Source organism: Microcoleus sp. N9_B4, from assembly GCF_036701635.1.
Taxonomy (GTDB): Bacteria; Cyanobacteriota; Cyanobacteriia; order Cyanobacteriales; family Microcoleaceae; genus Microcoleus.
Genome location: NZ_JAUBRC010000018.1, coordinates 57,672 through 115,342, shown reverse-complemented (window position 1 = coordinate 115,342; position 57,671 = coordinate 57,672). Strand labels below are relative to the sequence as shown.

General features: G+C 45.4%; 46 protein-coding genes and 1 tRNA gene (2 of these 47 cut by a window edge). 21 read left to right on the top strand and 26 right to left on the bottom strand.

The window, feature by feature from the left end; all coding sequences use genetic code 11:
- From QUA43_RS14345 to murA, 4 genes are all read right to left on the bottom strand, one after another.
- On the bottom strand, positions 1-651 hold the 5' portion of the coding sequence (locus QUA43_RS14345) for a DMT family transporter (RefSeq protein WP_333374760.1). Its footprint begins 225 nt before the window's first position; only the first 651 of its 876 coding nucleotides appear in the window; it begins with the start codon at positions 649-651; its stop codon lies beyond the left edge, outside the window.
- Between the two features lie 207 nt (positions 652-858).
- A tRNA-Leu gene (locus QUA43_RS14340) sits at positions 859-940 on the bottom strand.
- Positions 919-1,788 carry a M48 family metallopeptidase gene (locus tag QUA43_RS14335; RefSeq protein WP_333374758.1) on the bottom strand — a complete coding sequence of 290 codons (870 nt, stop codon included), beginning with the start codon at positions 1,786-1,788 and terminating at the stop codon, positions 919-921. Before QUA43_RS14335 ends, QUA43_RS14340 begins: the two co-directional genes overlap by 22 nt.
- A gap of 165 nt (positions 1,789-1,953) precedes the next feature.
- Positions 1,954-3,372: a UDP-N-acetylglucosamine 1-carboxyvinyltransferase gene (gene murA, locus QUA43_RS14330; protein WP_333374756.1), complete on the bottom strand. Its 1,419-nt coding sequence runs from the start codon at positions 3,370-3,372 to the stop codon at positions 1,954-1,956.
- A 365-nt stretch (positions 3,373-3,737) separates the two neighbouring features.
- Here murA and smc point away from each other — a divergent pair, with 365 nt between their 5' ends.
- From smc to QUA43_RS14305, 5 genes are all read left to right on the top strand, one after another.
- Positions 3,738-7,541, top strand: coding sequence for a chromosome segregation protein SMC (gene smc, locus QUA43_RS14325; protein ID WP_333374755.1), 3,804 nt, complete (start codon positions 3,738-3,740; stop codon positions 7,539-7,541).
- Positions 7,542-7,993: 452 nt separating this feature from the next.
- Positions 7,994-9,013, top strand: coding sequence for a PRC-barrel domain-containing protein (locus tag QUA43_RS14320; protein ID WP_333374753.1), 1,020 nt, complete (start codon positions 7,994-7,996; stop codon positions 9,011-9,013).
- Positions 9,014-9,302: 289 nt separating this feature from the next.
- Positions 9,303-10,325, top strand: coding sequence for an SGNH/GDSL hydrolase family protein (locus tag QUA43_RS14315; protein WP_333374751.1), 1,023 nt, complete (start codon positions 9,303-9,305; stop codon positions 10,323-10,325).
- Positions 10,326-10,406: 81 nt separating this feature from the next.
- A complete protein-coding gene (locus QUA43_RS14310) occupies positions 10,407-12,587 on the top strand; it encodes a hypothetical protein (RefSeq protein ID WP_333374749.1) in 2,181 nt (726 codons plus the stop codon).
- A 12-nt stretch (positions 12,588-12,599) separates the two neighbouring features.
- Positions 12,600-14,432: a DUF6798 domain-containing protein gene (locus QUA43_RS14305; RefSeq protein WP_333374747.1), complete on the top strand. Its 1,833-nt coding sequence runs from the start codon at positions 12,600-12,602 to the stop codon at positions 14,430-14,432.
- A 133-nt stretch (positions 14,433-14,565) separates the two neighbouring features.
- On the opposite strand, the gene QUA43_RS14300 is transcribed toward QUA43_RS14305, so the two are convergent.
- The 4 genes from QUA43_RS14300 to rfbC form a co-directional block, all read right to left on the bottom strand.
- On the bottom strand, positions 14,566-15,540 hold the full coding sequence (locus QUA43_RS14300; RefSeq protein ID WP_333374745.1) for a glycosyltransferase family 2 protein: 975 nt from the start codon (positions 15,538-15,540) through the stop codon (positions 14,566-14,568).
- Between the two features lie 92 nt (positions 15,541-15,632).
- Positions 15,633-17,441 carry a hypothetical protein gene (locus QUA43_RS14295; RefSeq protein WP_333374743.1) on the bottom strand — a complete coding sequence of 603 codons (1,809 nt, stop codon included), beginning with the start codon at positions 17,439-17,441 and terminating at the stop codon, positions 15,633-15,635.
- A 106-nt stretch (positions 17,442-17,547) separates the two neighbouring features.
- The gene (gene rfbD, locus QUA43_RS14290) at positions 17,548-18,420 is read right to left on the bottom strand and encodes a dTDP-4-dehydrorhamnose reductase (RefSeq protein ID WP_333374741.1); all 873 of its coding nucleotides are present in this window, start codon (positions 18,418-18,420) and stop codon (positions 17,548-17,550) included.
- A gap of 2 nt (positions 18,421-18,422) precedes the next feature.
- Positions 18,423-18,968, bottom strand: coding sequence for a dTDP-4-dehydrorhamnose 3,5-epimerase (rfbC, locus tag QUA43_RS14285; protein ID WP_333374740.1), 546 nt, complete (start codon positions 18,966-18,968; stop codon positions 18,423-18,425).
- Between the two features lie 50 nt (positions 18,969-19,018).
- Here rfbC and QUA43_RS14280 point away from each other — a divergent pair, with 50 nt between their 5' ends.
- Both QUA43_RS14280 and QUA43_RS14275 read left to right on the top strand, forming a co-directional pair.
- On the top strand, positions 19,019-19,693 hold the full coding sequence (locus QUA43_RS14280; RefSeq protein WP_333374738.1) for a methyltransferase domain-containing protein: 675 nt from the start codon (positions 19,019-19,021) through the stop codon (positions 19,691-19,693).
- A gap of 134 nt (positions 19,694-19,827) precedes the next feature.
- Complete coding sequence (locus QUA43_RS14275; RefSeq protein WP_333374736.1) at positions 19,828-20,427, top strand: Uma2 family endonuclease; 600 nt, start codon at positions 19,828-19,830, stop codon at positions 20,425-20,427.
- A gap of 241 nt (positions 20,428-20,668) precedes the next feature.
- On the opposite strand, the gene QUA43_RS14270 is transcribed toward QUA43_RS14275, so the two are convergent.
- The 7 genes from QUA43_RS14270 to QUA43_RS14240 form a co-directional block, all read right to left on the bottom strand.
- Positions 20,669-21,733 carry an NAD-dependent epimerase/dehydratase family protein gene (locus tag QUA43_RS14270; RefSeq protein WP_333374735.1) on the bottom strand — a complete coding sequence of 355 codons (1,065 nt, stop codon included), beginning with the start codon at positions 21,731-21,733 and terminating at the stop codon, positions 20,669-20,671.
- Positions 21,726-22,487: a glycosyltransferase family 2 protein gene (locus QUA43_RS14265; RefSeq protein ID WP_333374733.1), complete on the bottom strand. Its 762-nt coding sequence runs from the start codon at positions 22,485-22,487 to the stop codon at positions 21,726-21,728. The genes QUA43_RS14270 and QUA43_RS14265 overlap by 8 nt, the downstream gene beginning before the upstream one ends.
- 3 nt (positions 22,488-22,490) lie before the next feature.
- Entirely contained in the window at positions 22,491-24,383 is a 1,893-nt protein-coding gene (locus QUA43_RS14260) for a hypothetical protein (protein WP_333374731.1), read from the bottom strand.
- A 257-nt stretch (positions 24,384-24,640) separates the two neighbouring features.
- A complete protein-coding gene (locus tag QUA43_RS14255) occupies positions 24,641-26,641 on the bottom strand; it encodes a chromosome partitioning protein ParA (protein WP_333374728.1) in 2,001 nt (666 codons plus the stop codon).
- A 58-nt stretch (positions 26,642-26,699) separates the two neighbouring features.
- Entirely contained in the window at positions 26,700-29,705 is a 3,006-nt protein-coding gene (locus QUA43_RS14250; protein ID WP_333374727.1) for a peptidase domain-containing ABC transporter, read from the bottom strand.
- 120 nt (positions 29,706-29,825) lie between these two features.
- Positions 29,826-30,575 (bottom strand): peptidylprolyl isomerase, encoded by a 750-nt coding sequence (locus QUA43_RS14245; RefSeq protein ID WP_333374725.1) that lies wholly within the window; start codon positions 30,573-30,575, stop codon positions 29,826-29,828.
- Between the two features lie 295 nt (positions 30,576-30,870).
- The gene (locus QUA43_RS14240; protein WP_333374723.1) at positions 30,871-34,719 is read right to left on the bottom strand and encodes a glycosyltransferase; all 3,849 of its coding nucleotides are present in this window, start codon (positions 34,717-34,719) and stop codon (positions 30,871-30,873) included.
- Between the two features lie 358 nt (positions 34,720-35,077).
- On the opposite strand from QUA43_RS14240, the gene QUA43_RS14235 reads away from it, so the two are divergent.
- Together QUA43_RS14235 and QUA43_RS14230 are read left to right on the top strand one after the other, a co-directional pair.
- Entirely contained in the window at positions 35,078-36,751 is a 1,674-nt protein-coding gene (locus QUA43_RS14235; RefSeq protein ID WP_333374721.1) for a methyltransferase domain-containing protein, read from the top strand.
- A 75-nt stretch (positions 36,752-36,826) separates the two neighbouring features.
- Positions 36,827-37,696 carry a calcium-binding protein gene (locus tag QUA43_RS14230; protein WP_333374720.1) on the top strand — a complete coding sequence of 290 codons (870 nt, stop codon included), beginning with the start codon at positions 36,827-36,829 and terminating at the stop codon, positions 37,694-37,696.
- A 113-nt stretch (positions 37,697-37,809) separates the two neighbouring features.
- Here the strand turns inward: QUA43_RS14230 and QUA43_RS14225 are convergent, their stop codons facing one another.
- The 3 genes from QUA43_RS14225 to QUA43_RS14215 form a co-directional block, all read right to left on the bottom strand.
- Positions 37,810-38,613, bottom strand: coding sequence for an MOSC domain-containing protein (locus tag QUA43_RS14225; protein WP_333374719.1), 804 nt, complete (start codon positions 38,611-38,613; stop codon positions 37,810-37,812).
- Between the two features lie 117 nt (positions 38,614-38,730).
- Positions 38,731-39,030: a putative quinol monooxygenase gene (locus QUA43_RS14220; protein WP_006632217.1), complete on the bottom strand. Its 300-nt coding sequence runs from the start codon at positions 39,028-39,030 to the stop codon at positions 38,731-38,733.
- A 401-nt stretch (positions 39,031-39,431) separates the two neighbouring features.
- Positions 39,432-40,109 (bottom strand): hypothetical protein, encoded by a 678-nt coding sequence (locus QUA43_RS14215; RefSeq protein WP_333374717.1) that lies wholly within the window; start codon positions 40,107-40,109, stop codon positions 39,432-39,434.
- 273 nt (positions 40,110-40,382) lie between these two features.
- Here QUA43_RS14215 and QUA43_RS14210 point away from each other — a divergent pair, with 273 nt between their 5' ends.
- The gene (locus QUA43_RS14210) at positions 40,383-40,862 is read left to right on the top strand and encodes a hypothetical protein (protein ID WP_333181890.1); all 480 of its coding nucleotides are present in this window, start codon (positions 40,383-40,385) and stop codon (positions 40,860-40,862) included.
- Positions 40,863-40,980: 118 nt separating this feature from the next.
- Here QUA43_RS14210 and QUA43_RS14205 read toward each other — a convergent pair whose 3' ends face one another.
- A complete protein-coding gene (locus QUA43_RS14205) occupies positions 40,981-41,484 on the bottom strand; it encodes a hypothetical protein (RefSeq protein WP_333374715.1) in 504 nt (167 codons plus the stop codon).
- Positions 41,485-41,904: 420 nt separating this feature from the next.
- On the opposite strand from QUA43_RS14205, the gene aroA reads away from it, so the two are divergent.
- Positions 41,905-43,260: a 3-phosphoshikimate 1-carboxyvinyltransferase gene (gene aroA / locus QUA43_RS14200; protein ID WP_333374713.1), complete on the top strand. Its 1,356-nt coding sequence runs from the start codon at positions 41,905-41,907 to the stop codon at positions 43,258-43,260.
- A gap of 148 nt (positions 43,261-43,408) precedes the next feature.
- On the opposite strand, the gene QUA43_RS14195 is transcribed toward aroA, so the two are convergent.
- Complete coding sequence (locus QUA43_RS14195) at positions 43,409-43,846, bottom strand: CAAD domain-containing protein (protein ID WP_333374712.1); 438 nt, start codon at positions 43,844-43,846, stop codon at positions 43,409-43,411.
- A gap of 196 nt (positions 43,847-44,042) precedes the next feature.
- Positions 44,043-45,050, bottom strand: a complete 1,008-nt coding sequence (locus QUA43_RS14190; RefSeq protein WP_333374711.1) for a 2-hydroxyacid dehydrogenase — start codon at positions 45,048-45,050, stop codon at positions 44,043-44,045.
- Between the two features lie 244 nt (positions 45,051-45,294).
- Here QUA43_RS14190 and QUA43_RS14185 point away from each other — a divergent pair, with 244 nt between their 5' ends.
- Positions 45,295-46,299 carry an ion transporter gene (locus tag QUA43_RS14185; protein WP_333374709.1) on the top strand — a complete coding sequence of 335 codons (1,005 nt, stop codon included), beginning with the start codon at positions 45,295-45,297 and terminating at the stop codon, positions 46,297-46,299.
- Positions 46,300-46,421: 122 nt separating this feature from the next.
- Here the strand turns inward: QUA43_RS14185 and QUA43_RS14180 are convergent, their stop codons facing one another.
- The 3 genes from QUA43_RS14180 to QUA43_RS14170 form a co-directional block, all read right to left on the bottom strand.
- Positions 46,422-47,156, bottom strand: coding sequence for an ABC transporter ATP-binding protein (locus QUA43_RS14180; protein ID WP_333374708.1), 735 nt, complete (start codon positions 47,154-47,156; stop codon positions 46,422-46,424).
- A gap of 175 nt (positions 47,157-47,331) precedes the next feature.
- Positions 47,332-47,988: an energy-coupling factor transporter transmembrane protein EcfT gene (locus tag QUA43_RS14175; RefSeq protein ID WP_333374706.1), complete on the bottom strand. Its 657-nt coding sequence runs from the start codon at positions 47,986-47,988 to the stop codon at positions 47,332-47,334.
- On the bottom strand, positions 47,981-48,910 hold the full coding sequence (locus QUA43_RS14170; protein WP_333034810.1) for an energy-coupling factor ABC transporter permease: 930 nt from the start codon (positions 48,908-48,910) through the stop codon (positions 47,981-47,983). Before QUA43_RS14170 ends, QUA43_RS14175 begins: the two co-directional genes overlap by 8 nt.
- A 2-nt stretch (positions 48,911-48,912) precedes the next feature.
- Between QUA43_RS14170 and QUA43_RS14165 the strand changes: the two genes are divergently transcribed.
- The 7 genes from QUA43_RS14165 (at position 48,913) to QUA43_RS14135 (ending at position 54,834) form a co-directional block, all read left to right on the top strand.
- Positions 48,913-49,116 carry a hypothetical protein gene (locus tag QUA43_RS14165; protein ID WP_333374705.1) on the top strand — a complete coding sequence of 68 codons (204 nt, stop codon included), beginning with the start codon at positions 48,913-48,915 and terminating at the stop codon, positions 49,114-49,116.
- A gap of 652 nt (positions 49,117-49,768) precedes the next feature.
- Positions 49,769-50,239 (top strand): hypothetical protein, encoded by a 471-nt coding sequence (locus QUA43_RS14160; protein ID WP_333374704.1) that lies wholly within the window; start codon positions 49,769-49,771, stop codon positions 50,237-50,239.
- 118 nt (positions 50,240-50,357) lie between these two features.
- The gene (locus tag QUA43_RS14155; RefSeq protein ID WP_332954961.1) at positions 50,358-50,792 is read left to right on the top strand and encodes a ferritin-like domain-containing protein; all 435 of its coding nucleotides are present in this window, start codon (positions 50,358-50,360) and stop codon (positions 50,790-50,792) included.
- A gap of 102 nt (positions 50,793-50,894) precedes the next feature.
- Positions 50,895-51,857 (top strand): FTR1 family protein, encoded by a 963-nt coding sequence (locus tag QUA43_RS14150; protein WP_333374703.1) that lies wholly within the window; start codon positions 50,895-50,897, stop codon positions 51,855-51,857.
- A 597-nt stretch (positions 51,858-52,454) separates the two neighbouring features.
- Positions 52,455-53,192, top strand: coding sequence for a response regulator transcription factor (locus QUA43_RS14145; protein WP_333044642.1), 738 nt, complete (start codon positions 52,455-52,457; stop codon positions 53,190-53,192).
- Between the two features lie 546 nt (positions 53,193-53,738).
- Positions 53,739-54,170, top strand: a complete 432-nt coding sequence (locus QUA43_RS14140; protein WP_333374702.1) for a hypothetical protein — start codon at positions 53,739-53,741, stop codon at positions 54,168-54,170.
- Positions 54,171-54,318: 148 nt separating this feature from the next.
- Positions 54,319-54,834 (top strand): transcriptional repressor, encoded by a 516-nt coding sequence (locus tag QUA43_RS14135; RefSeq protein WP_333374700.1) that lies wholly within the window; start codon positions 54,319-54,321, stop codon positions 54,832-54,834.
- A 141-nt stretch (positions 54,835-54,975) separates the two neighbouring features.
- Here the strand turns inward: QUA43_RS14135 and QUA43_RS14130 are convergent, their stop codons facing one another.
- Positions 54,976-55,830 (bottom strand): Npun_R2479 family HD domain-containing metalloprotein, encoded by an 855-nt coding sequence (locus QUA43_RS14130; protein ID WP_333374698.1) that lies wholly within the window; start codon positions 55,828-55,830, stop codon positions 54,976-54,978.
- Between the two features lie 218 nt (positions 55,831-56,048).
- On the bottom strand, positions 56,049-56,252 hold the full coding sequence (locus QUA43_RS14125; protein WP_333374696.1) for a hypothetical protein: 204 nt from the start codon (positions 56,250-56,252) through the stop codon (positions 56,049-56,051).
- A 454-nt stretch (positions 56,253-56,706) separates the two neighbouring features.
- Between QUA43_RS14125 and rpsL the strand changes: the two genes are divergently transcribed.
- Together rpsL and rpsG are read left to right on the top strand one after the other, a co-directional pair.
- Positions 56,707-57,087 carry a 30S ribosomal protein S12 gene (gene rpsL / locus QUA43_RS14120; protein ID WP_006632197.1) on the top strand — a complete coding sequence of 127 codons (381 nt, stop codon included), beginning with the start codon at positions 56,707-56,709 and terminating at the stop codon, positions 57,085-57,087.
- Positions 57,088-57,232: 145 nt separating this feature from the next.
- Positions 57,233-57,671, top strand: the 5' portion of a protein-coding gene (rpsG, locus tag QUA43_RS14115; RefSeq protein WP_006632196.1) for a 30S ribosomal protein S7. 32 nt of this gene lie beyond the right edge of the window; only the first 439 of its 471 coding nucleotides appear in the window; the start codon lies at positions 57,233-57,235; its stop codon lies beyond the right edge, outside the window.

The window sequence follows — 57,671 nt, the reverse complement described above, 5'->3', positions numbered from 1 at the left end:
TAATATTTTTTGGGATTTTAATTGTTTGAAACTGTCAAGGTTTGTTGGCTTCAAAAAGCATAGCATGACTGCCATACCACCGCTCAAACGCAAGGCCGCCGTCCACAGGGGATCAATATCTATTTGAGTGAAGGCGGCGCGGGATAAAATTGCTCCAACGGCGTGGGTTGTTTGTCCTAATAAACTAATGGCTAATCCCTGCCAAAGATGTTTGGATGGTAAGGTTGTTTCGGCTGTTCGTTCTGCAATTACCCACGCTACGCCGCAGATAGTTAAAAGAATGCCAGTACAAGCAATGGCCGATAACTTTTCTTGCAAAAATATTAAGCCCAATAAAGCTGTTAAAGGGGGAGATAGGGTTTCTAAAAGCAGCGTTCGCCTCGCGCCTAAATATTTTAATACGATAAAGAAAGCGGTGTCTCCGATGCCAATTCCTAGGCCGCCGCTGATCAGCAGCATTGCTAAAATATTAGGGTTGATTGCGGGTAAGGGTTTACCTAAAATTAGTACAGTGGCAAGGAGCATGAAAAGGGCGATCGCGCCTTTGAGCAAGTTGAGCACCACTGCGGGGATTTGCTGTCCCACTCGCTGCCAGATGGTGGAAGATAGAGCCCAGACAAATGCAGCGCCTAAAGCGGCGATTTCACCCATAAAATCTGTTAACGGTTGACTGTTGACTGTTGACTGTTGACTGACTAACGACTAACGACTAACGACTAATGACTAATGACTAATGACTAATGACTGTTGTTACCGATGCCCGATGCCCGATGCCCGATGCCCGATGCCCGATGCCATATAAATTAGGGTTCCAGACTTATCATCTGGAACCCTAGATTTATTAAGCTTTTTTAGTAGTGGGCGGGGAGAGAATCGAACTCTCATACCTTTCGGTGTCAGATTTTGAGTCTGATGCGTCTACCAATTTCGCCACCCGCCCTTTTGGGTTTCACCATCATAACACACCGATCGATTTTTTGCAAGCAAAGATTCATAATCTTTTGAACTTGCCCAGCGATCGATCTCTCTGGCCCGCAATACTGGTACAGGATGGGACAACTGAGCCGTCTGAGCTTGTTTGAGCATTTCTCCCAGTTGAGTGCTGCTGAGGTCGTCGTAGGCCCGGGCCTGCGCCAAAAACGCATCGACATTCAGTTTGGGAGCTAAAGTCGGCGAACCTCCGGCCAGTTTCATCAACAGCGATGCTACCACTTTTGGGTCTTGAGTGGCGAGCAAGGCGGCGCGATCGCACGTAAATTCCGCACACCGCAACCATTCCAACATTTGCGCCTGCAAACCCTGCGCGAGCACGGTTCCCACAGGCGAAATTTGACCGGCGGCCAACACAATTAAATTAGCCAGAGTCAGGTAAACCCCGTGTTCGCACTTCAAATGCCCCAACTCGTGAGCAATTACTGCCTTAACTTCTTCGTCTGTGAGCAAATCAATCAGAGAAGTGTGCATCACCACAAAAGGCTGTTTTCCCCGCATCGCAAAGGTGTAAGCATTTGGCATCGGATGCTGGCGGACATAAAGCTGCGGCACCTCCAAATCCAGAGTTTTGCAGGCATCCAACAGCAATTGATGCAGGTGGGGCAATTGATTTTCGCCGACTTGGACGCTGGAAGCCAGATTTTCCAGCATGAAAAACTGTTCGCCCAGTTGTCCGAGCAACTGCCGCACGATCAAATCTAGGCCGGGCAGTTGTTTGAGCGTGTTGGTGGCTTCCAAGTCTAGCGGGTGGCGAAACTGGTCTGCTTTCAAACCGATGAGCGGTATGTTCAACATTTTAATCCTGAGTCATTAGTCAAGAGTCACTGGTCGTTAGTCATCGGTCATTGGGAAATGGGAATTATGAATTGGCAATTAAAAAAGGTTGAATTATTTTTCTTCCTTCTTCCTTCTTCCTTCTTCCTTCTTCCTAATGACTAATGACTGCTGACTAATGACTAATTAACAGTTTAAACCCGATCGCACGGGATTGACAGGAGCCTCAGCAGTCGCCGGGTCTGTACCCTCTTTGACGCGCCGCAACTTAGCTCCCAATTTTTGCAGTTTCACCTCTAACTGCTCATAGCCGCGGTCTAAGTGCTGCAAGCTACTGATGGTGGTGACACCATCGGCTGCAAGTCCCGCTAACACTAACGCCGCCGAAGCCCGCAAATCTGTTGCGACTACCGGCGCACCCGACAGCCGCGACACTCCGCGCACAATCGCTACATTGCCTTTAAGGCGAATGTCCGCGCCCATGCGGTTGAGCTCTGCTACGTGGCGCAAGCGATTCTCAAACACGGTTTCTTTGATCAAGCTGTCGCCTTCACTCAGCGTCAGCAAAGCCATAAACTGAGCTTGCATATCTGTGGGGAAACCGGGATAAGGCAGAGTTTCGATGTCTGTGGCCGAGTGAATTTGGCCGGGAACTATCCGCAAAATGTCGGGGGATTCTGCAATAATTTTCGCCCCAATTGTCTTCAATTTGGCAATGACTGCGGTCAGGTGGTCGGGAATTACCGGCGACAAACTGATTTCCGAGTGAGTGATGGCTCCGGCTACTAAAAATGTTCCGGCTTCAATGCGATCGGGAATAATTGAATAGTCTACCGCGTGCAGCTTGGGAACTCCCGAAATGACGATCGTATTCGTGCCAGCGCCTTGAATTTTTGCTCCCATCGCGCGGCAGAAATTCGCCAAATCTGCGACTTCCGGCTCTTGAGCCGCATTTTCAATCACGGTTTCTCCTTCAGCCAGAGTCGCCGCCATCATCAAAGTTTCAGTTGCGCCGACGCTGGGGTAGTCCAAATAAATTTTGGCTCCTTTCAGGCGGCGGTTCGGCCCTTTGACGTAAGCGTGAACCGTGCCGTGGTCGATGTGGACTTCGGCACCGAGGGCTTGCAGACCGCGAACGTGGAGTTCAACGGGTCGGGCACCGATGGCGCACCCACCGGGCAAGGGCACTTTGGCAAATCCCAAACGCGCTAGCAGTGGCCCGATGATGAAGAAGCTCGCCCGCAGTTGGCTGACTAATTCGTAGGGGGCTTGAGCGTCTATGAGGTTGCTGGCGTTGATGTCTAAAACGTCCCCGTTCTGCTGTAAGTTGACTCCTACAGCGGAGAGAATTTGCCCCATGCGGGCGACATCGACTAGACCGGGAACGTTGCGGAGACGGCAATCCTCTGGGCATAGCAGGGCTCCTGCCATGACGACTAAGGCCGAGTTTTTGGCGCCGCTGATTTTGACGTGTCCTTTAAGGGGCTGGCGACCCCAAATTTGCAATACTTGTTGGTCGCTTTCCGGTGAAGCTGGCAGGTTAGATGAGTTCTGAGCTGGTGTAATGGGTTTGCCCTCCATAATGCGCTTCGTTACTTTATACATTATTAATTTTGGTTCGATTTTACCGGAAAGTTTTTATATGTCTAGGGGTAACATGAGGAATTCCGGGAATTATATTTGCTGGAATTCACTAGGGAAAAGGCTTTCAGGTTTAATCGCACAAATAATGTCGATCGAGTCTCATGAATTTATCTGTATCAAAATTTACGTTCATTTGTAGCGGTCGCTCTGATCACACATATTGTACCTTTGTCAACGAACTTTTTAAGTAAAAGCCGGCTGGGTGGTTGACAAAGGTGTAATATATCTGTTCGATCGACAATGCCAGAAAGTTAACACATTGTCGATCGCCCCATTGCCTGTGCTACCCTGTGACAACAACCTAGAGCCAAAGCTACTCCTAGCATATGGTTCACATTAAACGGATCGAACTGACTAACTTTAAATCTTTTGGCGGCACGACGGCCATTCCCGTGCTGCCCGGTTTTACTGTGGTTTCCGGGCCCAACGGTTCTGGGAAGTCCAACATCCTCGACGCTTTGCTGTTTTGTCTCGGACTTTCGAGTTCTAAGGGAATGCGGGCAGAACGTTTGCCGGATTTGGTGAACAGCGCCCAAAACAAACGCGGTACGATCGAAGCTAGCGTGACTGCGACTTTTGCCCTGGAAGATGTGGGGGAGGAATGGTTCGCCCGCGATGAAGATGAGGATGAAAATGCAGCAGATGAGTTATCTGTTGAAGCAGAGGAAGTTGAAGGGATAGAAACTGCCGACACTCAAGACAACAACGGCCAATCATCTCCTGTCAATCAAGAATCCAAAATCCCCAATCCAAAATCGGATGAGTTATCTGTTGAAGACGTAGAAGAGATTGAAATCGCAGCAACTCAAGACAACAACGGACAACTACTCGCTACTAATAAAAAATCCAAAATCCAAAATCCAAAACCGGATGAGTGGAGTGTGACGCGCAAACTTCGGGTAACTCGCCAAGGTACTTACACTTCAACTTATTACATTAACGGCGCACCTTGCACGCTGACTCAACTTCACGAACAACTCAACCGCTTGCGAATTTATCCCGAAGGCTATAACGTCGTGCTACAAGGAGACGTTACCAGCATTATTTCGATGAATTCTAAGGAACGCAGAGAAATTATTGACGAATTGGCTGGGGTGGCTCAGTTCGATCGCAAAATTTCTTTAGCTAGGCAGAAGTTGGATGAAGTTAAGGAGGTGGAAGAACGCAGCAGAATTGTGGAAAAAGAGCTGATGTCTCAGCGCGATAGACTTGCTTCCGATCGCACAAAAGCGGAAAAATATCAAAAATTGCGGGCGGAATTTCAAGAAAAGTCGCAGTGGGAAATTGTGCTGAAATTCCGGCAATTGCAAAAGCAAGAATGGAAACTGCGCGAACAAATCGAAGCGGGCGATCGCACTTCGGCATCTCTCACCGAACAACTGCAAACAATTAGCACCCAAATTCAAGCAGCAACCGCCGAACTGGACGCACTGAATGCCCGTGTTAAAGCTTTGGGAGAGTCAGAATTGTTGGCTTTGCAAGCGACGATTGCGACTCAGGAAGCGGAACGGCGGCAACTGCAAAACCGCAAACAGGATTTGGAAAAAACTGCTGGGCAAATGGCTGCTAACATAGCACAAACCGAGGAAGAAGTTCGCCAATTCCGGCAAAGTTTGGAGCAAATTGAGATTGAAATATCTTATGTTAAGTCTCAAATAGGGACTTTGCAGGAACAGCGGGATGCAGCCCAGCAAAGTTTAGATGAAAGTCGGGAAGTTGCAAATGCGATCGCCTCCACTGCTGAAGTTTGGGTACAGCAGCAAACGGAACTGCACCGCCAAATCGAAACAATTCAACAAACTTTGGAACCGCAGCGTACAGAACAAGCTACCATTGGCGAAAGAGCCGATCGCCTGCAAAGTCAAATTCAAGAACAAAACCAATCGCTGCAAGTATTGGAACAGGAAATTGCAGCGAAAAAAGAGCAGCAATCTCGCCTTGGGGAAACAAAAGGCGTTGCATCTTTGCAAGTAGAATCGCTCACTCAAATTTTAGTCGAAGCCGAACAAGAATTGCAACTGCAACAGGAAACTCAAACTCGTTTGTTGGAAGAACAGCGGGAAAGACAGCGCAAATTAGACAAACTAGAAGTGCAGTTTCAAGCACTGCAAGAAGCGACGGGAACGTTTACTGCAAAAATTGTCGCGCAAAGCGGAATTGGCGGAGTTTGTGGCTTGGTGGCTCAACTGGGTAGGGTAGAACCGCGCTATCAGTTGGCGCTGGAAATTGCGGCGGGCGGGCGCATGGGAAATATGGTGGTGGAAGATGACAGCGTGGCTGCTGCTGCGATCGAATTGCTGAAACAAAAACGGGCCGGAAGGATGACGTTTTTGCCTTTGAATAAGATTAGAGGCGGCAGGTATTCGGTGAATGAAAATTTGCGGCGCGCGGCTGGGTTTGTGGATGCGGCTGTTAATTTGATTGATTGCGATTCGCGGTATCAGGAAATTTTTGCTTACGTTTTTGGCAGTACGGTTGTGTTTAGCAACCTCAGTGATGCCCGCCGCTATTTGGGACAGTACCGGATTGTCACTTTGGACGGGGAAATTTTGGAAACTAGCGGGGCGATGACTGGGGGAAGTTCTACTAATAGATCTACTTTGCATTTTGGCACGGTTGAGGCTAGTGAGGCTGCTAGTGAAGCGCGGACGATCGCCTCTTTGCAAGAACGTCTTGAGGAAATTGAGCGGATTTTGGAACGGTGCAAAATTGCGATCGATCGCGCTTCTGTTGCAGTCAAAACTCGCAGCCAAGAATTGATGGAAGCGAAACAAAATTTGCGCGAACATCAGTTGCGCTTGGAACAGTTGGATTCAGAAATTAAGAATTTGCAAGCGCAACAGGAACAAGTGCGATCGCAAATTGCGAAAAATACACAGGAATTAACTAATTCGCGATCGAGATTGCAGTTGCTGGAACGAGAATTGCCCGCACAGGAAACTCAATTGCAGCAGTACCGGCAAACTTTGGCGCAGTTGGAAGAGTCGAACAGTCACAGCGAATGGCAGCAAATGCAATCGAGTTTGCGCGCTCTAGAAGCGCAGCTCCAAGAGCGAGAATTGGCTCTGAGAAACGTCCAGCAACGCCTTGTAGACTTGGAAAATCAATTCGGGCGTTTGGAAGACAAAATTAAGGAAGGCAGCGAGAAATTGCAGGAATGGCAAGTGCAGCAAAACGCGGGGACGGATGCACTCGATCGCATTGTTTCGCAGCAGTTAGAACTCGATGGACAAATTGCGGAAGCTAAGGCGGCTTTGGGGGAAATTGAGGAAAAATTGGGCGTGCAGAAGGGAGAACGCGATCGGGCGGAATCTCAATTGCGAGAACAGCATTTAGCCAAACAACAGTTACAATGGCAGTTGCAAAAACTGCACGAAACTCAGCAAGAACGCCGGGAACAATTGGCCGCCATCCGCACTCTCTTGGAAACGCAGCGGGCGGAAATGCCCGACCCCGTGCCGTCGATTCCTGAAAATGTCGAGAAAGCCAATTTGACGGAATTGCAGCAGGAAGTAAAGGCGATCGCCAAACGCATTCAAGCTTTAGAACCAGTCAATATGCTAGCCTTGGAAGAGTACAACCGCACTCAAGAACGCCTTCAAGAATTGAGTCAAAAATTGACGACATTGGAAGGAGAACGCACTGAACTGCTGTTGAGAATCGAAAATTTTACCACACTCAGGCGCCGCGCTTTTAAAGAAGCTTTCGACGCGGTTAACGAGAACTTCCAGACTATCTTTGCGGAACTTTCCGAAGGCGACGGCTATCTCCAGCTAGATGACCAGGAAGACCCTTTCAGCAGTGGCTTGAATTTGGTGGCTCACCCGAAGGGCAAACCCGTACAGAGGCTGGCTTCCATGTCTGGAGGCGAAAAATCATTGACAGCGCTGAGTTTTATTTTTGCGCTGCAACGCTACCGCCCGTCTACGTTCTACGCTTTTGATGAAGTGGATATGTTTCTGGATGGGGCAAATGTGGAGCGATTAGCTAGAATGATAAAACGACAGTCTGAACAAGCCCAGTTTATTGTTGTGAGTTTGCGGCGACCTATGATTCAATCGGCTGAGCGTACAATTGGTGTTACTCAAGCACGGGGAGCTTATACTCAAGTCATAGGACTGAAGTTGTAGTCCCGGAGTGTTGGTTGACGATCGTGTTGAGTGATATATGTACTTATTGACACTCCTCGACCTGAAGGTACGAGGATTCTTGGCTCACCGAGACCACTTAAACTAGATTCCTTGAAGTCTCTAGCCCAGAGGTGGGACTCTCCCCAAGAGTTAATTCGGGTATGCCCTACCCTATTTGCTTTTAGGCAAGTCCTGTTTCAGTTTGAAGCAAATTCGCTTCAAATGCTGTTTGTCTAGCTCCTCTGAATCTTTTACCTACTGCGAGGTGGAGTCTAGAAAAATGCAGTAGAACCGCTTAGATTCAATTTTCAAGGTTCAGCGCTTTGTCTTTTGACAGCTAGGTTTTTAGAGTGGTTGATTACCTTTCCACTACTACAAGCATACAGCAAAGCCGTGCTAGAAGCACGGGGGTTTTAGGCCCATTTTTATGATAAATCAGGACTAAACTTAGAATGACATCAGAACAAATTTGCCAACGCTCAGATATTCTCGGCACTCAAGTCATCACCCGCGACAGAGGTAAACGCTTGGGTGTAGTCAGTCAATTGTGGGTGGACATTGACCGGCGGGAAGTTGTGGCGATCGGTCTGCGTGATAATATATTCGCGGTCGCTGGAATGCCGAGGTTTATGTTCCTCAACAATGTCAGCGAAATCGGCGACGTGCTGTTGGTGGAAGATGAGAGCGCGATCGAAGATGATGTTGATGTTGAAGTCTACAGCATTTTGATTAACAGCGAAGTTATTACCGAAACCGGCGAACTTTTGGGTAGGGTGCGGGGCTTTAGGTTCGACCCCGAAGACGGTAAGTTAGTTTCTATAATTATCGCTTCCTTGGGAATCCCCCAAATCCCCGACCAAGTTCTCAGCACTTACGAGTTGGGGATTGAAGAAATTGTCAGCAGCGGCCCGAATCGCTTGATTGTGTTTGAAGGTTCCGAGGAAAGGCTCAGGCAGCTTAGTGTGGGTTTGCTGGAGCGCGTTGGTTTGGGCCAAGCACCTTGGGAACGAGAAGAGGACGAGGCAGGTTATTATCCGAAACCCGTGGCTACGGGCAATCAATTGGGCCCAGGCGTGCGGATACCTGCACCGGAAATGCGGAGCCGCGTAGCTGCGCCTGCGGTGGAGGAAGTTCCTTGGGATGAGGATTTAGAGTGGAATCGGCCTGCGGTTCGCCAGCCGCCGATGCGCGCGGTGCAGGTACAGCAGCAGCCAATCGAGGATTACGAGGATTACGAAGAGGATAATTGGGGCAGCGAGGAGGACGATTACGAGGAGGATGAGTACGAGGAGAAGCCGCAATACACTCGCGCTGAAATTTCTCGCCCGAAGCAGCCGGTGGTGCAGTACGAGGATGATGTGGAGGCTGATGCTTGGGCTGACGATGAGGCACCGAAGCCTTACCAGGCTCCTCGGGTGAATATCCCTGAGAAAACTAAGACTCCTGAGTACGAGGAGGAGCCTGGTTATTAGGAATTAATCAATTGGTTGGGCGGGTTTACGAGATTGTTTGTTTTAGACATAGATAGTTGTGAAATCCGCCCCTACAATGGCCTGTGGGGGCGGGTTTCACCAACCATATCGGCGTAAAACCAACAATATAATAAACCCGCCCCCGCCCAACGAATAATCGGAATCTACATTTTTTTGGACTATCTCGAACATCAGGTTAATCTAGATTATCGGCTGTGTGGGGGCGGGTTTATCTAAATTGTTGGTCAACCTCAAATATTGTTTGTAAAACCCGCCCCTACGCTAAATTATGAAAAAAAAGTTTATTAAAACCTTTATTTTCAGATTAATAACATATCTAATTTTCCCAATATTTCTATCTACCACCACGGCTGAAATTGTCTTGCGAGTTGCGGGCTACAAACCCTGGCAAATAGAAAATGTTGATGTTGCGGTCGAACCAAAAGGTAATTTTTTTACCAAAGACTCGGAACTCGGCTACAAACATTTGCCGGGGAAATTCAAGGTGACACTTAACGGCAATTACTCATTTAATGCCACTCACCTCAAGAATAGTTTAAGAATCACACATCCCCTCACTACTTACAATCAAGCCTCAAAAAAGCCTGAAATTTGGATATTTGGCTGTTCCTTTACCTACGGTTGGTCATTGAATGACAGCGAAACTTATGCTTGGTTGCTGCAAGAGAAATTACCCAAGTATGAAATAGTAAATTTTGGCGTTAACGGCTACGGCACGCTGCACTCATTGATTCAATTCAAAGAAGCACTCAAACAAGCAAATAAACCCAAAATTGCGGTGATTGCTTATGCGGGATTTCATGACCGCCGCAATACTTTGTTAAGGGCGAGAAGAAAGCAAATGGCTGCTTGGAATAAACTGGGTATTTTATTCCAGCCCGATGCTAGGCTGAATGGAGAAAATAATTTTACCTACAAGATGGCAAAGCTTGAATATCACGAGTTTCCCCTGATGCGGGTTTCTGCCTTAAGCCATTTTTTGGAGGTTAATTACAATCAATTTGAAGAGGGATTATATAGAAGCCATGAGGTTTCTAAGGCAATTATTGAAGAGTTTCACCGTGTGGCTGAGGCTAAGGGTGTTAAGTTAGTTGTGGCCGGAATTAATGCGGGTTCTGCTAAGATGTTGGAGGAGTTAAGTGAAGAGGGAATTGCTACGGCGGATATTTCGGTTGATTTGAAAATACCTGCCAATAATAATTTACCTCATGACCTTCATCCAAGTGCGATCGCCAATCGGCAATATGCAGAAAAGTTGGAAGTTTTTTTGCAAGGTACTGTTTTAAGGTAAGTTAATGAACCGCGAAGGCGCAAAGGGCGCGAAGGAAGAGAGAAAGAGGAAGTTTAGGAGTTATTTAGGGTTGCTAGACTGATGGGATTATTTGATTTTGTTTCTTTTAAATTGCCTCGCAAGTTTCTGATTGATGGGTTTTTCTTGTTTTTAGTTGTTCTCGTCACAGTGGCAGTAACATCAATCTATGTATCCAGCGAACATACTTTTTATTGGTGGGATTATGCGGGATACAACACCGCTACAGTCAACACGGCAAATTTATTTCGAGACTCGCCCGATAAAGCATGGCGCGGAGTTATAGAATCGCTATCTAAGGAAAAAAATCTATTAATCTCTTTGCCGTTAGTGCCATTTATTCTCTTATTTGGCGAATCTCGGCTGAGTTACATTCTCAGTGTCTCCCTGATTTATGTGCTGCCGTTTCGCCTGTTGCTGGGGGCAATTTCTGCAAAGCTAATTCCAGTTTATCCCCGCCGGGTGTTTTGGTCAACTGTGCTGCTGAGTTTATTAATTCCGATGAGTTGGATACCGACTCTGCGGGGATATCTGGATACGGGTGGCTGTGTGTTTGTAGCCTTGGCAATTTTGGTTTATTTGCAGGATATTAAGCTGAAATCTTGGTGGAAAATCCCGTTGATTGGGTTTTTGCTGGCGGCGGCTATTCTGTTGCGGCGCCATTTTGCTTATAGTGCGATCGCATTTTTTGGTGCAGCGAGTTTACAGGCTTTCATCGAGTTTATTGTACTAATATATCGTAGGAAATCGGCATTGTCGTCTCCCAAAGACAAAGACGTGGTAGTACAGTTTCCATACAGATGCTTGTTTGAATCCGGCATCAAATTGGGTTTGATAGCCGCAACTAGCTTGACTATTTTAATATTGGTAGCAGGAGATTTTACTCGCAGTGCTCTGACGGTTGACTACCGCAATTTGTATGTCGCTTGGAGTTTGCCTGTAAATGATATTTTAACTCGTTATGCGGATTTTTACGGTTTGGGAACTTGGCTGCTGGTACTAATTGGTTTTTCGGCGGGAATTCTCACTCGAAAGCTGGTTCCAGCGGCGGCTATTTTTGTTTCTTTGTTTGGGGTTTTGTCGCTGATTGAATGGCTGTTAGTTTTGCGTTACGGCTACTTGCACTATACAATTCATCTTACACCGATCGCACTTTTAGGAATATCCACATTTTTCTGGACAACTTGGCTGACACTCAAGGGAAAAGTCCGGTATTTGATGCTGGGCGTGGCGGGTTTGTACCTGGTTGTAAATGCCGCCGTCGGGTTAATTCCTCTCAAAATTGATTTGCCAAGACTGTTTGTGGGTAATTTTCCGCCGTTAGTGCGATCGGACTACGACGAAGTTGTAAAATTAGTAGAGTTTCTGCGAAAATTAGCACCGAATGAAGAACCAATTTATATTGCCGGTGCTTCTAACAATTTCAATGCTAACATACTCAGACAAGCCAACCGAAAATTAAACCCGCCGGAGGGCTGGTGGAAATTAAATACCATCGGGAGGCCGCAAATTGACTCGCGCGATACTTACCCACTACCGGAGTTGTTGCAGTCACAATATGCGGTGGTTGCTGTACCTTTTCAGCAGGTGTTACCGACTGACGAACAAGTTTTGCGATCGCACGAACAAGATGTTGTTAAAGTTGTGTACGATGCCTTTACCCAAAACTGGGAAATTGCCCGCGATTTCCAATTGCTACCGGAACAGTTTAAGCTAGAAAACGGCGTGACTGTCAGCGTTTACCGGAGGATGCGGCCGACTGATACAGCAACGGCTGTTAGGACTCTGGATGCGATGCAGCGCCAAATAGTCGATCGACCAGGCACGCAGTTAGATTGGATTAGTTTGCATCAATCAATCTACACAAGTGCCAATTATTCAGTCACGCAAGAATCGGATAACCTATATAATATTGTAACTCATCCAATTAAAAACAGCAAGAAACTCGATACATCTTTCCTGTATTTAGGTTCCATTTCAGACAAAGTAAAAGTTACCGGCAAACTCAATTTACCTAACCAACAATGTCCGGGAGTTGCCCTGCGCTTGACTTTGTGGGACAAGCAAGGTAAATTAATAGACTCAGCAGAGATGGCTTATGGTCAAAAAAGTGCGATCGGCTTAAATCTATTAGTTGAGGGCAAAAATCCCACTTATCTGCTGCTTGAGGTATTGAGTAACAGCAAACAGGATTTAACAAACCAATGCCAACTGGAGATTAACAATTTGGCTGTCAGTAGGTAAGTGGAACCGTCAATGCAAAAACATCAAAAATCCCACTGGTATTTTAATCTATCTCTCTATACTTTTGTCATCATCGGGTCCCTGATGGCTACTGGCTATATTTTCCCCATTGGAGGCAATTTTCCCGAAGTGCCGCCAATTCAATTTATGTTAAATCCTGAACTATATAAAAATGACTATTACGTTCAGGAAATGGTTAAGTTTAATCCGAGATATTACTATTATTATATCATTTATTTGCTCGCAAACTTAGGAACAAGCATTTCCCTAGCGCACTTTATCTATCAATTCCTAGCCTTCGGTTCATTTATCATAGCTTGCTACGCAATTATCAATATCTATACTAATTCAAAACTGCCCGCAGCAGCGATGGCTTTTTTATGTATAGCCGCTTCATTTACAGACGTTGGTAACACGCTGATATTTTCCACTAAATCAGTACCCAGTATCTTCGCAATGGGTTTCGCAATCTGGGGAATTTACTTTAGTTTGCGCCAGAAATGGCTGACAGGATATTTCTTTTTTGGACTGGCTTGTCTGCTGCAATTTTTAGTGGGTTTGTTACCGGGATTGATGATGGTTCCCGTTTTAGTTATTAAATCTGTAAAACAGCGGAATTTCAAAACATTGATTTTGGCGATCGCACTTTTAGCAGCAATGGCAAGTATCGTTTACGTACCGATGTTATTAACAGGTACTACCAGCACTCACACTATCGACAACGCCCAGTTTGTCTACATTCACGCGAAAGTCCGCAACCCCCACCACATCCTCCCGTCAAATTGGGATGTCGGGAATTGGTTCAACTTTATATGTTTCATAATTGGTGGCTTGCTTTGCATCAAAAACTCCGATTTATTGCCAAAAGAAGACAAAGTTAATTTTTATGTAATTGTTGGCACATCAATTGTTGCATTATTTCTAAATTACGTATTTGTCGAAGTTTACCCTTTGGCTTTTATCGCCAAACTACAGTTAGCTAGAACTGTACCTTTCGCTCAATTAATTATATTTATTGCTCTTGCTTTGACGGTCGAGCAACTTTACAGAGAAAAACAAATAGCTGTTAGCTTGTTGCTGTTAGCTGTACTAACTTTGCCTTTTAGGGGTATCATTTTCCTAGGATTATCAGTTTGGCAAACAAAAAATTACGTATTTCCCAAACGATATGATATATTGTTGTGGATTTTAGCAGCAGGAACGGTAATTTTCAGCTTGATATATCCGCTGATTGATTCATGGGAAATAATGGGCGATCGAATAATTAGCATCCCAGTTTTTTTCTCAATCCTCGCCTTCCCATTCATTTTAGAAAAAACATCCCTAGCTACATCTATCAAACAGACTCTAACTCACACCTTAGCCTTAATAACTACCGCCACCTTAGTTTTTGGAGTAGCAGGAATTCTGCCCAAACCTATATTAAATGTATTTCAAACAAGAGTTAATATCAATGCCGTTCCCAGAGACGACTTAAGCAGATTAGCTGGGCGATTTTCGCAAAGTAGCAGCCGCGATTCACTCGTATTAATTCCCCCCTCAGTTACCAGCTTCCAGTTTTTCTCCGAAAGAGCGATTGTCGTCAACTTCAAGAACTTCCCCTTTACCGAAAAAGGCATCAAAGAATGGCAAAATCGCATGGAAACCGTTTTAGGAGTCCCCTTAAACCCGCAAATGATTTGGGGAGGAAATGACTTTTTCATCCGCCGCAGCAGTGCGGATTTAGTCAAAGTAGCCAAAAACTATCATGCCGATTATATCCTGACTCGTACTGACTGGCATCCAAATATAGACGGAGAAATAGTAGATCGAGAAGGCAAATGGATACTGTTTAAAATTAGATAATACTATTCCTTAAAATTTGAGATGAGGACACGGCAGTGCCGTGTCCCTACAAATATGAGATATTTATTTAGTCTGGCGTTGCGCCGACTTTGTTTGTATAGAAGCGGTTTCAACCGCCGAATCCGATCGGCGGTTAAAGATCAAAACCAGAATCATCAATAATTTCGCTAATTTGCTTATCCACATAATCAGCATCCACATTTCGCGCCATCAACTCAGCTAAAATCCCCAAAGAAATCAACTGCACCGACAGAATTGTACACAAAATTCCAAAAAATAACAAAGGTCGATTCCCAATCGGCCCAAAATTCATCCCCGCCAAATTCAGAAACCAAATAACTATCAAATAACTCAGCGAAACAGTTCCCACCAAGCCAAAACACAATCCCAACCCCCCAAACAAATGGCCCGGTTTGTGTAAATACTGCGTCGTGGCTAACACCGTCAACAAATCAATAAAACCCCGCGCATAACGTTCCCAGCCGTAATTAGATTTTCCGTGCTTTCGCGGATGATGTTCGACAACTACTTCGCCAATTCTAAACCCTAAATTGTTGGCTAAAGCCGGAATGTAGCGGTGCAATTCCCCGTACAATTTAATCGACTGCAAAACTTCCCTACGATAAGCTTTAAAACCGCAATTCATATCGTGCATTTGCACCCCTGTCAGCAAACACGCAACGGCATTAAATAGCTTGGAAGGTAAAGTTTTAGAAAGCGGGTCGTTCCGTTGTTTTCGCCAACCGGAAACTAAATCAAATCCCGATTCTAAATGATGTAAAAATTTGGGAATTTCAGCGGGGTCATCCTGAAGGTCAGCATCGAGAGTAAAGATAATTATCCCTGCTGCATTGCGAAATCCTGCTGAAAGGGCGGCGGATTTGCCAAAGTTGCGGCGCATTTTAATCGCTTTAATTAGTTTGGGATGTTGGCTGGCTAAATCTGTGATTTCTTGCCAGGAATAATCGCGGCTACCGTCATCTATGAAAATGACTTCGTAACTGTCAATTTCTGTTTGAAACATGACAAGTTTAATTTTTTCAAACAGTAATTTTAGGGTGGCTTCTTCGTTGTGAACTGGGATAACGAAGCTGAGATGTTTTGGCATAGGGCTATTCTATTTCATTTGTGTGGTCAAGGAGATTTTTTTATTAACCGCAGACGGCGCAGAGGGCGCAGAGGAGGAGAAAGAGAGGTTTTTTAGTTTTTATTGATAACTTGGGAGTTTCGCAAGGCGACCCAACCTTTGCGGTTTTTAAAGGAGGCATAGGCTGTCAATAATTTATCGGTTGGTGATGTTTGAATGTATCCTCTCCAAGCTGCAAATTCGTAGGAATGGCCAAACAATTTAACTAAATCTGGGCGGGGAAATCCTGACATGGCAAAACCTCGAACGACATTTTCTTGGTTGAGAATGGCAATACATTTTACATTGTTTTCGGGGTCTCCTACCCAGCCAATTACTCTCGCTGCTGTTGGTGCAAGTTTGGTGGCTGTATCAAAATATCCGGGTACTCCGTCTTTGGGTGCTGACAGTAAATTTGGGTCTATTTTTGTGTCTAATGCTGCACAGAAATTGTGTTTTTTGATGTTTCTGTTAAATGGCACTAAGTTGTTAGTTTTTAAGGCGTCGATTAACCCGACAAAAGCGGCAGGTTTGTTGCCTACGCGGTCTTTAATTAGCGTTACGTCGGTGATGCCTAATTGCAGTGATAATGCTACTAACGGTTGATAGGTTGCTCTGTGGGCGATCGCCATTGCAGTTTCGCCTCCCACCCCGTACATTAAAATAATCGCAACTGTGGCGACTGCAAACAGCGGTGTCAGCCAACGCCCTTGGATTCTTGGTGTGGGCTGCAACTCGCGCACCCACAATACTGTCAGCACAATTGTGCTCATCCAAAACAAGGCTGGGAGTGTGGCATAGCGCGAAGCGGTGGCCTGTTCGACGCCAAATCCCGATCGACTAACCGCGGCCATTAACGCCGTTTGCAGCGTGTAAAGTTGGATTGATAGCCAAGGCAGCCAATCCGGGTGATCGACCTTTTTTACAAATAGCCAATAACCCACAAAACCAATAGCTGCCATCAAACCAATTATACCAATAATTGAAGCAACAATAATATTTTCGCTAAAAATTCCGCCGAGATACGTGGGAATATATTCGAGAGTTTTGAGCGGGTTAATTTTAGTTAAAGAAGGGTGATGAGATGGAGTTTTATAAGTTAAAAAATAAATGCCAATCACCGCAATCGAAGCAATAAAATACAAATAAGTTATTCGCCGAGGAAACCGCAGCACAACAGCAGCAGCACACAATATCGGCCACAAAGCTAAAGGAGTGCTGTAACTAACACAGCCTAAAACACCAAAAAGAATGCTGCCAATTACCCACTTATTTTGTAAATGCGGGGGCGCAGCCCCTACAAACTCGTTACCAGGCTCTGCCTGGGAATGAATATCAGGAGGCTCTGCCTCCCTTTTATTTAACAAAACTGTCGCATAGGATTGCAAACAAAATATCGAACAAATCACAAATAAATTAGCAATTATCCAGTGAACGCCGCTGAATCCCCGCATCCAATTGTGAGCCGCCGCCGGAGTAAAATTAAAAATAGAAATGCAAAGGAGTACCGAGATAAATTGCAGGGGAAAACGCCTCAAATTTAACGGCAGCAGAGCAATTAATACGTGGCACTGAATCCAAGCCAAGAACCAGGCAACTAAACATAAACCAATATTTGAACCTTGGGTGACAGCTATATTCAAGCCATAAATAATTGCCGGAATCAAGACAAAATGCTCGTTCGCCCGAAATATCCAATTAAAAGGATTTGTAGAGAAACCGTCTACTGAATAAAAATTCCACGTCATCCACCAATAATCAAAATTAGACAAGTCTCCCGCTTGGGATATCAAGTACAAAATATATGACGCTGGTATTAGAATGCCGAGAACTGATGCGGCAATTAAAATATATTGTTGCTTGACTTTCATGGATTCAGACATGGGGATATTTTGAGTTTTTAGGGGCGAGTTTAGGTGAGAAACTTTGCATATAACAGGTAACTCACGAACAAAACTCGCCCTCGCGTTTTGAGTCTTCCTCAATTTTTTATTTCACTTCTCTTGCCAGCATTTGTCTGAGTCCTTGCCGCCAGTGGGGAGGATACGTGCCCAGAAGTGCTGATATTTTTACCGTAGAGAGAACCGAAAAAGCGGGACGCTTTGCGGGTGTCGGATATTCGGCGGTGGTGATGGGAATTACGCGCTGAACTTTTAGGGGAAGGCCGAGTTGTGCTGCTTCCTCAAAAATGGCGATCGCAAAATCGTACCAACTACAAACACCGCTGTTAGTGTACTGGTAAGTTCCAAAAGTTTCTGGCCCAAGGAGAGGAATAATTTGTGAAGTCGCCGCACCTAAATCCCCAGTCCAAGTAGGACTTCCGATCTGATCTGTTACTACTCGAATTTCTTCCCTTTCCTTTCCCAGCCTCAGCATTGTTTTGACAAAATTACCTTTGCCGCCGTTGCCGTAAACCCACGCGGTTCTAATAATAATATGTCGGTTTCCCGCTTTCCGAATTGCTTCCTCGCCTGCTAATTTAGACTTGCCGTAAGTTCCCAGCGGATTCGTAGAATCTGTTTCCAGATAAGCAGAACCGCGGCTGCCGTCAAATACATAATCAGTAGAAAAGTGAATCAAACTTGCTCCCAGTTTTTCGCATTCTTCTGCAAAAATTCCTGGGGCAATACCGTTGACTGCATATGCTAATTCCGGTTCACTTTCCGCTTTGTCTACCGCAGTGTAAGCACCCGAATTGACGACTAAATCCGGTTGAATTTCAGCCATTGCCTGACGGATGCTTTCGGGTTGGGATAAGTCGAGGCGAGTGCGATCGAGCGCAATAACCTCTCCCGAAGATAATAAAATCGGCTGCAATTCTTGAGCTAGCTGTCCGCTGCCGCCTGCGAGTAAAATTTTCATGATCAAAACACTTGAGCTCTTTTCAACGTTTGTCCAGCTTGGTCTTTAGCTGATAAGATTGGTTTGGCACCATCTAGCGGCCAGTCGATCGCCAAATCGGGGTCATTCCACAGGATACACCGCTCGTGTGCCGGTGCATAATAATCTGTAGTTTTATACAAAACTTCAGCCGTCTCCGAAACCACTAAAAAACCGTGAGCAAATCCCGCCGGCACCCAAAATTGCCGCTTATTTTCTGAACTCAGCAAACACCCCACCCACTGCCCAAAAGTCGGCGAACTTTTTCTAATATCCACCGCTACGTCAAATATTTCTCCCGCAACTACCCGCAGCAATTTGCCTTGAGGCTGCTGCATTTGGTAGTGCAAACCGCGCAGCACATTTTTAGAGGATTTGGAATGATTGTCTTGAACAAATTCTGCCGTCACGCCTGTTTTTTCGACAAAAGCTTTGTGATTGAAACTCTCAAAAAAGAAACCGCGATCGTCTCCGAAAATTTTCGGCTCAATAATCAGAACTTCCGGTATTTCAGTAGATATAACATTCATAGTTGGCGGTATCGCGTGATAAACTCATACTCTGTCTCTGCTATTTTACTATGAAAACTGACACATATCTCAAAAAGTTGTATGCCAACCGCTTTGATTCCCGACAAATGCAAGCAAAGGTGGCACTCTGGAAAGTTTTAATTGGCGAGTTTTTACAAGATTATGTTCCTCCAGAATCAGCGGTTTTAGATATTGGCGGCGGTTACTGCGAGTTTATAAATCAAATCATGGCTGAAAAAAAATGTTTGATTGACCTCAATCCTGATTCAAAGTTATTTGCCAATCCTGATGTCAAAGTGTTGAATTTTGATGTCTTAAGTTTTGGAAATAGCCTAGCTTTTACAGAACATTTTGACCGCATTTTTATCTCTAATTTTTTTGAACATCTCAGCAGCAAAGAAGAACTAATCCAAATTATATCCTTTTGTTTTGACGCTCTCAAGCCCGGGGGTTCTCTCTTGGTCATCCAGCCGAATTTTAAATACTCATTCAAAGAATATTACGATTTTATTGACCATCAATTACCGATAACCCATTTATCGCTGCAAGAGCTTTTACAAACAGTCGGGTTTGAAATTGACTTAATTATACCAAGATTTTTACCGTTTTCGACTAAAGGCAGACCTGCCTCGCCTTTGCTGTTAAAAGTTTACTTGAAATTACCTTTGTTGTGGCGGTTTTTGGGAGGGCAAATGTTTGTCAAAGCATCGAAACCAAACAATTAATGATTGGCGAAAGCGGTCGGCCGCCGCCCCTCGACCATTTCAATTGTTATAATAAAAATTGCAAGTAGTCCTGTAGTTTTGGCTGGGAAAAATCAGGATATATTTGCTAAAAAAGCATCAATTTTAGGAAAAAAATGATGACACAAACATCCCGCGCCATTGCTGTGAATATTCCGCCGACACTAACACTCACTGTTACCCGCGAGCAATTCGTTGAATTGGCGATCGCCAACCGAGAATTACAATTAGAAAGAACAGCACAAGGAGAGTTAATCGTGAATCCACCAACCGGAGGCGAAACAGGATACAGAAATCTCGATATAGAAGGACAACTTTGGTTGTGGAACCGTCAAACTAAACTAGGTAAAGCATTTAACTCTTCTACTGGTTTTCACTTACCTAATGGAGCCGATCGCTCTCCCGATGCTGCTTGGGTGCGTCAAGAAAGGTGGGATGAGCTCACCCCAAAACAAAAAGAAAGTTTTATTCCCTTGTGTCCTGATTTTGTGGTAGAACTCCGTTCTAAAACTGACAACATGGAACCGCTGCGAGCCAAGATGAAAGAGTATATGAACAATGGCGCTCGTTTGGGTTGGTTGATTGATCGGAAAAACAAAAAGGTGGAGATTTACAGGCCAAGTCAAGATGTAGAAGTCTTGGAAAATCCTATTAGTTTGTCCGGTGAAGATGTGTTGCCTGGGTTTGTCTTAGATTTGACAGAAGTTTGGGGATGAATGCTGAATCGCGTTCAAGATCCGCGAGCGGTCATTCCTCATGTTTTAATCGGGCAACAATTGAGATATAATTCGCTCTCGTCCGATTTTAAAAATAGGGTTATGTATAAATTTATGTAGGGAAACGGCACTGCCGTGTCCTAATACCGGAGACTCCAAAAGCCGTTTCCCTACCGCAGAAGAAATGGTTTTATTACCAAATTGCACAACACATCCGACTGCATCTGCGGTTAAAAAATCCCTACAAAATCGAACTTAAAACCACCTCATTAGCAGCAATCCAATCATAAATATCCTGCAAAGCCGCTTCCGGCCCAATAACAGGCCGCCATCCTGTTTTCTCCATCACCCTAGAAGAATCAGTAATAAAAATCGGAATATCCCCCGCGCGTTCCTCCAAAACAGGATTAATTGAAATCGATTTACCCGCAATTTTACGGCACAAATCAGTTGTCTCAACCAAAGAAAGGCTGTTGCTCAAACCGCCGCCAACATTAAAAACTTCGCCATCAAATTCAGCAAAATGTTCTAACTGATAATTAACTAACCTCAACAAATCTTCAACGTGCAGCAAATCCCTAACTTGCTTCCCGCTGCCGCCAAAACCGATATAATTCAGCGACTTTTGAAAATAGTGAGCCGCCACCCACAAACCGCAAACTCCCTGATCGACTTTACCCATTTGCCAAGCACCAGTAATTAACCCGCAACGGTTAATAATTGCGGGTACATTGTATGCTTCCCTATATTCCTCAATCAGCAATTCCGAAGCTAATTTAGTTGCTCCGTAAAGCGAACGGTGTCCTTTTAATGGGAAGTCTTCTGATATGCCCAACTCCGATATACCGGGTAAAGTTTGCTCAGGGGCGATCGCAAATCTATTCGGCAATTCCAACAGCTTAACAGATTTGACACTGGCGATCGGATAAACTCGACTCGTAGACAAAAACAGCAAACTCGCACCCGTTTGTCTCGCCAACTCCAAAACATTCACAGTACCCAGTAAATTCGTCTGCAAAACGTACTGAGGCGAACTAAAACCAGCCAGCACAGAAGGCTCCGCAGCACAATCTATAATGCAGTCAGCATTCAGTGCAACTGGATCTAAATCGGCCGCTGTGCGAATATCGCCGTAAACAAACTGAATCCCGCAACTTTTAAGCCGAGGCAGATTCAATTCCGAGCCCCGGCGACGCAGGTTATCTAAACAAATTATTTGCCATTCCGGGTGCAGTTTCTTCAGGCCAATTGCCAAACAACTGCCGATGAAACCGGCACCACCAACAATTAAAATTCTCTCAGGCATTCACTTTCAACTTTGCTATCTTTGTAGTCCGGTGGTAGTCGCCGCGAGAGAGATGTTTTTCCAGCCAGACATACAAGACAATAAACAAATACCTACTTCCCATCTCTTTGATCTTAAGCTTAGAAATACCAGCAGTCCGATTGTACCACCTCAGAGGAATTACCGTATAGGAAAAACCCCGAACAATTGCTTTTAAAGGCAGTTCCACTGTCAAATTAAAATGATGGCTCAAAATCGGTTGTACGCCTTCAATTACTTCTCTGCGGTAAATTTTAAAAGCATTGGTGACATCGCTGTACCGCAAGCGGAAAATACTTTTGACAAACCAGTTTGCTAAGCGGTTAATTGCTAACTTGTGAATTGGATAATCAACTATAAAGCCACCTTTGATAAAGCGGGAACCGAAAACGCAATCATATCCTTCTTGCAACTTGCGGTATCCTGCTACCAAATCTATCGGATCGTCGGAAGCATCCGCCATCACAATTGCTGCCGCATCTCCGTCAAATTCCGCTAATCCCCGTCGCACAGCAAATCCGAAACCGTTGGGAGGTTGATTGTTGATGTATCTCACTGTGGGAAAAGTCTCTGACAACTCCTGGCAAATATCAAGAGTTCGATCGACACTGTTGTCATTCACAATCAAAATTTCGTGCGGAATGCCTTCTAAATCCAGCGTCTGGGCGATCGCGCGCACAGTACCGTACAAACAGCCCTCCTCATTGTGGGCTGGTATAATCACAGAAATTTTCACTCCTCATCCTCCGCGCAACTGGACAAACTGGTTGTCAACAGGATTATACACCCAAGCTTTAATTTCGGTTTGGGCGATCGGCAAATTATTATCCGACAAATCAACAGCCCACCTTGCATTGTTGTACAACTCAGATTTTAAACTCTCAGCAATGTCGGGACTGTCTAAATTTACATAAGCGTTAGCAAAAAAAGATTGTTTGTCTCCGACAGATAGCAGTACAATATTCGGCTGTTGCAAATTTTCTGGCCAAACCGCCCAACCAGCAGCCTTGACAGCATCATTTTGCTTAACATTCAAGGATTTATCGCTAGTTTGAGGTTTGTCTAAATAACCGTAAACTTTCTCCGTATTAGAAATAAACTCTACATTTTTCGCGAACTTTCTCCAGCCTATTTTGTCGATCATTGCAGCGCCTTCTCTCACCAGCCAAGTTTTTTTGGTCAGCACCCTCAAACAGCTTTCCGGCGAATTATCAAAAAAATCAGACGGTTCCAGATAGTTGATTAACTGCAAACAATCTTGAGCGCCTTGTTTGTAAAGAAGTGCCGATCTAGTTTGGGCGATCGCCTGCTGAGAGTTAACAATAATTATCCCAATTAACAGCCCGGCGACTACCCGAAAAACAAATTTATAGTTGGGATTTATGGTAGAATTATTACCTCGGACAAACACTTGACCGAGCTGAACCAAAGCAATTAACAGCAAAATCGAATTAGTCGTATATCTCGACGATTCAATCGCCTGAATTGCCCCAAATTCTGCCCTACCAGCCGTAATAAACAGAGCCGATAAAACCGAAAACAAACCTATTGACAGCCAAGGTAAAGCCTCACGATGCTCAGTAATCTTTCTCCCAAAGTGGAATCCCAAAAATAAGAAATTTGCAAATATTAGCAATCCAACTAATGCTGAAATTCCCGGCGATCGCACAATTGGCGAACCCAACAAACTCAAAAAGTAATCAATTACCACCAGGGGCTTATTCAACAATGAAATAATACTTGTTTTCCGACTAGGATGATAATCAATTGAGTAAACAGCACAAGTTGCCACAAACAGCAGCATCCAGACAATAAGTCTTTTTCTTTTCTGCGCCGCATTTCCTTCTAAAGCCGCCACAGCCGGAATCGCAGCCAACCAAGAAAGCAAACCTTGGGCCAGGGAAAAACTCGCAATAAAGCAGAATCCTGCCGCAATCGATATTTGAATATCGTAGGGACACGGCACTGCCGTTTCCGTACTCTGTTTGATCTGAGGTGTTGCATCATTCTCAACAACGGGCAAGATGCCCGTTCCACAAAAATTCAATGTTCTTGTGGAACGGGCATCTTGCCCGTTTCTAAATAGCTTATTTATCGTGGTGCAACATCTCTGTTTCATCCGATTAAAAACCGCTATATTAGGCAATAATTTGTGATTTAAAACCAGCGCATAAACCGCAGCTACAAAACAAAAATTGACGAAAAACCAAGCCAATTGAAATCCCCAAAGCCAGTTTTCGTGCTGAACTAGAGAGAAAAGCAAAATACAAGTTAAAATATTAGCTAAATGCCACAAATCATCCGCGACATTCTTAACTTGCATCGAGGATAACTTGTACATAGCGATAAAAGTTATCGCAGCCAAACCTATGCTGAGACACAACTGATAATTAATATTCCATCGGGAAGCAAAAGCCAGCACCGCAATAATTATTTTAGGGAAAAGTATGCGGTGGTTGCTGTGCAAAGCCCAAAAATCGTTAAAAGTTACATTTCCCCCAGCTATTTTTTCAAAAAGGCTAGCTAACCTCCACTCGTCATCAACGGGAACGTTAACGCTAAAATTCGCTACAAATCCGATTAATAAGAGAACAGGAATTAGATATAGAGTAAATAATATGATTTTTTTCATTAATATCCAATCCGGTAGCATCGGAATTGTAAAATCTAGTCATATCATGTCCGATCGATTAACCATAATATTCCGGTCGGGGCGGGTTTTTGATATTGTCAATTATTGGCAGGTATTGTTGCTGAACCCGCCACAACAAAAATCGCGATCGATCGAACGGACATGATATCATCAGCTTTTCGACTGACAATCAACAGTAAACGGTCAACCGTCAACCGTCAACAGTCAACCGTCAACAGTCAACCGTCAACTGTTCGCTACTTAATAGTCTTGAACGTATCCAATTTGCCAGTAAATCGGTTGATAAACATCTGCAAAACAGTCCGCTTGCCGATATTGATATTAGAACTCACGGACATTCCCGACTGCAAGTTAACCTCCACTTCATTGGCCTTGTCCTTGTTCAAAACAAACTTCTGATTTTTGAGCTTAATTTTGGTTTTGAAAGCATAGTATTTCCGCAGTTCAGTAGGAGGCTCAGCATCGCTGCTAATCTCTATCACTTCACCCTCAGCAGTACCAAACTCCATCGCTGGGAAAGCTTCTACATTCACTTCCACAGGCACGCATTGGTATTTCGTCAAACCCAGTTTCTCTCTGTTAATTTCCTTCTCTGGACAAACGCAAATTTTACCTGTTTCGCAGTCAATCTTTTCTCCGTCTAATTGCTTGCCGTGATACGGCTCCAATTTTGCCCGCTTCTGTCTTAAAGCATCCAATACCAGAGCCACATTGCTGTTTTCCAGGTAAACCACTGCTTCCAGACCGTTGTCGTCATCCAAAACTTTGAGCAGCTTTTCAGTTTGCTGCGCTTCGTAATAAGCTTCTTCGCAGCGTGCTGGGCGCGGTTCGCCCGGTTTCACCACCGAATTAATAATGGATTGGCATATCGGATCTTTGGCCATATCCAACTTAGCTTTCTCCTTCGTAGAAGGCTTCAAATCGAAGATAACACCGGATACCGGAGCTTTCAGAACTTGAGTGTCGCGGTTTTGTTGAGCCTTTTCTAGCTGAGCGTTCACCTCGGACAACTTTTTCAGGTTTTCCACTTTGAAGCGGCTTAGCTGAGAATCGCTGCTGGCAATTTGTTTCTCGTTTTCAGCAATTTTGGTATAAAGTTCTTTGGCCCAGGAATCCTTGGTGTTTTTCAACTGTTCTTCGGCGCGGGCTATCGACTCCTGAATGCGTGCTTGCTCTCCTTGCTGGCGCTGTATGTCAGCACTAATTTTTTGGATGTCACCTTGACGCGCGTTAATTTCGCCTCGGCGCGTATTGATTTCACCGAGGCGCGTGTTAATTTCGCCCTTGCGAGAGTTGATTTCACCTTCGCGCTGCTTGATTTGATCTTGCTGTTTGAGAACGTCGCTTTGGCCTCTGAAAACATCTTGTTCTTGACGTTCTTTTTGCAGTTCAGCGATGGCTCCTTCCTCCACCAGGGGGGCGAGTCTGCCTAGAATGTTTTGGTTCGACTTCAATACTTGTTGGGATTTCGCTAACTGTTCTTGGGCCAAATCTTTCTGAGCCAGGGCTGATTTTACTTGCTCTTGCGAAGAACCTAACTGCTGCTGGGCATAATTTAATTGGTTTTGGGCAAAACCCAATTGTTGCTGTGCCACTGTCATTTGATCGCCGGCGGCTTTTTCAGCATCCTGAGCTTGCTTCAGTTGTTTTTCCAACTCCTGAACTTGGCCTTGAGCTGCAGCGACGCGAGACAGAAATTCCGATCGATAATTAACATAAAGTCCTTGCTGAGCAGCATCAAAATTCCCGCTAGCTCCCCGATTGAGGTACAGTTCGTCAATCAAAGCTTGCAGCACTTGATTTTGTGCCGTAAGGCTCTGTCTGTCCTTGATTGTTGATTCTAGGTTAGAAGGAACAGCGCCTTGAATTTTGCCGTTGACAACATCTTCGTAAAATTTATTTTCCTTTTCCAGAGCTTCTTTAGTTTTCTGTATCGATGTTAAATCGGCGCTGGGTGCAAGGGGGTTGAAAGTGAGCAGAGGCTGGTTTTTTTCCACACGATCGCCATTTTCAACGTGAAGTCTCACCACAGCGCCCGTAGCAGGTGCTTGGATGTCTCTAGCACCATCTTTGAGTTCCAATTGACCCACAGCGGGGACAGCTTGCTCTACGCTAGCAAAATAAGCCCAAACTACAGCAGAAGTGGTCATCAGCATGATCATCCACAAAAACAAGTGCGACCAAATCGCTGGTTTTTCGAGAATGACTGGTTGCTCAGAAAGTATTAACGATTTCATAGCCATTTGTTAGTTCTCAGTTGTTAAGCGTTAGTGATCAGTTGTGAGTTGTTAGAGATCAGGTATTCGATGACTCTTGTTGTTGGAAGAGGCAGTAGTAACGCCCTTTAAGAGCCATTAATTCTTTATGGGTTCCCCGCTCGACTACAGAACCTTGATCCATCATAATAATTACATCGGCGTTTTGGATGGTAGTCAGGCGGTGAGTAATGAAAAACACCGTGCGGCCGGCGAAAGCTTCTGCTAAGTTATTGCAAACTTGGCGTTCGGAATGGTAGTCGAGGGCGCTTGTAGCTTCGTCCAAAATCAGCAGTTTCGGGTTTTGCAAAATCGTGCGGGCGATCGCCAAACGCTGCCTTTGACCCCCAGAAAGCGACGAACCACGCTCTCCGACTATCGTATTGTAGCCAGCAGGCAAGCCCATAATAAAATCGTGAGCTACCGCTAATTTTGCAGCTCGCACAATCTCATCCGTACTCGCATCGGGATTACTCAGAGCAATATTTTCCTGTACCGAGCAGTTAAACAGCAAAGTATCTTGCAGCACCACCCCAAGTTGGCTGCGGAGCGAATATAATTCCACCTTGGCAATGTCATAGCCGTCAATAAAAATCCGGCCCGACAACGGCGGATAAAGACGCTGCAACAGCTTCATCGCCGTACTTTTACCGGAACCGCTTCCACCCACAATTCCCACAAAACTGCCAGCGGGAAATTCCAAATTAACATTAGCCAATTGCAGTGCCCCGCTCTCCAGGAATCGGAAGGAAACCTCCTCATAGGTAACCTGCCCTTGAATTGCCGGCAGCGGGATATTGCTCCGGTCTTCATCGCTGGTTTCCGTCGGCGTATCGACCACATCCTTAAGCATATCGATCGACATCGAGACTTCTTGGAAACTCTGCCAGACGCTCACAAAACGCAGCAGCGAACCAGTCACGTTCCCGGAAATAATTCGGAAAGCAATCAACTGACCCAAAGTAATCTCATTTCCCAGTACCAAATAAGCTCCCACCCACAACTGAGCTAAGTTACCCACCTGGTTTAAAAAGCCGCTAATCGTACCGGCCGTAGTCCCCGTGATAATTGTTTTAAAACTGGCTGTAATGTATTTTGCGTAGCGGCTCGACCACTCCCAGCGGGATTTCAATTCAATATTTTGAGCCTTAACAGTTTGAATCCCGCTGACTACTTCCACTAGATAAGATTGAGAGTCAGCAAAACGCATATTTCTCTGTTTGATTAGGCGAAGCACCAGCGGATTGATTAGAACAATCATCAGCCCCAGTATCGGTACCACTGCCAAAGATACAAACGTTAGCTGCACACTGTAAGAGAGCATCACGGCGACGTAAACCACCGAAAATACCGCATCGAGAACCACTGTCAGAGCTGTACTCGTCATGAATTCCCGAATCTGGCCCATCATGCTGAATTTGTAGACCAAATCTCCCACACGCCGATTGTCAAAGTAATTTTGGGGCAGCCGGAGTAAGTGGTCGATGACTTCTGCACTCAATTTGACATCAATGCGGTTTGAGGTATCTATAAACAAAAAGGTACGCAAACCGTTGAGCAGTCCTTCAAACAGAGCAACACCTAACAGAAATGCACCCAAAATATCCAAGGTGTCAATGCTGCGCTGACCTAAGACTTTATCAATAATTATTTGGCTGATTAATGGGTTGGCAAGACCAAATAACTGTACAAAAAACGAAGCGAGCAACACCTCAAAAAACACTGTCTTGTGTTCCATGAGGGCCGGCACAAACCACCAGAAGCTGAACTGCTCTTTTTGTTCGACTTGCGGAGCTTGCAGGAGCAGGACTTCTCCCTGTTCGCCCCAGATTTCTTTAAACTGAGGTATCCGCTTCCGCATCAGCCCCTGTTCGGGGGTCGCCATCACCAATTCTTGCTCGGTGATGCTGTAAATAATGGCAAAGCTATCTTGCCATTTAATCATTACGGGAGCTTTGATGCGGTTGATTGCTTCTGCGGGCACTTGCGCTAATTGGGGCGTGAGGCCGATGCTTTGGGCGATCGCCCCGCAGGCTTGCATACTGATAGAACCAGCGGTTTTTAACTGATTTTCTAGAACTTTGCGGATGATATCTCGACGAAATTTGAGGCCGAAATACTTGCTCAACATTTGGAAGCAAGCAAGCGGGCCCTCAATCTGCCCTTTGGCGCGGAAAACTGGGTATCTCCCCGCATCCTTTGGTTGGTCGGTTTTGGGTTCTGGGGGACGGTCTGGGCCGGGTAGAACCTCGATTAATGTTCCGGGCGGATTCTGCCCAGGCCCTACTATCTCTGTCGTGCCATTTAATGAGTCTGTTTCGGGTTGGGGTTCTGGGGGTTCCCGGAAGCCGACCAAGCGGGCGCCGAGGCGGCCTTCTACTTTTAAGGATTTGGCTGCGTTTTCCACAGAGAAGCGGCTGCCGGTGGGAAAGTCGCCCAAGACGCCGCTGCTGACGAGCCAAATTCGATCGGCATCTAGCTCTTTGGCGATGTCTTGAGTTTTTTTGTTGCCGTTTGGTACGTTGACAACTGTCGCGTCTTGCCAAGCTTGCAGGGTGAGTTCCTTGAGATTGGAAGTCCCGTCGGCTTGGCGCTGCAACTCCAGGCTCAACAGTTCAAATACTTCGCTCAAGGAACAGTGTTCGCGAAATGCTTCTCCAAAGGTCGGCTGTTTTTCCAGTACACTCAGGAACTCTTCAGCAGGTAGGACGATCGCGATCACATCTGTAGAGGCGATCGCCGTTTCGCAGGGAACTCCCCTGACCAAGCCAGCCCAGCCGAGAATTTCCTTCGACTGCACCAAGCGCAAACTTACGTGGCGCTGCGAGCGCTGGTCAAACCCCAGCAGCCGGGCCTGTCCTTGATAGATAATTGCCACCTGAGTCGGCATTTTTTCCCGTTCAAACAGGGGTTGCCCCGTCCGGTAGCCAAGGAGTTGGCATTTAGCCACCAAGGCTGTCAGAGCCGTCTCTGACATTCGGTCAAAGGGAGGTGTTTGAGCTAGGAAATCCTGAATTTGGGAGAGGGAAACAGCGGAAGAAGTCATCCAATTTTAGATTTTAGATTTTAGATTTTAGATTGAATCCAGGGGGTTTTTGTCAGGATGCTACGCTTTTTCAAGTCTCCACGGATAAATCCGGGGGCCCCTGACCAACTTGCTTGATTGTCATGAAATTGAAGACAGGGAGGAGAGGGGCTGTAGCGGGCCTATTTGCGATATCTGTTCGGCGAGCCAGCTTTCAAAGAGTTCGTTAATCAAGTGCAGCCGCATCGATTCATCGAGCTGAGCCGGCATGAACTTTTCTAGTCGAATAATTACCATCCATTCTGCCAGAGGACGCGGCGTCCAGAGTTGATTTGGCTGGCTGACGGACAAAAGTTTGCTGATTGCCGGGTGGGGCTGGCTGAGGGGTACTGGGCCCAACAAGCCACCTGACTTGGACTCCGGCCCTTCGGAATAGTCGCGGGCCACTTCAGCAAAGGTTTGTTCCCCTTCGAGGATGCGAAAGTAAAGTTCGTTTGCCAGTGCTGGATTTTTGGTGCGTACCAGGGAATAGACTACGTGGTCTAGGCTGGCTTTGCGGGTTAAAAAATAATTATCTACTTTAGGTCTCCAAGTGGCTTGCTTAAATTTTTCGATCAGCAAGGGCCTAACGGCCATCTCTTGAAGTTCTTCTTCCGTCATATTTTGGCCACGCAGCCAAGCTTCTTTGGCTTCGGGGGCTGTCAGTTGGTGTTGTGCCAGAAAGTCAAGGGTGGCGGATTGGCGTTCTTCGTCGCTGCAACTAAAGGATGCGATCGCTTGGTCTACTATTACACCGCGCAAGAATTGCGGCATCAACTGATACCGCTTCAGGAGCGATGGCATATCCTGAGCTTGCAGTAATTTATCGCCTATTTGAAAAAGTCCTGTCATTTTTTTATCTCCAACTGACTTGCGCTTCCCCTTTTAATTTAGCTGTGGCAGGAAAAGAGCGACAACCACTAACCCCTCGATTCCCCGATGATAGCAGACCGTCAGTGGGCTAGCGCTATTGCTGTCTATTTCTTGACGCTCTGTCTAGCGAGGGGTTCCCCACGGGTCTCAGAATGGTAGCGGGATGCGAGAGTGGGAGAGTGGGAAAATCTTTACTTCTGCCATCTTCCTTCTTCCCTCAACATCCATCCGTTAAATCCCGTACACTGCTTAGTTGCTGAACTTCCTTCTTCCTTCACTCTCGGAATAGTCTTTCAAAGAGTGTTTCGAGTTGGGTCGAGCAAGCGCGACTGTCGAGATATTTGGGGTTTGCCGCCATTTTTTCCTGGATTCGCTCGCGGTAGTGCCGGCGCAGTTCTGGGTTGGTACCCAGTGCTATGCTCAGCTCTAAATAAGAGTTCTCGCTGTTTGCTACCAGTTCCGGAAGTAGTAGTTCTTCGAGCACGGCGGCTGATTGTCGCGATCGAGTTGTTTGCCCTTTTCTTACCACTACAGGCAATCCGGCCAACAGGGGTTCTGCTAAGGAGCAGGCACTGCTGTATGGATAGGAGTCTAAATATATATCAGCCAATTCCAGACATTTTATGCAATCGGCGCGAGATGGCAGCGCTTTAATCACAACTAAGCGCTTTTTGTCAATCCCAAATTCGGCAAAGAGCGATCGAATTTGGTTGTAAAAAGGCACTGTTGGATAGTTTCCATTGCGGGAACTAAAGGGATACAAAACTAAAATAGAATTCGGTACGGCAGCAATAATTTTTGCCCAAGTTTCTCTCAATTCGGGGATAATTGTCAAAGCTTGAGCGCCGGACATGAACACTACAGATTCCTCAGTAGCTCCCCAACTGCTGCGAGTCGGTTCAACTGTGGCAGGTGCTGATCCTAGAGTATAGCTTAAACAAACTCCCGAACCTTTTAAAGTAATTAATTTTTCGCGATACTCTGCTTCTGCACCTGCGGGCAATGTCAAATCTCCAGCAATGAAATAATCGATATTTCGGGTTCCGGTGGTTGCGGGGGTGGATGCACCTGTAGCTATTTGCACCCGCGCTAGTCGGTGCAGGCACAGCAGCGCGCTTGGTTGAGAAGTGTCGGTAGTATTGGTGCAGATTAGCAGAATATCTAAATCGTGCGATCGAATTTCTCGGACTTGATTGGGCAAATATTCTGACAGTTGCACCAGTTGGTCGGCGCAATTTTCGCAATATTTCCCCAGTCGCTCGTCTTGTACCTGGAAATAGTACACGATAATTTCAAATTTGCTTCTGTCTAAATATTCAAAACTCGAAATGGCAGCACGAGTCTCGGATTCATCACTAATTTTATCAAGCAAAAAGCCAACTCGGATTTTAGTTCTTTCAGGTTCTCTCTGAGGAAAATTCCATTCTATTTGACAGCCGATATTTTTCAAATAAAATTCCAGAATATCAGCTCGCTGACTCAATATATTGAGCAGATTGACCTCGCTCAAATACAAAGCTTGGAAGCTAACATTTTTCGCCATGAATGCCGCCAAATAACGCCACAGTTCTGAATCGCGAAAACGGGCGATATTTCCAGCGACGTACTTGATTAAATGCTGGAAATATTCAGAGTAAGTTTCTATTTCCGAGTTGTGTTTAAAATAACCGGGAGACTGAAAGATAAATTTCAAAAAGTCGTCAAAAAACCACTGGGGAATCGCTGCATTGTTATAATCAAGTGGCAACTGATAAGCGTCGCAGTACAGCATCGCTGCGAGTAGATATTGCATCTTCTCGGCAATTTCCCCTCCTTCAGCAAGTTTCGAGGATAATTGCTGGACAAAAATTTGTTCTGACTCAGTTAAAGTTTCATTTTTGAGACCACTATCTAGTAGCAATTTATGAGCTTTCCCCGCGTCTTGCGAGTAAGCCGTTTCTAATTTTTTCGCTGGCAAATTCAGCCAATATTCAGCTAGCTGTTGGCGGTAAGGGCGCAGCGCGAGAAGAGGCTGTTTTGAGGGGAATTTATTGTATTGATCAAGCAGTGGTGACAATTCCGATAAACTCGGCTGGGTTCTCAATGCCAGCTTTTGGCGGATTGTCTGTTTGATTTGTTGATCCAGGAAACTGTAATCAGGACTATTTAGTAGTTTTTTGTAAAATCTGACTACATCCTTATGATTTTCCCCAGCAGCGAAGTTTTTCCAAGTTTGTTGTTCGGGATGAATCCGCAGTGACGACAGTTTTTCATCTACAAATCCGATGTGATAGTTACCCATGATTCGCCACCACATATCTAAGTCTACATACTGAGATAATCCCGAATCAAATAATCCTATTTCTGCAAAAACTCGCGCGGCAATTAAGACGGTACTCGGTTCGCCAAATTTGTTTATCGGGTTGGTCAAGCAGTTTGTATCTGCCAGTAATTCTTGTCCGGGCTGAATAGATTTTAAATTTGACCAACTTTTATGCAAATCTTTAATTGATTGGGAAGCTCTCCGCAAAATTGGGTTAGATTCATCTTCAGCTATGGTGATGCCGCGCGGGGAGAAAACCATACCTATTTCTGGGTTTTGTTGGGCGAGAGCGACCATTTTTTCAATACATTCTGGTGCAAGCAAGTCGTCTTGAAAGAGAAATTTAATGTATTGACCTGTTGCTTGAGAGATGCAAAAATTCCAGTTCTGTGATAAGCCGTAGTTGCGGTGCAGTATGATGCGGAAATCGACTGAGGTTTGTGATTGGAATGATTGGGCGATCGCAATTGTGCGATCTGTGGAGCCGTCATCGGATATAATCAGTTCTATGTTAGGGTATGTTTGGGCTAAAGCACTTTGAATTGCTTCCCCAATAAATGCTTCTCCGTTGTATGTCGGAATGCAAATGCTAACCTTCGGCTGCTCGTTTGGCAGTTCTCCTTTTAATTGACTTTGTTGCTGTGATGGTGGCAAGTTAGCCCTGATTTTGGCAGACTTCGCTTTGGCTGTTCCTGACAGAGGTATGCTTTGAAAGTTATCCGTAATCTCGGCAATATATTCGAGACGTTTTCTAATTTTATTACCTGTAACTTGCGGGTTGAGTAAAGTCTTAATTTCCTCTGCCGCTATCGCTCCCATTTGTTGAGCTTCCCGGTAATTGTTAAAGACGTACCGCATTAAATCAGCAGCGTGTTCGACATCCGCTTCTGCCCAAACATTGCCTTTTTTGTAAGGCCCGCAATCTTGCTCAATTGGGATTAACTTATACTTGACTAAATAGCTATTGCCGACATTCATAAATTCTGTATTTGATGAATAGCCGGTGGCAATTACGGGTTTCCCGTAAAACATGGCTTCAGCCATTGTTAAGCCAAATCCTTCGCAGCGGTGCAGGGATACATAACAGTCGCAATTGTAGAGCAAACCGTTAAGTTTATTTTTGGACAAATACCCGTCTAGATGTTTGATATTTGAACAATTGGCGATAGCAGAATTTAATAATTTTTGCTCTTCTAAATGTTTGTTTGAATTAGAAGATTTGATAATCAACAAGAGGCGGTTATCTTCGCCAAAAGCTTGTTGAAATGCTTGAAGTGTCGCTAAAGTATTTTTGCGCTCAATGTGGCTGGAAAAATCGAATACAAACAAGAAAATAAATTTATTTTTCGGTAAATTCAGTGCCTCTCTTTTCAGGGAAGGTGCGGGAAGAGCAATACTGGGCATGATTTTGATGACGGGAATTGGCGAGACTGCGGAAATTGCCTCGGCGCAATAGTTGCTGTAAGTCCATATTTCGTGAAAGTGATTAAATGCTGGCTGCCATTCTGGGGGAAATGCGGGAAGTTCCCAGGCCCAAAAGCCGATATTGTATTTGTTTTCAAAATAGGTGGAACCTGTATGTTTGATAAAGGCTGCAACTTGATCGGCGTTGACTTGAATTAAGTTTACGGGATGGGGATTGTCTTGGCTAAAGTTTTGATAGGTGGTGTCTTGTTTGCGGTGGGGACTGCGGGTAAAATTGTTGATGACGAAGGGAATGTTGGCGGCTTCTACGGCTCTGATGTTGGCTCGGACACCTTCTCCTATGCCAAATTCGCCGCTGATGTAGCCGGCAATGTTCATTCCTAGATTAGGGTTCATAGTTTCTAATGTATTTAGCACAGTGGAGTGTGGATTTTTGGAGGAAAAGCAGAATTAATTGATCGGCTCAAGTGCGCTAAAAAAGGGTAGGCTAGAGAAGAAATTATAATTTTGCCGAATATTGGCTAACATATAGCAATCCTTGGAGGATTGGTGAATAAGATTTAAAGGAAACACTCTTAACGCAGACCAAGAGAAGAGAAAAGAAAAAAAGTTCGCAATTGAGAATTTAGTGCTTGACAAAGATAGCGATCGCCATTGTATACTGGCATCGCAATGCTAACCTTCGGCTGGTCGTCTGTTGGCATGGGTGGCTCTGTTTTATTTTACGATCAACTAATCAGGAATTTTAGACACAGTGATCGATCGCGTCAACCACGACCTCTTGAAGCTGCTACCGCCGGATGCTAAAGTCATTGTTGAAATTGGCTGCGGTACGGGTTCGACGGGCGAACAGTACAAGCTGATCAATCCCCATTGTCAGTATATTGGCATTGAATGCGATCGAGAAAAAGCTAAAATTGCAGTCGATCGGCTAAACTGGGTGACGGTAGCCGATATTGAAGAAATTGCCCTCGAAAGTCTCGACATCGCCCCAGGAACCGTCGATTGTTTGGTTTTTGGCGACTTGCTACCCTATCTCAAAAACCCTTGGGAAGTGCTCAAGCAGTACAGTGCTTTGCTGAATCCAGAGGGGCAAATTCTCGCCAAAATCCCTAATGTTCAATACTGGCGGCGAATTGTCAATCTGTTGCGGGGACAGTGGGAGAATCCCGACAGTAAGATGCAGCACTGGTTTACCCTAGAAAGTATTAAATCACTATTTGCTCAAGCCGAATTGCAGGTTTATGAATTTCAAGGGAAGGGACACAAAACCGAAAATTTTGTCCACTTTCAGGAATTACTGCATCCCATGGTAAAGGCTTTAGAGCTAACATCGAGCAGCTTTGCTACGGAAACGGGTGCTGAACATTATATCGTGCGATCGACCAAATCGACCGTACCTGCGCGCAGACTGCTGATTCAGACTATCATTATGGCTCCTACAGGGTGCGATCGTGTGCGAGTTTTGGAACCGGACAAATTTAGCGCTACAATTCCCGGTGTCCGCACCGTATCCGGCGTGAAAACAGCAGAGTTAATTCCCCCCCTGCTGGGAGAAGAAAAAGTCTTCATCTGGCAGCGGACAATCATGCAATATCCCGGCTATATTCCCCAACTCAAAGAACTGCTGCAACAAGGCTATTTAATAGTAGCTGAAATTGACGACAATCCGATCCGCCGCCGCGAATACGCCGACAATAATTACCTCAGCTATCGCGGCTGTCACTGCGTGCAAACTTCTACAGAACCGCTAGCAAAAATTTTGCGGTATTACAATCACAATGTTGCCGTATTTCCCAATCAATTAGCCTATCTCCCTCCCCCGCGAATTTACCCTGCAGAAGATACAGTCACCATCTTTTTTGGTGCGCTAAACCGCGAAAAAGATTGGCAGCCAATTATGGCAGCGCTCAATCGAGTTTTAGTCGCACACAAGCACCGGATTCGAGTTAAAGTAATCCATGACCGCCGATTTTTTGAAACCTTAAAAATACAGCAAAAAGAATTTGAACCCTTTTGCAATTACGAACGGTATCAAGAAATTATGTACAGTTGCGATATAGCTTTGCTCCCGCTTGTTTCCAACCCGGTTAACGAAACGAAATCCGACTTAAAATTTATTGAATGTGCAGCGCGGGGAGTAGCGGTGCTGGCAAGTCCCACTGTGTACGAACATTCGATTGTCGAAGGTGAAACCGGATTGATTTATAGATATGAAAAAGAGTTTGAAACCAAACTAAATTCGCTGATTTCTGACACTTCTATGCGCCGGGAAATAGCCGCCAATGCTTACGAATGGGTGCGCGACAACCGCTTGCTGTGCGGACACTACCGGCAGCGGCGAGATTGGTACTTACAGATGCGGGACGAATTGCCACGTTTAAATGCTGAGTTGCGCGATCGCCTGCCGGAGTTATTTGGTGACTAAGTGCGGTAAGATTTATAGGGTTCTTGTGCGATCGTTCTGTTTTATTGTTTAATTTCTAATTGTTACTCCACACCAATGCGAATTCTATTCACTATTGCTCACTTTTACAATCCCAGCGGCGACGGGAAACACGCTTCCCAGCGAAATGATCCGCAACCACGACTAAATGCTTTAACCGCTTGCGTGACATCGCTGCAAGCTTTGTACGGCAAATCTCAGTCCATGATTGACATTAGCGAATGTGCAACTATCCCAGCAAATCAATCTCAACAGCACGAAATTGACATTGTTGTTTGCACTACTCAAGGTTATCATCTGTTGCCTCAACTGCCCGTGCAGCCCAGATGTTTTATGCACCATGCTACAAAATGCGAACCGCTGCTGTTGGGGTTTGAATGTCAAGCAGTTTTGCGAGCGTGTCTTAACAAATACGATTATTTCTGTTATTTGGAAGATGATTTAGTGCTGCATGATCCGTGGTTTTTTAGTAAATTAAAGTGGTTTACGCATCACGGAGGAAATGGGAATTTGCTGCAACCTAATCGCTATGAAATAGCGCCTAAAGGCGCGGTTTTCAAAGCATATGTTGATGGTGATTTAGCAGACTCAGCGACTTCTCCGTTTCAAAATGTAGAGGAGCAGCGGCAGTTAATGGGAAAAATCATGGAACAAACAATCGCTTTTGAGCGGGCGTTGAATCCTCATTCCGGCTGCTATTTTTTGAATGCGGAACAGATGGCACACTGGGCTAAGCAGTCTCATTTTTTGGACAGGGATACTAGCTTTATCGGCCCGCTGGAAAGTGCCGCGACTTTAGGAATTATGCGGACTTTTAGAGTTTACAAGTCAACTCCTACTTATGCTAATTTTTTGGAGGTTCAACATTTTGGAACGAGTTTTCTGAACTTGATTGGTAATAAGGTGAGAGTGCCGGAAGCAGGATGAGTCGCTGGGTTGGGGCGGGTTTTGTGTTAATATTGTCTGCTGTTGGTTCGGATTGTGGACTCGGGCACGCCTCTAAAGGCTTCGGATATATAACAACGCATCAACTGATTATTTTAGGGATGCAAAACATCGCCGATTTTAACTGTGCCGCTGTTGATAATTTTGGCTAAAACTCCAGTTTGTGCGTGACCGAATTCCTGTTGCAGTAAACTGAGTAGAGAAATATCCCGATCGCCTGTTTCTGGATTCACTTCTATATTGACACAGCGACCGATTCGTGCTGTAACTTCTATGCGCGCCGTGCCTAATTGAAACTGTTTTCCGATCAACTCAAATTCTGACCAAGCTGCCATACCTTCTAGCACAATGTTCGGGCGAAATCGGCCCACGTCAATGTTTTGAACAGCAATTTCTGTTAATTGGTCTAATGTGGCTTGACTGAGCAAAGAAATGTGTACTGGTTCTCGATCGGGATAACGAGTTTCGCCGCTGGTGTCGCCCACTAACTGCAAAGGTGCAAACTGCGGGTGTCTCGCTTCTTTTGTGGGTTCAATTGCCGCCAAATATTCTGTGAAAAAACTGCCGATGCGATCGCGCCCCGCTGCTGTGTTGGTTTCTGCAGATAACACTTCAACTCCTTGACGCTTGACTGTTAAAACGGCCGTTTCTGGTTGATAATCACATTCCAAAGCTGCTAACAAAGGCCAATCGTTTTGGACAGCAAAATTTTTTTTGCTCATCCAAGGGACATTTTGGGCGGGCATCTTTGCAGCTTCCAGATTATCTGCAAACATTAAGGCAAAAGCTCGATCGCCCTTAATTCCGTGTCCGGCTGTTAAAGCAAACTCCGACATTGCTTGGGGAGTCAGTCCTTTAATGGGATAAATAAATAACTGTTTTATTGTTGCTAATGTCATAAAATTTTCCGAAGTTACTACAATTTTAACTTTCACTCTTGTCCCCCCCTTACTAAGGGGGGCTAGGGGGGTCGAAGCTAATTCAAAAACCTTAATAAAATTGCGATAAAAACCCGATTAAGCTAGCAATTCATAGCGGCGGATATCTGGAGGCCCAACGGCCAAACCGTCTAATTTCTGCACGGCGTCTTGAATGTGAGTTGAACCGAGATGTAGTTCGAGCAAATCTGCACTTTCCCACTCTTCAACAAACGTAAAATCTGTGGGATCGGCTTGATTTTGCAGGAGTTCGTATTTGATGCAGCCTTTTTCTTTGCGAGTGGGTTCCATAATGCTCAGCAGCAGAGATTTAAGTTCTGCTACTTTGTCGGGAAACGCAACGAGGCGGGCGACTACTCGCAAGGTTGTTTTGGACATAGGAAAAAAAAGTAATTGATAGGACGATCGAATTTACCGATTTTTATTTGGCAGACTCAGCAAAACACGATTTTACTTAAAATAACCTAAAGAGGTCGATCGGTCAATCGATTTTAGATTTTAGATTTTAGATTTTAGATTAAAGAATTGAAGCATTGACCCCACGGATAAATTCGGGGTTTCCTTTATCGGATACAGGTTTTTTATTTCTGGGTCCTGAGTCTGCGAAGGAATGAATCCGGGGGCTTGTATCCTGGATGCTTTCGATCAACCGCAGTAAAATTAGTCCTGGACGCGCTCAAGTCTTAGAAACCCGGTTTCTTCCCAAATTCTTCGTTAGTAACCGCAGAGCGTCGTATAAACCGGGTTTCTTGAGATGTTTTGGCAAATACCAGAGGAACTCAATCTTTGGGATAAAATCGCTTTTTTTCTGTAGAATATTCCCAGGCGAGATCCTCCGGGTCTTTTTCGCGGCTCCACTGAGCAAACTCCGGCTTAAGTTTCCACTTGCCGATCGTAGTTGCGTGAACTTTGAACCTGCGCGAGAGTTCCGTCTGGGTAAAAGAGATTTTGGGCTTTTGAGGAGTCTGGGTTTGAGCAATGGGGAATAAATTTGGTTTTTTATCTTGTGCTTTTTCTCGGTTTGTGGGAGGCTCTTGAACAGCTATTACCGCATTAGCTGTTTCGCTTTGATTGACAGGTGGAGCTATTTGAAAATAATACAAAATTCCGCCTTGTTCCGTCACCTCAAAATCTGCTGCAAACTCAGAGGCTCGTTCGTCGAGATACTCTTGAACCTTTTCTCCCGGCAGTTTCGCATTCATCGCCAAATCCAAAGCCGTAACTCGCCCTTGATTTTCCTTGATCAACTTATAGAAAACCGAGTCTAAATGAGCGAGTTTATGTTTTTGCTGCTGCTGGTAGAGCTTGTAAGCCCAAGCAATGCCCGCTGTGGTGGCGATCGCCCAAAACATCGTTCCCGACTCGAAACTGGCAACCGCCGTCAAGGAAATAGGCAAAAGCAGGGTAAGATATCCCCAAATGCTTCCCTTCTTTAGGTTATTGCTGTTTTTGACCATAGTTCCTAAACAGGTACGTAGTTTAGCTTAGTAGAGCGTGTTTGAATGCCGCAAAAGTTTTTCGACAGTCGATATATCGATCGGCCCGCTGACACACCCAAAAACGGATACTGTGCCGCGTACACTCGCCTTGTGGACAATCCCTAATTTTAGACCAAAGTTCCAGCTCCTTTGATTCAATGTCGCAAGTAAATCGAAAATCGAAAATCGAAAATCGAGTGACGCACTCTACGACAAAATCCCAGAATCTACTTTTTTTGCAACCGAGGGTTCATGTACTTTTTTCGCAAACAGATTGCCATCCTGCTGATAGTTGTTGCTTGCTGTACGCTGACGATTAGTTGCAGCGATAGCCGAGCTGTCCAGTGTACTAAATTTACTGAAATTGTCAACAAAGGCAACGCTCTCATTGATGTTGATAAAGACAGCAACGATGCTGCAACGACCGACAATTTAGCTAAAAATTTGAACCTGATAGCGAATGAACTTGAGGATCTGCGAATAACAGATCCCACCCTCAAAGAAATTCAGGAGCCATCGGTTAAATCTTTCCAGGAAATTAGTCAAGCACTCGGGGACATAAGCAAAAGTCTTCAGGCTGGAAATCTCGCTTCTACAAGTATAGAAGGTCGAGAGCAAATCCAAACAGCTCAAGCAGATATTATTAGAGCCGGCCAACAGGCGAATCAAGCAGCCGCAAATCAAGACGCTTTGACTAGCAAACTGATTAATTATTGTAAGGGCGATCGCTAAAGGCTAAGAGTTTTGAGTTTTGAGATGGCCACGCGAACCCCAACAACCCACGGGGGGTGAATGAATTTGAGGAATGCGTCGCCTTCACCTACTATCTAACCCTGTGCAATTACCCAATTTAGTGATGAATTTCTAGATTCAAAATATAGCGACCGAGTTGTACTTTCTCCGACCACAACTCATATTCTAACCGCAAGTGCTCGGGTTCCGGCTTTCCTGTCAGCGTCAAGTTGCGGGTGAAGTTGCGGAGTCGCAACTGTTCGGGAGTCGCCAGCGATTCGCCCTGAAGCCAATAACGGCTCAGGCCGTACATTCCTCGTTCCCAGCAGTGGCGGTAACTGTATTTGCCGTTTCCTTGCATCGTCATAATGACTCGATAGGGCGAAACTTCTAGCCAGAGCAACCGGGGTTTTGTAGTTGGGGGCAAGATTGTAACTTGCTCGCCAGATTCGTCGGAGCCGTCGGAAAATTGGCGATCGATTATTGCTGGTTCGTGCAACAACAAGTGAAAGCGATCGCGGTCTTTTTGATAAAGCGTACCAGCGGTTTCAACAACTGACCACAATGGTAAATCTGTGGATACCAGCGATAAACTTACAGGCTTGCGGTGATGGGTCAGCATAAATAAAAGTTTAGGAGTTGTTGTGGATCGGGCGATTTGAGATTTGAGATTTTAGACTTTAGATTGGCTGGGTTCCAAATTCCGGAGCTTTTGCTTAAAAAAATGAAAAATCTACAACTCGCCATCTAAAATCTAAAATTGTTTAGTCACAATTCAATCATCTGGTCGATAACTGAGAGCAGGACATGAAATCTAAGCAGATACACGGATAATATTTCTGAAATTAATGTGAAATCCGTGCCGTTGCGTCCGCACTCCCGTGTCGCCGATAAGTGACAGCGGAGTCTCCGGGCGAGTTTAATCAGCCTTTAAGTTAACCGGACACATTGGGAAAAAACCCGCAGGCCGTACAAAAGACAACTGACTTAGGACTGAGAAAAAGGTAGGATAGCTAACGCCATCCAATCCTAGTTTATCTCAATGCAAGCTGACATTATAACTACTACGCTTCTTGACAAAAGCCAAACTTTAAGCATTCAAAAACCGGCCTCGGGCTTGTCGCTGGTGGGGAGGATTCGAGTTCCGGGCGATAAGTCGATTTCTCACCGAGCTTTGATGTTGGGCGCGATCGCCCAAGGTGAAACTACTATTGAGGGACTACTCCTAGGGGAAGACCCCCGCAGCACGGCTAAATGTTTCTCGCTCCTGGGAGCCAAAGTTTCTGAACTCAACGCGGAACGGGTGACAGTCCGGGGCGTCGGAATTGGCGAGTTAGAGGAGCCTGTGGAAGTCTTGGACGCGGGTAATTCCGGCACGACGATGCGGTTGATGTTGGGAATTTTAGCCTCTCATCCGGGGCGTTTTTATGCGGTAACGGGTGACAGTTCTTTGCGATCGCGCCCCATGTCGCGCGTCATTAAACCGCTGCAACTTATGGGAGCGCAAATTTGGGGCCGAAAAAGCAATTCTTTGGCTCCTTTAGGGATACTGGGACAGCAGTTACAACCAATTCACTACCATTCTCCGATCGCCTCGGCTCAAGTTAAATCTTGCATTTTGCTCGCCGGTTTGATGGCCAGCGGAGAAACTACAGTCACAGAACCCGCTCTGTCGCGGGATCACAGCGAGCGGATGCTGCGAGCATTTGGAGCCCAATTGAGCGTCGATCCAGAAACTTGTAGCGTGACAGTCACTGGGCCGACACAACTGCAAGGACAGAATGTGATTGTACCGGGGGATATTAGTTCGGCGGCATTTTGGCTAGTTGCTGGGGCGATCGTCCCCGGTTCCGAGCTCGTAGTCGAAAATGTCGGCGTCAACCCAACTCGTACAGGCATTTTGGAAGCTTTGGAAATGATGGGGGCCCACATTGAACTGCAAAATCAGCGAGAGGCGGCTGGGGAACCGGTAGCGGATATTTTGGTTCGCAGTTCCGGCCAATTGCGGGGATGCACCATTGCGGGCGACTTAATTCCCCGACTGATTGACGAAATCCCGATTTTGGCAGTAGCAGCGATCTTTGCGTCCGGTACTACAATAATTCGAGATGCGGCCGAGTTGCGAGTCAAAGAGAGCGATCGGCTGGCCGTGACTGCTGCAGAACTCAACCGCATGGGAGCCCAAATTTCCGAGTTACCCGACGGTTTAGAAATTACCGGGGGAACTCCTTTGACCGGCGCGGATGTTGACAGCTACACCGACCACAGAATAGCGATGAGTTTGGCGATCGCAGCGCTCAACGCCACAGGTATTACTAACATTCACCGGGCCGAAGCTGCTGCCATTTCCTACCCCGACTTTACCGCCACTTTACAACAAGTTTGCCATCCAAATTGAGATTGGGCATTGGGCATTGGGCATTGGGCATTGGGCATTGGGCATTGGGCATTGGTTGCTGGTTACTTGTTATCGGTTATTGCTATAGCCTCACAAATAACAAATAACCATTAACTAATGACCAATGACCAATGACTAATGACTTCCTCTAAGAATCTTTACCTACAACTTGTTCTTTTAAAGAATCAATTTCCGTTAACAACTCTTGGCGATCAGAAGCCTTGAGCAGATAGCGGTAAACAAACCAACCCGTATATCCCATGCCAATCAACTCAAAAACGGGAGCTACCAAAGGGACATCATTAAGAGCACCTAAAACTCCCAGCATTACCTTAATACTAATACCGCCTGCCAAGATTAAACCAACTGTGATGAGGGGCTTTTGGTAGTCAGCAAAAAAATTAGAGAGATAGGCTGGAAGTTCCGACAAAATTGTAATAACTTGGTCTTTAATATCTTGGAACTGGCCGGCCGTTGTTTCTGTGGTGGTCACTGTAGTCATGACCCCCGGTTTGTCCTCCACCAGATCTACTGTCACGACTTCAGTGATTGTTTGTGTCTCGTCCGAAAAGTTAGCTTGTGTCATTGAATACTTCCTCCGTTGTCAGGTAAAATTGCAGGCTGTGAGTTGCTGCCAGTATAATTCTCCGGCAATTAGCACAGCATCCGCGCTGCAGGGACTAATTGATGAGACTAAGGCAGAGTTTCACAAATTGCAAGCAAAAATAACGATATGACTTGATTTTAAACAATTGCCTTCGCTGCCAAATCGGTCTTTTGACTCATTTTTTCACTTGAGCGAGGTCGATTTGATTCGGGCAAGGGCGTCCTTGTTCAAAGTCGGTGATATTGCCGATCGTGGTTTCGGCGATATTTTTCAAAGCTTCCTCGGTGAAAAAAGCTTGGTGTCCGGTAATCAGGACGTTTGGAAAAGTCAGCAAACGCTGAAAAACGTCGTCTTGAATAACGTGATTTGACAAATCCTCAAAAAACAGATCCGTCTCTTGTTCGTAAACATCTAAGCCGAGGTAGCCAATTATACCAGACTTCAGTGCTTTGGTGACAGCTTTAGTGTCAATCAACTGACCGCGGCTGGTATTAATCAGCATCATTCCCGGTTTCATTTGCTCGATCGCCTCTGCACCGATTAAATGGTAAGTTTCCGGTATCAGCGGACAGTGGAGGCTGACAATATCAGAGGCGGCGAACAGTTCCGGGAGTGCGACGTATTCCATGCCTAGGGCGAGGCAATCTGGGTTTTGGTAAACATCGTATCCCAGCAGGCGACACCCGAATCCGTGCAGAATTTGGGCAGTAATTGCGCCAATTCTGCCTGTTCCGACGATTCCCACCGTTTTGCCGTGGAGATCAAAACCCAACAAGCCGTCTAGGGCGAAATTGCCTTCGCGGACGCGGTTGTAGGCCCGATGGATTCGGCGGTTGAGGGACAAAATCAGAGCGACTGCGTGTTCTGCCACTGCGTAGGGAGAATAAGCCGGAACTCGCAGCAGGGTTAGATCTAAATCCCTCGCTGCTGCTAAATCGACGTGATTGAATCCGGCCGATCTCAGGGCCAGCAAGCGGACTCCTTTTTCGGCAATGCTGAGCAGCGTTTTCGCGTCCAAGGAGTCGTTCACGAACGCGCAGACTGCCGGAAATCCAGCAGCCAAAACGCTGGTTTCCAGGTTCAGACGCGGTTCAAAAAAAACTAAATCGTGTTTGCCGCCGACATTCGCTGCTTCCAGAAATGTGCGATCGTAGGATTTGGTGCTGAATACGGCTACCTTCATGATTTTTGCCTGCAAACCCAGTAATAGTGGGAAATTCTTTCCCGATCAACTCTAAAGTTTACTAGAACGCCGTTGCCCCAAACAACCCACTTTCCATGAGAAATATTGAATTTCGTAACAATAGCCTCTCTGAAGAAACCATTTTTTTAGCTTTAGGGCAACTCCTGCTTAATTTTTTGAATTTAATTGCTTATACTGTAGTCAAGCGCGAGCGTTAATTGCTAAAATCTTAGGATCAACTCAGATGCGTAAAAAAATCAAAACTATAATTTATGAAATTTTAGAAACCTCAGAATCAAGCAATTTATACAGTTTAGCGGATGATGTTGTCATAACTTGTTTAATTCTGATCAACGTCGCAGCTTTTATTGCTTCTACTTCGCCCACCTTGTCGCCAGAACACACATCGCTTTTGGCAAACATCGAAATTGTTTCCTCCTTAGTATTTACAATAGAATATATTTTAAGGCTGTGGGTGTCTACAGTCGATCACAAATACAGCCACCCGCTTTGGGGAAGATTGAGATATGCTCTTACACCGCTAAGCTTGATAGATTTAATTTCCATCTTACCTTTTTACTTCTTGCTGTTATTTCCTAGTTTAAACTTCGTTAATTTGATTCGTGTTTTGCGCTTGTTGCGACTGCTAAAAATGAGCCGCTATTCAGAGTCAGTCCGAACTATGGGAACAGTATTGTACGCTAAAAAAGAGGAGTTGATTGCCACTGCCTTTGCCGTTTTTATTCTGTTAATATTTGCCTCTAGCATCATGTATTTTGTTGAAAACGAGGCGCATCCAGAAACTTTTGCGAGCATCCCCGATGCAATGTGGTGGGGAGTTGTGACATTAACTACTGTCGGTTACGGTGATATTTATCCAATCACTCCTTTAGGGAAGTTTTTAGGAGCAATATTAGCATTTTTGGGAATCGGAATTTTTGCGTTACCTGCGGGACTCATTGCTGCGGGTTTTTCCGAGGAAATCCAAAAGAGAAAACAGCAAAAAATGGCGGCAAATTTAGAGCAATCGGCGAATTGTCAATCGGTCAAAAGGCTTGCGGAAATCGAGATCGGCTTTGAACAAAAGCAAAGGGCGATCGCACTTCACATCGAAAGTTCATCAGAGTTGATGAAAATGTGTGTTCAAATGGCGAAACAAAAGTTAGGAAGTGAGTTTCAAAATGAACAAATTTTGCGAGATTTAGCTATTCATCTGTACAATGAAGCCGTCGGCAAATTCGAGCTGTAATTACAGATATATATTGCCTGTAATTCCAACCCAAACGTTACCATAGTGAGCCAAAGTAAAGCAATCGCTTGTGGTGAGTTATGAATGACTGCTTTATGTAATGACTAATGACCAATGGCTAATTACCAATCTGGCGGCAAATTGTAATATTCGAGAGTTGATTTATCTTCCAGCAAATCTTTAGTTTTTCTGTCAACTTTAATCTCACCATCCGCCAAAATTAAAGCCCTTTGAGTCGTTTTCCCGACCCAATTCAAATTATGAGAAGCGATCAAAATTACCTCGATCGGCAATTGGGACAAAACCTTAGCCAAGTGACGCCGCCACGAGGGATCGAGTCCGTTGGTCGGCTCATCTAAGATTAAAATTGCCGGCTCTAATGCTAAAATTGCTGCCAAGGCTGCTAATCTTCTTTGACCTCCCGAAAGTTCGTGGGCCGAACGGTTGGCGAATTCTACTAAACCAAATTCGTCTAATAGCGATAAAGCTCGATCGCGCGCAACTCCCGGCGGCACTCCGTAATTGCGCGGCCCGAACATGACATCCTCTAAAATAGTCGGCATAAATAGCTGGTCGTTAGCATCTTGAAAGCAAAATCCAATCTGCCTGCGCGCCTGGGATAAAGTCGCCGGTTCCAGCTTTTTTCCCTGCACTCTAATCTCGCCCGATTGAGGTATTTTTAATCCGATCAAGTTTTCGAGCAAAGTGCTTTTACCAGCACCTGTCAGACCGAGTAGAGCAACTCTTTCTCCCGGTTGCAAAGTAAAAGAAATTTCCCTCAATATTGGCTTTTGATCGTGATAGCCAAATACTAAATTTTCTACTTCTATTGTTGGCACGGATTTGAGATTAGTCATCCGATTTTAGATGTTAGATTTTAGATTGAATAATTTCAACTCGTTACCAGGCTCTGCCTGGGAACGCAGATCGGTCGGCTCTGCCTCCAATTTTCCTCCGCAAGAAGCGAGGCAGAGCCTCTGGAGATCGATTCCCAGGCAGAGCCGGGGAACCAGTTAAATGCCCAATGCCCAATTACGAATAACCGTAAGAAGCTATTGTTAATCCGGCTGCTATTACAATTGTTATTGTCAGCCAGAGTCGCTCTTTTGGTGTGGATTTTGAGTCGGAGGGCAAACTTCCTTTATAGCCGCGAATTAGCATGGCTGCGTGTACTCTTTCTGCCCGATCGAGACTTCGCAAATAAAGCGCTCCGATCATGGAAGCACTGGCGTAACGCAGCCATCCTCCCGTACCTGACAAGCCCCGGAGTTGGGCAGATATTTTCATGCGGTTGACTTCTGCCAGCAGGATTTCTAAGTATTGTCCTGTTAAAAGTACAATCTCTTGCAAACCTGCTGGTAGGGGTAATCCTTTGAGGGCGATTCCGAAACTGTGGGGTGGCAAAGTTAGCAGAAAGCTGTTCATAATTAGCAGGCAAATTAGGGAACGCAGCAAGAGAAAACTGGCGCGTTCCCAACCTTGGGGCAGCACTAATAAGGAGAGAAAAACCAATTCTGCTCCCAACAGTTGCGCTAGGGTTCGTACCGGAGCCCTGAGCCGAAATGACCACAAAAGTGCGATCGCCCCATAAATTCCCAGCCACAGCCAAGCGCCTGTCTTCAGAAAACCCATGCCAATCACAATTGTGAGAGACACTCGCAATCGAAAAGGTATGGAGAGTTTAGACATCTTTAGGTTTTACCACCAACTGAGCAATCCCAAAAGCCGCGCCGAAGCTAAAGGCAGACCCTAAAAGTCCAGCAATGCTAGTACCAATAGGCTGTTCTTCTAATCCTTTAACTGTGTAATCTGCTAAAGGAGTGGGATTTTCGATCGCCACAGCTTCTTTATCTTTAAAGCCGTATTTTTCGGCTACCGCTTCTAACCCGTCAGGCCAACTTGAAGCAAACAGTGAAAGCACCCCGGAAATTAATAAAACTCCGATTACTGGCACTACCCATTTCTGCAATTGTGGCTGTTGTCCCGGCAGTAAATCCGGCCGCACTTTGACGAGATAAGTTAAAACGCCGCCTGTAATTACCCCTTCGCCAATCCCAATTAAAATATGTACGCCTACCATTGCTGGCAATGCGATATTGAGCCCTACTGTTCCAGAAATTGCCAATTGGATCGCCACACTAATCGAAGCAGCCACGACGCTGAGGCCGGCGGCGATGCCTGCGGCTAGGGGCAAACGATTTCTGGAACCTCCCAAGAGTTGCTGCAATGGCTGCAACAGCCACCAGCCCACCCAAATGCCAACTAGCCCCATGTTAAAAATATTGGCTCCCAAGGCGGTGATGCCCCCGTCGGCAAACAAGACGCTCTGAATTATAAAAACTGTGCTCATCGCTAAAGTTGCCGCCCAAGGGTTCCCCAAAACGACGGATGCGAGCGCTCCTCCCAACAAGTGGCCGCTGGTGCCGCCCGCTACGGGAAAGTTGATCATCTGGGCTGCAAACACGAAAGCTGTAGTTAAGCCCATGATTGGGGCTTGTCGGAGTCCAAGACTCGCGCGGGTTCGATTTAGGGCAACTGCAATTACTGCTGCGCTTGCTATGCCGGTGGCAATGGCTACTGGCGGTGAAAGAAAACCATCAGGTATGTGCATTGATGTATCCCAAACAAGAGAACTTCCAGCCCTTTAGTCAACTATTTTTTACAAAAATTTACTATCCCCTGTGGGGGTATTTCTGCGATCGAGCGATCGGGGGATTTGCGGCGGGCGATCGCTTACTCGATATAGATTCGGGCTTCACAGCCAGAGTTTTGAGGATGAGAAATGTAACATTAAATAATCCTGAAGAATTATTCTGATATTTTACCGACCTCCCCACATTCAAGCTTTTTGATAAGAATTATCAATGTTTGTTTATAGATTCAACTGCCAAATGTATTTACCATCAAGCTCAAGCAAGAATTTCAAAAAAATATAAAGAAAAAACAGAAAATCCCTAATTGGTTTTATTCCCACTCTTGAGAATAACTTACATTAAATTTTTGACCGAAAGCATCCAGGATACAAGCCCCCGGATTCATCCGTGAAGAAATAAAAAACCTGTATCCGATGAAACTTGCCCCCCGAATTTATCCTTGGGGTCAATGCTTTAATCTAAAATCTAAAATCTAAAATCGATTGACTTTTCCCATCGCAATGTGGCGCGTTAGGGAGCATCTCATATTGATAAAAACACTTCTTCTGGCTCCTTCCTTCTTCCTCTTCCCTCCTGCCTCCTGCATCAAAACTGCTGCATCAAAACTCCAATTTTAGCTTGGCTGCAAAAGTGAGATGCTCCCGCGCGTTAGCCACAAAGAAAAGTTTCGCAGTTTTCACGTCAAGTCTTTGACAATCGAGGAGCCAAATCCCGCTAATGCTGTTGCGAAGGGAGTGCCCTAACCAGTTATTGCGAGTAACAGTGCGCTTCCGGCTGCAAATAATTCCAGTTTAGCTGTTGACAACCCCAAAAATTTGCCTGACAAGTCTCCAGACGTTGTACGTTTCACTAATACGTCTACTGAAACAGCTATTGCGAGTAGCCCTACAGATAAGACTGTCCAAGCTGTACCTGTATCACCAGGCCAGCAGGAAGTTCAGGCGGTGGATGGAACAAATCAGACACCAGAAATTACGGCTGGCGTAAAACTAGATGAGTTAACTCTGAAACTGTACGATCGCATCGATCGAAGTTGGCAAACTAGCCCTACGTTCCATCAAAATCTAGTCTATCGAGTCAGTACAAGTCAAGATGGGGCGATGGCGTTCCGCCCCGCAAGCTACGGCAATTTCCAGCCCCTCAATCAACCAGCCAAGGATTACACCAAAGAAACTCCTTTGCCAAATCTCCTAAAATCTCCCGAAACTAGCAGCAACAATGCAGCACCAGTCGCTAAATTTACTGTAGTGTTTGCTCCTACTGGAACCTTAGAAGTTAACCCCTAACTCACATACAACATCTATATCCGGTAAGGTGCGCCATCAGCACCTTACTTTTCATTTTTAACTTAAATGTGATATTATAAACAGCGCCCTCTAAGGCATTCTACCTCTAAAACAACAAATGAAAGAACTTGACGAGAAAAAAACCCAGGAACTGCTATGCACCATCATGGAATGGGAACTTGCAGGTGTCGTGCGCTATACCCACTATTCACTAATGGTGACAGGGCCAAACCGGATTCCCATCGTGCAGTTTTTTAAAGCACAAGCAACGGAATCTCTACTCCACGCCCAACAAGCAGGAGAAATTCTCACTGGTTTAGAGGGGCATCCTAGTCAGAAAATTGCTCCCATCGAAGAAACCTACAAACACTCGGTGAAAGACTTGTTAGAAGAAAGTTTAAATCACGAGAAAAAAGCGCTCAAAAAGTATAAGTCTTTACTTGAAGTTGTGACAGACTCCAGCGTTTATTTGGAAGAATATGCCCGCAATCTGATTGGGCAAGAAGAATTGCACCAAGTAGAATTGAAAAAAATGCTGCGGGATTATAGTTGATTTAATCATTAGTTAATTGTTATTGGTTATTGGTTATTGGTTATTGGTTATTTCCAATCACCAATGACCAACGCCCATGCCCATGCCCCCTGATTATAAAAAATGAATTTTAGTGAAGCCATACCCACTTTTGTAATTACCCTGCGCGAAGGCGTAGAAGCCGCCTTAGTCGTCGGAATTGTACTAGCTTGCCTCAAAAAAGCCGAGCAAAGTCACCTCAATTCTTGGGTTTATGCAGGTGTCGCAGCCGGCATTGCTGCTAGCGGTTTTGTGGGTGTTCTATTCAATGGATTGCTAGCAGCACTATCAACATCAGAGCAGCCTTACGCACCAGTAATTAAACAGCTATTAGAGGGCGTATTGGGCATTGTGGCGATCGCAATGCTAAGCTGGATGCTAATTTGGATGACTCAGCAAGCGCGCTTTCTCAAAGCCGAAGTTGAAGGAGCAGTTACAGCAGCTTTGACAGAAAATAGGAATGTCGGCTGGGGCGTATTTGGCTTAATTTTTATTGCGGTACTGCGCGAAGGTTTTGAAACAGTTATATTTGTCAGCGCTCAATTTCAACAAGGTTTAACTCCTGCTTTAGGTGCTTTGGGCGGTTTGACTGGGGCGGCAATCATTGGCGCGCTACTGTTCAAGTGGGGTGTCAAAATTGATATCCGCCTGTTTTTCAAGTTTATGGGGATTTTGTTGCTGTTAATCGTAGCAGGTTTGGCAGTATCTGCACTCAAACATTTTGACCAAGCCGCTGGGATTTTGTCACAGATGAATAGCAAGTATGCAGCGATTTGTTTTTATTACGATCGCCTCGCACCACTCCACTCTTGTATTTTAGGGCCTATGGTGTGGAATGCAGCGGAAATTTTGCCCGATCGGCAATTTCCCGGAGTGATTCTCAAAGCACTCTTTGGATACAGAGATCGACTTTATCTCATCCAAGCAGCCGCTTACACAATATTCTTAGCCACCATCGGCGGTCTTTATTTCCAAAAATTAGGCTCTAAGGCGACTGTTCCCAACAAAAATACTCAACCAGCTCGATCGGAAACTCGCCCTCAGTAGGTATGCAAGCATTTGTTATCGGTTGTTTTGCTGATTCCAGGGCGAGAAAAAAATTAGCCCCACAGGCAAAAAATTGACCAAAAATTGTCAGGTTGCGGGATTGATTATTTGACTTTTATATGTCATTATTTAATAATGGCAATAGTTTTTGTTAATTTTAGAAATACTTATATTAGTATTATTTAACAATACCGTCAATACCCCAAAAAAGCAAGCCCTACCCCCTCAAAAAACACAAAAACTTTTTAAGCAAAATTAACTAAGTTAACAATATTACAGTTAACGGTTAACAGGGTTATGCAAAACGCGGACTACCGTTAGGGCGATCCTGTGAAGACCCAGGCGCACCCTGCAAAAGTTAAGGCGGTTCTTACCGACCAAAAATCTGCCCCCAGCAAGATTTTTGCCCAACATTTTTCTGATAAGCGCTCTTAGGGCTTATAATTAGTACAAGAATATTTACAGAGCCCCGAAAGTTCTTAATCAACCTTATAATCCTTAATGAAGCTTAAAATTAAAAAATTGTTCGTTAAAGTTACCTGGAACCCCCAGAAGGCTGTAGGATCTGCCATTCGGTTAGCGGTGAGATAAATAATGATGCCCCGGATACTTGTTATTGATGATGACGCGGCGATCGCCGAACTCGTAGCAGTCAACCTAGAAATGGCTGGCTACGAAGTCACCCAGGCAGAAGACGGCATCAAAGGTCAGGCACTAGCCATACAACTGCTCCCCGACCTGATCATGCTAGACCTCATGCTGCCTAGAGTAGACGGATTCACCGTATGTCAGCGTTTGCGGCGTGACGATCGCACCTCAGACATTCCCGTCTTGATGTTGACAGCCTTAAGTCAAACTCAAGACAAAGTAGAAGGCTTCAACTCCGGCGCCGACGACTACCTGACCAAACCCTTTGAATTAGAAGAAATGCTGGCGCGAGTGCGAGCCTTGCTGAGGCGTACAGACCGCATCCCCCAAGCTGCCAAACACTCAGAGATCCTGAATTACGGCCCGCTGACCCTTGTCCCCGAAAGGTTTGAAGCTGTTTGGTACGTTCAGACAGTCAAACTGACCCACCTAGAGTTTGAGTTGCTGCACTGCTTGCTTCAGCGCCACGGTCAGACAGTCTCTCCCAGCGAAATTCTCAAAGAAGTGTGGGGTTACGACCCCGACGACGACATAGAAACTATTCGTGTACACATCAGACACCTGAGAACCAAGATGGAACCAGATCCCCGACATCCTCGGTACATCAAAACCGTATATGGGGCTGGTTATTGCCTGGAGTTACCCAACAACGAGCAAGTAGCTGAAGAAACCAAATCTTCTGCTTGAGCTAGCGCGCCAGATGCAACAAGCAGTGAAAAATCCCGCTAGAAAAGCCTGAGAGCAAATGCTCTCAGGCTTTGTTGTTTGGAGTTTGAGATCAATATGTCAACAAGTAGGCATTAACTCTCTGGAGGAGAAATAATCTCGCACCCCCTCTCACCCCAGTTTTATAGAAGCTGGCCCAGAGGAAAGTACCGGATTTCTTTTTCCACCTTGTCTTTTCCGAGAGGATTAGATAGCTACTTAAACAATACTCTAGCCTTAATAATACTCCTTAACAATACTATTTATCAATAAAGTCTGAACTATTCCTTTAGTTGCTATTATTGCTAACGGCCAGCTCACTTCTGATTAAGCGCCAAAAACAGTCAGATGCTTGATTTTACGATGTTTTTTGCTATTGAGTTACATATCTAAACTCAATTTAGTGAAAAAATTTATCAAATACCCCTTGACGAAACTACTAAAATTGTTGATTATCTATATCAATAACCTGCAAGCGCTTAAAACTCCACTGACATCTTTCTCAAGAGGTAAATCGCCGTGACAAGCATGGCAAAAAAATCCTTCCCAGCCGAAGGAGAATTTTTTCCCTGGTGGGCCGGCAACGCCCACTTAATCAACCTTTCCCGCCGTTTGCTCAGTACCCGCGTCGCCCACGCCGGCCTCATCGTCTTCTGGGCGGGAGCCTATACCCTATTGGAGCTTTCTCGCTTTAACCCAGAATTGCCCATGTACGAACAAGGCTTAATCCTGTTGCCAAACCTAGCCATATTCGGCTTGGGTGTTGGTGCGAGAGGCAAAATTCATGACTACCCCCTCAAATGTACAGTGTGGCCGTGGGTTGCTTGTACTGAAGATGCGATCGATTACACCGACTTTGAACCTAAGACTTGTTTTGCCAGTGCCGATCGGCAACATTGCTCTAAACTTCACAAAAATTACGCTGAAATACCGACTACCACTGCTTCAGTTCCACCTTGAGCAAGGGGGGATAGGTGGCTAGCAGAGTGAGTCTAAACTTAGATTGATTTTCCAGGAAAATACACTTTTGGACAATCTAAACAAGAGCGCGAACAAATAACAGATAATCCAGCAAAATCTCCCTTCAATTTTTTGATTTTTTACCGACATGAATCTATACAGCGCTAACTCACTCAAAGTCGAACTAAACCAGAGAGGCTGCCGCCTGACTCCCCAGCGAGAAACTATTTTGAGTGTCTTTCAAAATCTGCGGCAAGGCCATCATTTAAGTGCGGAAGAATTATACAGAACTTTGCAGAATCAAGGAGAACGAATTGGCTTGTCTACTGTCTACAGAACGCTGCATTTATTAGCAAGGATAGGAATTTTGCGTGAACTAGAATTAGCAGAAGGACACAAACATTACGAACTGAATTTGCCGGAATTACACCACCACCACCACCTGGTTTGTATTCAGTGTCACAAAACCTTTGAATTTAGCGATGAATCAATTTTAAAAATTGGCAAAAAGCAAGTTGAAAAAGCTGGTGTAGAACTGCTTGACTGTCAATTAACTGTGCGTGCTGTTTGTTTGGAAGCGCTGCGGGAGGGATGGCCTTCTTTGGTACCCAGCAATTGGTTGTGTCCCAGATATCATGCAGAAATTGATGAGGAAATTAGTTGATTTGGATGAAATACACTTAGGTAAGATGGAATTGGTGGTAATTGGTAATTGGTGCTTTTTTATTGTTATGAGCTGTTAGTTATTAGCACCTACAAATAACCAATGACAACTGACTGCTGACTGCTGAATTCACTTTTGCAATCAAGCAACCTCAGAAGAATCGCAACGTTGGTGTTCCATCCGAAATATGTTAGCGTACAAACTAGCAACAATCTGTTTGCCTTCCTGCGTCAACTGCAAGTAACCGAGAGATTCACTTATGTGAGGATAAATGCCGCTCCAGTAAAACTTAGAGTAGCTTTGCAGCAAGTCGCCCGGATGTCGATATCCCAAAACTTTAGTAGCACCGCTTTCTTCCAACTCGTAAAACAGCGCGCCAATTTTCTGCAAATATTGCGGGTTGCTGAGCTGACCTATCAAGTCAGCACCGCGCACTAAACTAGAATAATTATCTGCATCCTCGTCAGTGTTGCCGTCAAGCACCGAGAAACGAGTCTGTTCTATGTTCTGCTTAATTATCTCAGCATTAATTAGCTTGTGGTTGCCGAAGCGCTCGTCAATAAACAATTTAGCTCTGTCAACTCGGTAAGGAGCTAGGCTTGCCGCTGTTGCACCGGGAGCAAGTGCAATTCTCATGCCATCTTTTCCCGTAGCATACAACCCTTCTGATTCTTGGTCTTGCCGGCAAACTCCTTTGACATATCCGATGTCTTGGCACAGCAAAGAAATGATGAAGTGCAGCCAATCTTCGCAGGAAACTCCGCCCTTGCGAATGTGTTTTCCCCGCAAGATTTCTTGACCGACTAAGCTAATGCAAATGGCGTGTTCTACATTGTGATAAAGAGCGTCGCTGTTGGCGATGTTTTCTAACGCCATTGCCCCCACCCAGGCAATAATGTCAGCATAGTCTGATTTGTAGCCTCCGTAAGTGCGGCTGTAACCGTTCTGAAGTTGTTCGATGAAAGCCTCGATCAGCAGTTCTGTAGAATTAAACATACCCTATCCTTTTACCTTAATATTTCCTTTTAACAGCGGTGCATCTATTGGGGATTCGTCTAATTTTATGGATGAGATTTTAGATCACAACTCATGCACCCCGTGTGCGTTGTGCTCTCTGGGTGGCAAGTGGGTGGCAATCTCAAAACTTATTGACGCAGCTACGCCCGGGGATTCACTAGGCAATCTCGCGCGCTGAGTCAAAACTCCCAAGCAACTCAGTCTATCACTGACACCCATCCCCGCCGTACTGCATACAGCAGCCTGCTGACAATTTTTCGATCCTCTGAACTTTTTAAACTGTGAGAATTAATAGCGTATTGAATTTGCTGGAACTGATCCCGATCGATCTTACCGGATTTCCAAATGTTCAAGTAAAGTTCGGAAATTTTATATTCAGGAATATAAGCTTTGGTTGTCATTTGCCGTCAACTAAATGTATATTTCTTATTATCCGGCAATTTTAGATAACTTTATGTGATGTTGATCGGCTATAGACTGTGATGCGATCGCGGGCTAGAGTTAATGCCCCTCTGCTAAACAATGGTAATTTGATCGAAAAAGCGAGATTGCGATCGTCATAAATTTTGCTGACGGCTGTGAAAATCATCATAGTTGCGCCTAAATTATAGGATGTCACATACCATTCTCCCGTTGCGCTCGCCCCCTCCCAACTTGCAGCAAGGAAGGAAGTTTGAGCGCGGGTCGCGCAAATTTCTTGCCAAAGAAACACGCGTCGTGTACAATATAGAGTCTGGTATCCTCACTTACCCATAATTATTTTCATTCATCCCGTCCCCCCAGAGGGGAAGGGACTTTCAGTGCGGATACAGCCAAATCACTATATTCAGCAAAAAGCTAGAAATGCCGTAACTCATGCCCACTATTCAGCAACTCATCCGTTCAGCACGGGAACAAACGCAGAAAAAAACCAAATCGCCAGCTCTCAAGAGTTGCCCCCAGCGCCGCGGAGTTTGCACCAGAGTGTACACGACCACCCCGAAAAAACCCAACTCGGCGCTGCGGAAGGTGGCTCGGGTACGGCTGACCTCTGGTTTTGAAGTCACCGCCTACATCCCTGGGATCGGTCACAACTTGCAAGAACACTCGGTAGTAATGATCCGGGGCGGTCGGGTAAAAGATTTGCCCGGAGTTAGATACCACATCATTCGGGGTACATTAGACACCGCTGGGGTGAAAGACCGCAAGCAGGGTCGTTCCAAATACGGGGCCAAGCGTCCTAAAGAGAAAAAATAACACGGAACTCGCCCGATCGTCGGGGTTGGGAAGCAAAAATAAATCCGATCGCGCCGCTCAATTGCACGCTAGATCGTCATAAATCGAGATGTGATCCCAAAACCCCAAACTCAATCATTCAAAATCAAAAATCCCAAATAGAACTATGTCTCGCCGCACAGTTATTCAAAAACGTCCAGTTCCACCAGATCCAACCTACAACAGCCGGTTGGTAAGCATGATGGTGAGACGGATCATGCAGCACGGCAAAAAATCCGTTGCCTCCAGCATCGTCTACGACGCCCTCAAAACCATCCAAGAACGCACAGGGGCTGAACCGTTAGACTTGTTTGAAAAAGCAGTCAAAAACGCGACACCCCTGGTCGAAGTCAAAGCCCGCCGGGTAGGTGGCGCCACCTACCAAGTGCCAATGGAAGTGCGTTCCGATCGCGGTACAACACTCGCCCTCCGCTGGCTGATCAGATTTGCCCGCGCCCGCACCGGCCGCTCGATGGCAGCCAAGCTAGCCAACGAACTGATGGATGCAGCTAACGAAACAGGGAGTGCTATTCGCAAGCGCGAAGAAACTCACCGCATGGCTGAAG

Bases quoted from the DNA above. Each gene is read 5' to 3' on its own strand.
- QUA43_RS14335 (WP_333374758.1), bottom strand. From the start codon at position 1,788: ATGTTGAACATACCGCTCATCGGTTTGAAAGCAGACCAGTTTCGCCAC.
- murA (WP_333374756.1), bottom strand. From the start codon at position 3,372: ATGTATAAAGTAACGAAGCGCATTATGGAGGGCAAACCCATTACACCA.
- smc (WP_333374755.1), top strand. From the start codon at position 3,738: ATGGTTCACATTAAACGGATCGAACTGACTAACTTTAAATCTTTTGGC.
- QUA43_RS14320 (WP_333374753.1), top strand. From the start codon at position 7,994: ATGACATCAGAACAAATTTGCCAACGCTCAGATATTCTCGGCACTCAA.
- QUA43_RS14315 (WP_333374751.1), top strand. From the start codon at position 9,303: ATGAAAAAAAAGTTTATTAAAACCTTTATTTTCAGATTAATAACATAT.
- QUA43_RS14310 (WP_333374749.1), top strand. From the start codon at position 10,407: ATGGGATTATTTGATTTTGTTTCTTTTAAATTGCCTCGCAAGTTTCTG.
- QUA43_RS14305 (WP_333374747.1), top strand. From the start codon at position 12,600: ATGCAAAAACATCAAAAATCCCACTGGTATTTTAATCTATCTCTCTAT.
- QUA43_RS14300 (WP_333374745.1), bottom strand. From the start codon at position 15,540: ATGCCAAAACATCTCAGCTTCGTTATCCCAGTTCACAACGAAGAAGCC.
- QUA43_RS14295 (WP_333374743.1), bottom strand. From the start codon at position 17,441: ATGTCTGAATCCATGAAAGTCAAGCAACAATATATTTTAATTGCCGCA.
- rfbD (WP_333374741.1), bottom strand. From the start codon at position 18,420: ATGAAAATTTTACTCGCAGGCGGCAGCGGACAGCTAGCTCAAGAATTG.
- rfbC (WP_333374740.1), bottom strand. From the start codon at position 18,968: ATGAATGTTATATCTACTGAAATACCGGAAGTTCTGATTATTGAGCCG.
- QUA43_RS14280 (WP_333374738.1), top strand. From the start codon at position 19,019: ATGAAAACTGACACATATCTCAAAAAGTTGTATGCCAACCGCTTTGAT.
- QUA43_RS14275 (WP_333374736.1), top strand. From the start codon at position 19,828: ATGATGACACAAACATCCCGCGCCATTGCTGTGAATATTCCGCCGACA.
- QUA43_RS14270 (WP_333374735.1), bottom strand. From the start codon at position 21,733: ATGCCTGAGAGAATTTTAATTGTTGGTGGTGCCGGTTTCATCGGCAGT.
- QUA43_RS14260 (WP_333374731.1), bottom strand. From the start codon at position 24,383: ATGAAAAAAATCATATTATTTACTCTATATCTAATTCCTGTTCTCTTA.
- QUA43_RS14255 (WP_333374728.1), bottom strand. From the start codon at position 26,641: ATGAAATCGTTAATACTTTCTGAGCAACCAGTCATTCTCGAAAAACCA.
- QUA43_RS14250 (WP_333374727.1), bottom strand. From the start codon at position 29,705: ATGACTTCTTCCGCTGTTTCCCTCTCCCAAATTCAGGATTTCCTAGCT.
- QUA43_RS14245 (WP_333374725.1), bottom strand. From the start codon at position 30,575: ATGACAGGACTTTTTCAAATAGGCGATAAATTACTGCAAGCTCAGGAT.
- QUA43_RS14240 (WP_333374723.1), bottom strand. From the start codon at position 34,719: ATGAACCCTAATCTAGGAATGAACATTGCCGGCTACATCAGCGGCGAA.
- QUA43_RS14230 (WP_333374720.1), top strand. From the start codon at position 36,827: ATGCGAATTCTATTCACTATTGCTCACTTTTACAATCCCAGCGGCGAC.
- QUA43_RS14225 (WP_333374719.1), bottom strand. From the start codon at position 38,613: ATGACATTAGCAACAATAAAACAGTTATTTATTTATCCCATTAAAGGA.
- QUA43_RS14220 (WP_006632217.1), bottom strand. From the start codon at position 39,030: ATGTCCAAAACAACCTTGCGAGTAGTCGCCCGCCTCGTTGCGTTTCCC.
- QUA43_RS14215 (WP_333374717.1), bottom strand. From the start codon at position 40,109: ATGGTCAAAAACAGCAATAACCTAAAGAAGGGAAGCATTTGGGGATAT.
- QUA43_RS14210 (WP_333181890.1), top strand. From the start codon at position 40,383: ATGTACTTTTTTCGCAAACAGATTGCCATCCTGCTGATAGTTGTTGCT.
- QUA43_RS14205 (WP_333374715.1), bottom strand. From the start codon at position 41,484: ATGCTGACCCATCACCGCAAGCCTGTAAGTTTATCGCTGGTATCCACA.
- aroA (WP_333374713.1), top strand. From the start codon at position 41,905: ATGCAAGCTGACATTATAACTACTACGCTTCTTGACAAAAGCCAAACT.
- QUA43_RS14195 (WP_333374712.1), bottom strand. From the start codon at position 43,846: ATGACACAAGCTAACTTTTCGGACGAGACACAAACAATCACTGAAGTC.
- QUA43_RS14190 (WP_333374711.1), bottom strand. From the start codon at position 45,050: ATGAAGGTAGCCGTATTCAGCACCAAATCCTACGATCGCACATTTCTG.
- QUA43_RS14185 (WP_333374709.1), top strand. From the start codon at position 45,295: ATGCGTAAAAAAATCAAAACTATAATTTATGAAATTTTAGAAACCTCA.
- QUA43_RS14180 (WP_333374708.1), bottom strand. From the start codon at position 47,156: ATGACTAATCTCAAATCCGTGCCAACAATAGAAGTAGAAAATTTAGTA.
- QUA43_RS14175 (WP_333374706.1), bottom strand. From the start codon at position 47,988: ATGTCTAAACTCTCCATACCTTTTCGATTGCGAGTGTCTCTCACAATT.
- QUA43_RS14170 (WP_333034810.1), bottom strand. From the start codon at position 48,910: ATGCACATACCTGATGGTTTTCTTTCACCGCCAGTAGCCATTGCCACC.
- QUA43_RS14165 (WP_333374705.1), top strand. From the start codon at position 48,913: ATGTATCCCAAACAAGAGAACTTCCAGCCCTTTAGTCAACTATTTTTT.
- QUA43_RS14155 (WP_332954961.1), top strand. From the start codon at position 50,358: ATGAAAGAACTTGACGAGAAAAAAACCCAGGAACTGCTATGCACCATC.
- QUA43_RS14150 (WP_333374703.1), top strand. From the start codon at position 50,895: ATGAATTTTAGTGAAGCCATACCCACTTTTGTAATTACCCTGCGCGAA.
- QUA43_RS14145 (WP_333044642.1), top strand. From the start codon at position 52,455: ATGCCCCGGATACTTGTTATTGATGATGACGCGGCGATCGCCGAACTC.
- QUA43_RS14140 (WP_333374702.1), top strand. From the start codon at position 53,739: ATGGCAAAAAAATCCTTCCCAGCCGAAGGAGAATTTTTTCCCTGGTGG.
- QUA43_RS14135 (WP_333374700.1), top strand. From the start codon at position 54,319: ATGAATCTATACAGCGCTAACTCACTCAAAGTCGAACTAAACCAGAGA.
- QUA43_RS14130 (WP_333374698.1), bottom strand. From the start codon at position 55,830: ATGTTTAATTCTACAGAACTGCTGATCGAGGCTTTCATCGAACAACTT.
- QUA43_RS14125 (WP_333374696.1), bottom strand. From the start codon at position 56,252: ATGACAACCAAAGCTTATATTCCTGAATATAAAATTTCCGAACTTTAC.
- rpsL (WP_006632197.1), top strand. From the start codon at position 56,707: ATGCCCACTATTCAGCAACTCATCCGTTCAGCACGGGAACAAACGCAG.